The sequence below is a fragment of the Hymenobacter ruricola genome (assembly GCF_015694525.1).
GTDB classification, from domain to species: Bacteria; Bacteroidota; Bacteroidia; order Cytophagales; family Hymenobacteraceae; genus Hymenobacter; species Hymenobacter ruricola.
On the sequence record NZ_JADQDM010000002.1, the window covers coordinates 115343 to 173013 of the forward strand.

Annotated in this window: 47 protein-coding genes, 2 pseudogenes and 1 riboswitch (2 of these 50 running past the window's edge); of the genes and pseudogenes, 23 read left to right on the plus strand and 26 right to left on the minus strand. The window is 64.3% G+C overall.

Going from position 1 to position 57671, the window contains the following annotated elements; all coding sequences use genetic code 11:
* A protein-coding gene (locus I2H31_RS04515; RefSeq protein WP_196291821.1) for an MFS transporter crosses the window boundary here: on the minus strand, positions 1-606 show its beginning. It extends 714 nt beyond the left edge of the window; only the first 606 of its 1320 coding nucleotides appear in the window; the start codon lies at positions 604-606; its stop codon lies off the left edge, out of view.
* Between the two features lie 170 nt (positions 607-776).
* Between I2H31_RS04515 and I2H31_RS04520 the strand changes: the two genes are divergently transcribed.
* Together I2H31_RS04520 and I2H31_RS04525 are read left to right on the plus strand one after the other, a co-directional pair.
* Positions 777-2345: an NAD(P)/FAD-dependent oxidoreductase gene (locus I2H31_RS04520; protein ID WP_196291822.1), complete on the plus strand. Its 1569-nt coding sequence runs from the start codon at positions 777-779 to the stop codon at positions 2343-2345.
* A gap of 131 nt (positions 2346-2476) precedes the next feature.
* On the plus strand, positions 2477-2836 hold the full coding sequence (locus I2H31_RS04525; protein ID WP_196291823.1) for a CoA-binding protein: 360 nt from the start codon (positions 2477-2479) through the stop codon (positions 2834-2836).
* A gap of 69 nt (positions 2837-2905) precedes the next feature.
* Here I2H31_RS04525 and I2H31_RS04530 read toward each other — a convergent pair whose 3' ends face one another.
* Positions 2906-3901, minus strand: coding sequence for an ABC transporter ATP-binding protein (locus I2H31_RS04530; protein WP_196291824.1), 996 nt, complete (start codon positions 3899-3901; stop codon positions 2906-2908).
* Between the two features lie 110 nt (positions 3902-4011).
* Positions 4012-4084, plus strand: a riboswitch (Fluoride riboswitch).
* Between the two features lie 46 nt (positions 4085-4130).
* Here I2H31_RS04530 and I2H31_RS04535 point away from each other — a divergent pair.
* The 5 genes from I2H31_RS04535 to I2H31_RS04555 all read left to right on the plus strand — a co-directional run bounded on the left by I2H31_RS04535 (position 4131) and on the right by I2H31_RS04555 (position 9532).
* Positions 4131-5429, plus strand: coding sequence for a chloride channel protein (locus I2H31_RS04535; RefSeq protein WP_317192179.1), 1299 nt, complete (start codon positions 4131-4133; stop codon positions 5427-5429).
* A gap of 87 nt (positions 5430-5516) precedes the next feature.
* The gene (locus I2H31_RS04540; protein ID WP_196291826.1) at positions 5517-6593 is read left to right on the plus strand and encodes a tetratricopeptide repeat protein; all 1077 of its coding nucleotides are present in this window, start codon (positions 5517-5519) and stop codon (positions 6591-6593) included.
* Positions 6594-6723: 130 nt separating this feature from the next.
* Positions 6724-7281: an RNA polymerase sigma factor gene (locus I2H31_RS04545; protein ID WP_230687474.1), complete on the plus strand. Its 558-nt coding sequence runs from the start codon at positions 6724-6726 to the stop codon at positions 7279-7281.
* A gap of 14 nt (positions 7282-7295) precedes the next feature.
* Positions 7296-8363, plus strand: coding sequence for a hypothetical protein (locus I2H31_RS04550; protein ID WP_196291827.1), 1068 nt, complete (start codon positions 7296-7298; stop codon positions 8361-8363).
* A gap of 23 nt (positions 8364-8386) precedes the next feature.
* Entirely contained in the window at positions 8387-9532 is a 1146-nt protein-coding gene (locus I2H31_RS04555) for an outer membrane beta-barrel protein (protein ID WP_196291828.1), read from the plus strand.
* Positions 9533-9623: 91 nt separating this feature from the next.
* Here the strand turns inward: I2H31_RS04555 and I2H31_RS04560 are convergent, their stop codons facing one another.
* Entirely contained in the window at positions 9624-10379 is a 756-nt protein-coding gene (locus I2H31_RS04560; protein ID WP_196291829.1) for an RNA methyltransferase, read from the minus strand.
* Between I2H31_RS04560 and tamL the strand changes: the two genes are divergently transcribed.
* The gene (gene tamL / locus I2H31_RS04565; protein WP_196291830.1) at positions 10370-13003 is read left to right on the plus strand and encodes a translocation and assembly module lipoprotein TamL; all 2634 of its coding nucleotides are present in this window, start codon (positions 10370-10372) and stop codon (positions 13001-13003) included. The genes I2H31_RS04560 and tamL overlap by 10 nt on opposite strands.
* Before the next feature lie 56 nt (positions 13004-13059).
* Here tamL and I2H31_RS04570 read toward each other — a convergent pair whose 3' ends face one another.
* Positions 13060-15273, minus strand: coding sequence for an alpha-ketoacid dehydrogenase subunit alpha/beta (locus I2H31_RS04570; RefSeq protein ID WP_230687475.1), 2214 nt, complete (start codon positions 15271-15273; stop codon positions 13060-13062).
* A gap of 148 nt (positions 15274-15421) precedes the next feature.
* On the opposite strand from I2H31_RS04570, the gene hemF reads away from it, so the two are divergent.
* Genes hemF through I2H31_RS04585 form a run of 3 tightly spaced genes read left to right on the plus strand, consistent with a single transcriptional unit; the run spans position 15422 to position 17547 of the window.
* The gene (gene hemF, locus I2H31_RS04575; protein WP_317192180.1) at positions 15422-16348 is read left to right on the plus strand and encodes an oxygen-dependent coproporphyrinogen oxidase; all 927 of its coding nucleotides are present in this window, start codon (positions 15422-15424) and stop codon (positions 16346-16348) included.
* Complete coding sequence (locus I2H31_RS04580) at positions 16341-16919, plus strand: phosphatase PAP2 family protein (protein WP_196291832.1); 579 nt, start codon at positions 16341-16343, stop codon at positions 16917-16919. Before hemF ends, I2H31_RS04580 begins: the two co-directional genes overlap by 8 nt.
* A gap of 19 nt (positions 16920-16938) precedes the next feature.
* On the plus strand, positions 16939-17547 hold the full coding sequence (locus tag I2H31_RS04585) for a flavodoxin family protein (protein ID WP_196291833.1): 609 nt from the start codon (positions 16939-16941) through the stop codon (positions 17545-17547).
* A 30-nt stretch (positions 17548-17577) separates the two neighbouring features.
* On the opposite strand, the gene I2H31_RS04590 is transcribed toward I2H31_RS04585, so the two are convergent.
* The 7 genes from I2H31_RS04590 to I2H31_RS04620 form a co-directional block, all read right to left on the minus strand.
* Entirely contained in the window at positions 17578-17778 is a 201-nt protein-coding gene (locus I2H31_RS04590; protein ID WP_196291834.1) for a hypothetical protein, read from the minus strand.
* 59 nt (positions 17779-17837) lie between these two features.
* Positions 17838-18434, minus strand: coding sequence for a riboflavin synthase (locus I2H31_RS04595; protein WP_196291835.1), 597 nt, complete (start codon positions 18432-18434; stop codon positions 17838-17840).
* 110 nt (positions 18435-18544) lie between these two features.
* Entirely contained in the window at positions 18545-18859 is a 315-nt protein-coding gene (locus I2H31_RS04600) for a hypothetical protein (protein WP_196291836.1), read from the minus strand.
* A 144-nt stretch (positions 18860-19003) separates the two neighbouring features.
* On the minus strand, positions 19004-20698 hold the full coding sequence (locus I2H31_RS04605) for a S8 family serine peptidase (protein ID WP_196291837.1): 1695 nt from the start codon (positions 20696-20698) through the stop codon (positions 19004-19006).
* A 41-nt stretch (positions 20699-20739) separates the two neighbouring features.
* A complete protein-coding gene (locus I2H31_RS04610; protein WP_196291838.1) occupies positions 20740-21555 on the minus strand; it encodes a hypothetical protein in 816 nt (271 codons plus the stop codon).
* A 31-nt stretch (positions 21556-21586) separates the two neighbouring features.
* Complete coding sequence (mnmA, locus tag I2H31_RS04615) at positions 21587-22744, minus strand: tRNA 2-thiouridine(34) synthase MnmA (protein WP_196291839.1); 1158 nt, start codon at positions 22742-22744, stop codon at positions 21587-21589.
* Between the two features lie 176 nt (positions 22745-22920).
* Positions 22921-24342: a sugar transferase gene (locus I2H31_RS04620; RefSeq protein ID WP_230687476.1), complete on the minus strand. Its 1422-nt coding sequence runs from the start codon at positions 24340-24342 to the stop codon at positions 22921-22923.
* 154 nt (positions 24343-24496) lie between these two features.
* Between I2H31_RS04620 and I2H31_RS04625 the strand changes: the two genes are divergently transcribed.
* The 5 genes from I2H31_RS04625 to I2H31_RS04645 all read left to right on the plus strand — a co-directional run bounded on the left by I2H31_RS04625 (position 24497) and on the right by I2H31_RS04645 (position 31243).
* Positions 24497-25159 (plus strand): protein-L-isoaspartate(D-aspartate) O-methyltransferase, encoded by a 663-nt coding sequence (locus tag I2H31_RS04625; RefSeq protein WP_196292485.1) that lies wholly within the window; start codon positions 24497-24499, stop codon positions 25157-25159.
* A 128-nt stretch (positions 25160-25287) separates the two neighbouring features.
* Entirely contained in the window at positions 25288-27504 is a 2217-nt protein-coding gene (locus I2H31_RS04630; RefSeq protein WP_196291840.1) for a M43 family zinc metalloprotease, read from the plus strand.
* A gap of 115 nt (positions 27505-27619) precedes the next feature.
* On the plus strand, positions 27620-29788 hold the full coding sequence (locus I2H31_RS04635) for a M43 family zinc metalloprotease (protein WP_196291841.1): 2169 nt from the start codon (positions 27620-27622) through the stop codon (positions 29786-29788).
* A 161-nt stretch (positions 29789-29949) separates the two neighbouring features.
* Entirely contained in the window at positions 29950-30468 is a 519-nt protein-coding gene (locus I2H31_RS04640) for an acyl-CoA thioesterase (protein WP_196291842.1), read from the plus strand.
* Between the two features lie 49 nt (positions 30469-30517).
* Entirely contained in the window at positions 30518-31243 is a 726-nt protein-coding gene (locus I2H31_RS04645; RefSeq protein ID WP_196291843.1) for a hypothetical protein, read from the plus strand.
* 64 nt (positions 31244-31307) lie between these two features.
* Here I2H31_RS04645 and I2H31_RS04650 read toward each other — a convergent pair whose 3' ends face one another.
* From I2H31_RS04650 to I2H31_RS04695, 10 genes are all read right to left on the minus strand, one after another.
* Complete coding sequence (locus tag I2H31_RS04650) at positions 31308-32429, minus strand: TlpA disulfide reductase family protein (RefSeq protein WP_196291844.1); 1122 nt, start codon at positions 32427-32429, stop codon at positions 31308-31310.
* A gap of 217 nt (positions 32430-32646) precedes the next feature.
* Positions 32647-34107: an Asp-tRNA(Asn)/Glu-tRNA(Gln) amidotransferase subunit GatB gene (gene gatB, locus I2H31_RS04655; RefSeq protein WP_196291845.1), complete on the minus strand. Its 1461-nt coding sequence runs from the start codon at positions 34105-34107 to the stop codon at positions 32647-32649.
* 124 nt (positions 34108-34231) lie between these two features.
* Positions 34232-35152 carry a TonB family protein gene (locus tag I2H31_RS25605; protein WP_196291846.1) on the minus strand — a complete coding sequence of 307 codons (921 nt, stop codon included), beginning with the start codon at positions 35150-35152 and terminating at the stop codon, positions 34232-34234.
* Positions 35153-35300: 148 nt separating this feature from the next.
* Positions 35301-36272, minus strand: coding sequence for an LIC11966 family surface protein (locus tag I2H31_RS04665; protein WP_196291847.1), 972 nt, complete (start codon positions 36270-36272; stop codon positions 35301-35303).
* A 109-nt stretch (positions 36273-36381) separates the two neighbouring features.
* Entirely contained in the window at positions 36382-37206 is an 825-nt protein-coding gene (locus I2H31_RS04670; protein WP_196291848.1) for an energy transducer TonB, read from the minus strand.
* Between the two features lie 9 nt (positions 37207-37215).
* Positions 37216-37893 carry a TonB family protein gene (locus tag I2H31_RS04675; RefSeq protein ID WP_196291849.1) on the minus strand — a complete coding sequence of 226 codons (678 nt, stop codon included), beginning with the start codon at positions 37891-37893 and terminating at the stop codon, positions 37216-37218.
* Positions 37894-37968: 75 nt separating this feature from the next.
* Positions 37969-38643: a hypothetical protein gene (locus I2H31_RS04680; RefSeq protein WP_196291850.1), complete on the minus strand. Its 675-nt coding sequence runs from the start codon at positions 38641-38643 to the stop codon at positions 37969-37971.
* Positions 38644-38656: 13 nt separating this feature from the next.
* The gene (alaS, locus tag I2H31_RS04685; RefSeq protein WP_196291851.1) at positions 38657-41482 is read right to left on the minus strand and encodes an alanine--tRNA ligase; all 2826 of its coding nucleotides are present in this window, start codon (positions 41480-41482) and stop codon (positions 38657-38659) included.
* A gap of 287 nt (positions 41483-41769) precedes the next feature.
* Entirely contained in the window at positions 41770-44199 is a 2430-nt protein-coding gene (locus tag I2H31_RS04690; protein WP_196291852.1) for an ATP-binding protein, read from the minus strand.
* 145 nt (positions 44200-44344) lie between these two features.
* The gene (locus tag I2H31_RS04695) at positions 44345-45148 is read right to left on the minus strand and encodes a LytR/AlgR family response regulator transcription factor (protein ID WP_196291853.1); all 804 of its coding nucleotides are present in this window, start codon (positions 45146-45148) and stop codon (positions 44345-44347) included.
* 253 nt (positions 45149-45401) lie between these two features.
* Between I2H31_RS04695 and I2H31_RS04700 the strand changes: the two genes are divergently transcribed.
* The 6 genes from I2H31_RS04700 (at position 45402) to I2H31_RS04725 (ending at position 52237) form a co-directional block, all read left to right on the plus strand.
* Positions 45402-45773 carry a MerR family transcriptional regulator gene (locus I2H31_RS04700; RefSeq protein WP_196291854.1) on the plus strand — a complete coding sequence of 124 codons (372 nt, stop codon included), beginning with the start codon at positions 45402-45404 and terminating at the stop codon, positions 45771-45773.
* Positions 45774-45779: 6 nt separating this feature from the next.
* On the plus strand, positions 45780-46919 hold the full coding sequence (dprA, locus tag I2H31_RS04705) for a DNA-processing protein DprA (RefSeq protein WP_196291855.1): 1140 nt from the start codon (positions 45780-45782) through the stop codon (positions 46917-46919).
* A gap of 24 nt (positions 46920-46943) precedes the next feature.
* The gene (locus I2H31_RS04710) at positions 46944-47879 is read left to right on the plus strand and encodes a hypothetical protein (RefSeq protein ID WP_196291856.1); all 936 of its coding nucleotides are present in this window, start codon (positions 46944-46946) and stop codon (positions 47877-47879) included.
* Positions 47876-48757, plus strand: a complete 882-nt coding sequence (locus I2H31_RS04715) for a hypothetical protein (RefSeq protein ID WP_196291857.1) — start codon at positions 47876-47878, stop codon at positions 48755-48757. Before I2H31_RS04710 ends, I2H31_RS04715 begins: the two co-directional genes overlap by 4 nt.
* 70 nt (positions 48758-48827) lie before the next feature.
* On the plus strand, positions 48828-51344 hold the full coding sequence (locus I2H31_RS04720; protein WP_196291858.1) for a T9SS type A sorting domain-containing protein: 2517 nt from the start codon (positions 48828-48830) through the stop codon (positions 51342-51344).
* A gap of 92 nt (positions 51345-51436) precedes the next feature.
* Positions 51437-52237 (plus strand): aminotransferase class IV, encoded by an 801-nt coding sequence (locus I2H31_RS04725; RefSeq protein ID WP_196291859.1) that lies wholly within the window; start codon positions 51437-51439, stop codon positions 52235-52237.
* A gap of 68 nt (positions 52238-52305) precedes the next feature.
* On the opposite strand, the gene I2H31_RS04730 is transcribed toward I2H31_RS04725, so the two are convergent.
* The 5 genes and pseudogenes from I2H31_RS04730 to I2H31_RS04750 form a co-directional block, all read right to left on the minus strand.
* Positions 52306-52902: an energy transducer TonB gene (locus tag I2H31_RS04730; protein WP_196291860.1), complete on the minus strand. Its 597-nt coding sequence runs from the start codon at positions 52900-52902 to the stop codon at positions 52306-52308.
* An 85-nt stretch (positions 52903-52987) separates the two neighbouring features.
* Positions 52988-53515: pseudogene (gene thyA, locus I2H31_RS25875) on the minus strand (thymidylate synthase); the annotation flags it as partial.
* A gap of 531 nt (positions 53516-54046) precedes the next feature.
* Positions 54047-54349 (minus strand): annotated as a pseudogene (gene thyA / locus I2H31_RS04740) (thymidylate synthase); the annotation flags it as partial.
* A 303-nt stretch (positions 54350-54652) separates the two neighbouring features.
* Entirely contained in the window at positions 54653-55045 is a 393-nt protein-coding gene (locus I2H31_RS04745) for a helix-turn-helix domain-containing protein (protein WP_196291861.1), read from the minus strand.
* Positions 55046-55463: 418 nt separating this feature from the next.
* The gene (locus I2H31_RS04750; protein ID WP_196291862.1) at positions 55464-55670 is read right to left on the minus strand and encodes a hypothetical protein; all 207 of its coding nucleotides are present in this window, start codon (positions 55668-55670) and stop codon (positions 55464-55466) included.
* Between the two features lie 179 nt (positions 55671-55849).
* Between I2H31_RS04750 and I2H31_RS04755 the strand changes: the two genes are divergently transcribed.
* On the plus strand, positions 55850-57671 hold the 5' portion of the coding sequence (locus tag I2H31_RS04755) for an efflux RND transporter permease subunit (protein WP_196291863.1). Its footprint extends 500 nt past the window's final position; the window shows 1822 of its 2322 coding nt (coding positions 1-1822); its start codon is at positions 55850-55852; its stop codon lies off the right edge, out of view.

The window sequence follows — 57671 nt, forward strand, 5'->3', positions numbered from 1 at the left end:
GCCCAGGGCGGCCAGCGCGCCAATCACGAAGGGCACCCGCCAGCCCCACTCGCCTAGCTGAGCAGGCGTGAGCAGTTGCTGCAGGCCCAGCTGCACCAACAGCGCCAGGAGTTGGCCGCCCATCAGGGTCAGGTACTGAAAGCTGGACCAAAACCCGCGGTGCTTGGCGCCGGCCATTTCACTGAGGTAGGTGGCCGAAGTGCCGTATTCGCCGCCCACGCTGATGCCCTGCACCAAGCGGGCCAGCAGCAGCAAGGCCGGAGCCGCCACACCTATGCGCGCGTAGCCCGGCGTGGCGGCGATGAGCAGCGACCCGCCGGCCATGAGCCGCACCGACAGCAGCAGGGCAGCCCGGCGGCCGTGCCGGTCGGCATACATTCCGAGCAGCCAGGCCCCCAGCGGCCGCATCAAAAAGCCCACGGCGAAAATGGCCGCCGTGTTCAGCAGCTTGGCGGTGGTGTCGCCGCTGGGGAAGAATACGGGGGCGAAGTACAGGGCGAACGCGGAGTAAGCGTACCAATCGTACCACTCCACCAAGTTGCCAATGGAACCACTGGCGATGGAGCGAAAACGCGAAACTGGTGTTGTAGCAATTATTTCAGCCATGAGGCAAACTAACGAATGATGGGCAGCATTAGCCTGAGTAGCCACGGAAATGCCCAATCAACCAGTTCGGGATTTCGCTGCTTCTCTTCGTGCTTTGGAGCTTACGTAACTTTGTTGCGGCGAACAAGAAGCCCAATTTCATTAAAGGATAACTACCTTTGTTTACACAAATGTTTAAAAAAGAATTAGAGGTTCTGCTTACGCCGGAGGTGGCGTTCGATGAGTTAGCGCGCTATGAAGCCATTCTTGAGCAAGCGGGTGTGCAAGCTGGCGCAGCTGATTTTGTGCACTTAAAACGCCGCTCTATTGATGCACGGGGAAGACAGCCGCTGGTGCGCCTACGGGCCGACGTTTACACAGGACCTCCCCCGCCGGACCTATTTGGACCCTGGTTTATTTATCCAAATGTTAAAACAACTTCTGATAAGGTTTTGATAGTTGGGGCCGGGCCGGCAGGGCTTTTTGCAGCGCTTCGCTGCATCGAGCTGGGCCTGAAACCCATTGTGCTGGAGCGCGGCCTCGACGTGCGCACGCGCCGCCGCGACTTGGCGGCTATCAATAAGGACCAAGTGGTGAACCCCGATTCGAACTACTGCTTCGGCGAAGGAGGCGCGGGCACCTACTCCGACGGCAAGCTTTATACCCGCGCCACCAAGCGCGGCGACGTGGGCCGCGTGCTGCGCCGCCTGGTGCAGCACGGCGCCACCCCGGACATTCTGGTGGACGCCCACCCCCACATCGGTACCAACAAGCTGCCCGCCGTGGTGCAGGCCCTGCGCGAGGCCATCATCGAAGCCGGCGGGGAGGTGCGCTTCGAAACCCGCGTCACCGACCTTCTGCTCGAAAACAACCGCCTGCGCGGCGTGGTGCTGGCCTCGGGCGAAGCCCTGGAAGCTGAGGCCACCATTCTGGCCACCGGTCATTCGGCCCGGGACATTTACGAATTGCTGCACCGCCGGGGCGTGCTCATCGAAGCCAAGCCCTTTGCCCTGGGCGTGCGCGTGGAACACCCGCAGGCCCTCATCGACCAAGCCCAGTACCGGCGCTCCGAGCGCGGCCTGCTGCCGGCCGCTTCCTACTCGCTGGTGCACCAAACGGAGGTGCGCGGGGAGCAGCGCGGCGTGTTTTCGTTTTGCATGTGCCCCGGCGGCTTCATTGTGCCGGCGGCCACGGCGCCGGGCGAAGTGGTGGTCAACGGCATGTCGCCGAGCCGGCGCGACTCGCGCTTTGCCAATTCCGGCATTGTGGCCGCCGTGGAGCTGGCCGACCTCGACGTGCGCCAGCACGGCGCGCTGGCCGGGCTGCGCTTTCAGCAGGCGCTGGAACAGCGGGCCTGCCAGGCGGCGGGCGGCACGCAGCAGGCCCCGGCGCAGCTGCTCGGCGATTTTTTGAAGAACAAAATGTCCGGCAGCCTGCTGGAAACCTCGTACCAGCCGGGCCTCACCTCCGTGCGCATGGACGACGTGCTGGGGCCCGTGCTGGCCGAGCGGCTGCGGCAGGGCTTCCGCGACTTTGGCCGCAAAATTCCGGGCTACGCCACCAACGCCGCGCAAATTGTGGGCGTCGAAAGCCGCACTTCGGCCCCGGTGCGCATCCCGCGCGACCCGGCCACGCTGCAGCATCCGGTGGTGGCGGGCCTGTTTCCGTGCGGCGAGGGCGCGGGCTACGCCGGCGGCATCGTGTCGGCGGCCATGGACGGGGAGCGGTGCGCGGAAGCGGTTTTCGCGGTTTTCTCGTAGAAAGCCGGGAAGGCCTGCCGTCCGGCCAATGTTGAAGAACCAACTGGGCAATGTGCTTGCGTTGAACCATTCTTTAAAGCACTGCCACAACAGCGGAATGGCCTTTTTACTCACTTTGCTCCTGAACTCCTATGAAAAAGACCCTTGTGCTCGGCGCCTCCGACAACCCGGCGCGCTATTCTTTCCGGGCCACCCACATGCTCAAAAACCACGGCCACGAAGTGGTGCCCGTGGGCATTCGCAAAGGCGAAGTGGCGGGCCTGCCCATCCACACCGACCGGCCCCAGGAAAAAGACATCGACACGGTGACCCTTTACGTGGGCCCGCAAAACCAGCCCGCCTGGTACGACTACATCCTCGACCTGAAACCCAAGCGTATCCTGTTCAACCCGGGCACCGAAAACCCCGAGCTGGAACGCCTGGCCCAGCAGCGCGGCATCCAAACCGAGGAAGCCTGCACGCTGGTGCTGTTGTCGATTGGGCAGTATTAAATTCACTGATTTCGAGACGGAAAAGCCCCGGCGCAACACACGTCGGGGCCTTTTTGCATCAGTATTTGTCTATTCCTCATCGATAAACCAGCCGCTGCCCTTGGCAACGGACAGCCGCACCGCAGCGCCGGGCGCCACCGTGGCGGTGGGCTGCCGCACCCGCACGGCCTGGCCGGGCACGGCCACTTCCACTTCACAGTGGCTACCATAAAACCGAACCGCTCGCACCACGCCGGCCAGCCCGCCCCGGCTCTTGGTTGAAAGTACCACGTCTTCGGGGCGCACCAGCAGCACGGCCCCGGAACCTGGAAACTGCGCACCGGGGCCGCCCAACCCCTGGCGGGCCGCGCCGCGCACCGCGTTGTAATCGCCGAACAGGCTGGCGGTGTATTCATTCACGGGTTGGTGGTAGATGATGTGCGGGGGGGCCTGCTGAATAATCCGGCCGCGCTGGAGCACCAGAATTTCGTCGGCCCAGGGCAGCGTATCGGCCGCGTCGTGCGACACCAGCAGGCAGGTGATGCCCAGGCGGGTGCTCAGTTCCTCGATGATGCCTTGCAGCAGGCGCTTGTGCACGCGGTCGAGGTTGGAAAAGGGCTCGTCGAGCAGCAGCAGCCGGGGCGCGCTCAGCAGCAGGCGCGCCAGGGCCACGCGCTGCTGCTCGCCCCCGGAGAGGTGGTCGGTGCGGCGCGCCAGCAGGTGGTCGATGCGGCAGAGGGCAAACAGCGCCTGCGCATCGGCCAGGGGCTGCTGGTTGGCGTAGCGCAGCACCTGCTCGACGCGCAAAAACTGCGGCAACTCCGATTTCTGCGACAAGTAGGCCACACCGGGGTGCCCGGGCACCAGCGTTTCGGCGGGGCCGCGCACCCGGTCGCCGTTCACGCGCACCTCGCCCGTGCTGGGCTGGATGAGGCCGGCAATGATTTGCAGCAGCGTGCTTTTGCCGGTGCCCGACGCGCCCGCCAGCGCCAGCCGGCGGTGCGCGGGCAGTTGAAAGCTGAGGGACTGCAACACCTGGTTGCCCTGCTCCAGCAGGCTGATGTTGGTGACCGTGAGCAGTTCCATGCAGAAGCGGGGCGCCGGGAAATAAATGTACCGGCCCGCAAATAACCGCCGCAACCGCCGGAAACCCTGGAAATTTATGCTTCGCGCAGCCCCTTCGCTATATTTGCGCTCCTGCTACCGGTGATGGATTTCCACCGCGAACCGCCGGAGCACCTGCTCCGCGCTGATGATTCCTACCGAACGGACGGCCGCTGGGGCCGCGCCGCTTAGCTCATCCTGCGTTCGCCCCGTGCCCTCCCGCCCTTCGCTTTTTGCCCTGATTCCCGTCCGCCTGCGAGCCTTATACACCGCTTCGGCCGGGGCATTTCTGCTGCGCTGGCTGTTGCTGGGCGGATTAATTGGAGCCCTGGCGGGCACGGCTTCGGCGGGGTTTTTGGTGGCGCTGGACGGGGTTACGCGCTGGCGCGAGGCCCACGCCTGGGCCCCGGCGCTGCTGCCGGCGGCGGGCCTGCTCATTGGCCTGGCCTACCATTATTTCGGGCAGGTGGCGGGTCGGGGCAACAACCTCATTCTGGACGAAATTCATCGGCCCAGCCGGGCCATTCCGTTGCGGCTGCTGCCGCTGGTGCTGGGCGGCACCTTGCTCACGCATCTGGTGGGCGGCTCGGCGGGCCGCGAGGGCACGGCCGTGCAAATGGGCGGCGCCCTGGCCGACCAGCTGCCGCGCTGGCTGCGCCTGACTGCCGCCGACCGGCGCCTGCTGCTCATCGCGGGCATGAGCGCGGGCTTTGCATCGGTGTTTGGCACCCCGCTGGCCGGGGCGGTTTTTGGGCTGGAAGTGCTGTGGCTGGGCTCGGTTCGCTACGACGCCGTGCTGCCAAGCTTTCTGGCCGCCGCCGTGGCCGATGCCGTGACGCGGGCCTGGGGCGTGGGGCACACCGCCTACCCGGTGCTGGGCGCGCTGCCGCTCACGCCCACGCTGCTGGGCGGCGCGCTGCTGGTGGGCGCGCTGTGCGGGCTGGCGGCGCGCGGCTTTATCGGGCTCACGCACGCCGTGGGCCGGGTTTACGCCCGCTTCATTGCCTACCCGCCGCTGCGGCCGGTGGTGGGCGGCGCCGTGGTGGCGCTGCTGATGTGGGGCCTGGGCACGACCCGCTACAGCGGCCTGGGCATTCCGGTCATTCTGGAAGCTTTCCAGCACCCGCTGCCGCCCGCCGTCTGGGCCTGGAAGCTGGTTTTTACGGCGCTCACGCTGGGCTGCGGCTTTCGGGGCGGCGAGGTGACGCCACTGTTTTTTATGGGGGCGGCGCTGGGCAGTGCCCTGGCTGCGGTGCTGCCGCTGCCGGTGGCGCTGCTGGCGGCCATGGGGTTTGTGGGCGTGTTTGCGGGGGCGGCCAATACGCCGCTGGCCTGCACCCTCATGGGCCTGGAGCTGTTCGGCGGGCAGGCGGGCATTTGCCTGGGGCTGACCTGCGTGGTGGCGTATGGGTTCTCGGGCCACCGCGGCATCTACGGCGCGCAGGTGGTGGGCCAGGCCAAGCACCCGCACCGGCAGCCGGAAGAAGGGCAGCGCCTGAACGAATTGTAGCCCGCCAATTCGGGTTAATGCCCGGCAATGGGTAATTTGGGCGGCTCACATTCATTCATTTTCCTTAGCTGGCTCAGGGTCAAACTTATGCGCACATTTATACTAACTCTGGGCCTGGCGGCGGGCTTGGCCGTTCAGGCCAACGCTCAATCGGCTAAGGAAACGGCGCTGGCGAAAGGCCAGGAAGCCATCAAGCTGATGGACGACGGGCACGTGCCCGAATCCATCAAGCTGCTGGAAGAAGCCGCCGCGCTGGACCCCACCAACTACCATTACGGCTACGAACTGGCCCTGGCGCACTACATGCAAAAGGAATACCCGACCGCCATTGCCCTGCTCACCCCCCTGGCGGACCGCAAGGAAGCGAGCGAGCGGACCTACCAGCTGCTGGGCAACAGCTACGACCTGGCCGGCCAGGGAACCCAGGCCGCGGAAACGTACAACCAGGGCCTGAAGAAGTTTCCGGAGTCGGGCCCCCTGCACCTGGAGCTGGGCAACCTGCAGCTGGTGAAGAAAGACTACGCCGAAGCGCTGAAATTCTACGAAAAAGGCATCGAGTTGGCGCCCACCTTTCCGTCGAACTACTACCGGGCGGCCAAGCTCTACCTGGCCTCCAACAACGAGCTGTGGGGCATGATATACGGCGAGCTGTTCATGAACCTGGAACGCAACAGCGCCCGCACCGCCGAAATGAGCAAGCTGCTGTTCGACACCTACAAGAGCGAAATCACTTTTCCCAAGCCCAATTCGGCGTCCGTCAGCTTTGGCCAGAACGTGCTTGATGCCTCGACGATGGGCAAGGGCAAGGACTTCAAGCTGCCCTACAGCATGGCCTACGAAACCACGATGGGCGTGGCCGTGGCCACCGCGCACGAGATTACGCTGGCTTCCCTGAACACCATTCGCACCAACTTCATCAACACGTATTACGACATGAAGCACGACGCGAAATACCCCAACGTGCTGTTCGACTACCAGCGGCAGATTGCCAAAGCCGGCCACGCCGAAGCCTACAACTACTGGCTGCTGATGAAAGGCGACGAGGACGGCTTCGACGCCTGGGCCAAAGCCAACCCGGAGAAGTGGAAGAATTTTGTGGCCTGGTACCAGGGTAATGCCCTGGAGCTGAACGCCCGGCACAGGTTCTACCGCGCGCAGTACTAGCGGTTTATTAGCAAGAATGGAAAGTCCTGGCCCCACCGGCCGGGATTTTCTATTAAAAAAGCGCCGCCGCAGGCAACCCTTGCCCGGCCGCGTGCATCTGACGCGCTAACTCACCAGACTTTTCTGCTTTTTGCCCACCCTCACCGTGACCGAAGCCGAACTCATCGCCGCCTGCGTGCGCGGCGAGCACCGGGCCCAACGCCAGCTCTACGACCAGCTGGCCGGCCTGATGCTCACCGTGTGCCGCCGCTACCTCAAGCGCCGGGAAGACGCCGAGGAAGCCCTCATTCTCGGATTCGCCAAGATGTTTCGCGCCCTGCCCACCTACCGTTTCGAGGGCAGCTTTGAGGGCTGGGTGCGCCGCATCATGGTGAACGAGGCGCTGATGCAGCTGCGCCAGCGCGAGCTGATGACCGTGTCGTTCGAGGATTTTGCCCAGCCCGAAAACCTGGCCACGACCGCCGCCACCGCCGACACCCAGCTCCAGGCCGAAGACCTGATGGAGCTGCTCACCACCCTGCCCACCGGCTACCGCACGGTGTTCAACCTCTACGCCCTGGAAGGCTACGGCCACCAAGAAATTGCCGAGCTGCTGGGCATCAGCGAAGGCACCAGCAAATCGCAGCTGAGCAAGGCCCGCGCCATGCTCCAGCGGCGGGTTCAGTTTGCCGCCATTTCCAGCAATTAGCCTTACCTAGACTTATGTTTCCCGAAGATATCGACGACTTATTCCGCGAGAAGCTCGACGGCCACGCCACCCCACCGGGCGATGCCGATGCGCTGTGGGCGCGCCTGCAGGCCACGCCGGCCGAGGAGCCCGCTGCCCCGGCCCCCGACCCGCGCCTCGACCAGCTTTTTCAACGCACCCTGAGCGGCCACGCCACGCCGCCCCGGCGCGAGCTCTGGGAGCGGCTGGAAGACGAGCACCTGCGCCCCCGCCAGCGCCGCGCCGCCGCGTGGTGGCCCATGGCCATTGCCGCGGCAGTGGCCCTGCTGCTGGTGGCCGGCGGCGCCGGCCTGTGGCTGGGCTTCCCCTCGGGCGGCCCGAAAACCGGCGCCATTGCCTCGCAAGGCTCCACTCGTGGCACCACCAGCCCAGCGTCAGTTGGCAACCCTGCCCAAACCCAAAGCCAGACGACCATCGAGCCGCGTGAAAATGCCGCTATTGCCGTCACCACGCCGGCGGCACAGCCGGAAAAGGCTCAGCAAAGTATTTTCGCTGAATCTCCCCAGAAAAAAGCGGCTACTCAGGCAACCCGCCCCGCCGCCCTCGCATCTACCGCATCAAAGGCCAGCCAGGCAGCTTCCGAGCCGCCGCTCCGCCACCTGAAAGGAACCACCCGGCAGCCGGACGCGGCCACCGAGCAAGCCCCCCTGGTGGCCCACGCGACTCCCCCCGCCACCCCGTCGGCACCGGCTCGCGCAACTGACGAGTTGCAAAAAGCCCCGGAACCGGCCCCGGTAGTGGCCCAAACCAAACCCGCACCCACGCCGGAAATCGTCCGCGTCGGCAGCAGCGAGCTGATAACGGTGGACGTGCGCACCGGCGACGCCACGGCCAGCCGCGCGGCCCAAACCACCAGCTCGGCCGTGGCTTCGAGCGAGGAGCCCACCGAGCGCCGCCGCCTGGGCGGGCGCCTGCTGCAGCAAGCCGGTAACTTGGTGCGCGGCGAGCGGGTGAGCCTGGCCGAGGCAGCGGGCCTGCCCGAAAACGTGACCGTCCGGGCCTCGGTGGGCGGCCGCAGCATCAGCAAATCCATTCAATTGTAATTCACTTTTCTTTCTCGGAAATCATGCAACGCGCTTTTCTCTCCTTTTTTCTGCTGGTTTTTGCGCTCACGGCGGGCCTGAACGAGGCCCGCGCCACGGTGCGGGCCACGCCCTCGGCCTTCTTCAAAGACACCATTGTGGTGCGCCTGCCCAACCAGGCCACCCTCACGCTGGTGGTGCGCGACGCGGCCCAGCTGCGCGAGCTCAAGAAATACCAGCTCGACTCGCTCACTTCCCGGCTGGCCAGCTACATCACGCAGGCCGAAACGGCGGCCAAAAACGGCAAATCGGAGCAGGTCACCATGGAGTTTTATCCCGACAAAGACCAGCCCGGCAAAAACATGCCCGAGCAAATCCGCATCACCACGCACAAGCCCTCGGCCAATGGCCCCAGCAACAAGGTGGAAGTGCTGCTGGAGAAAAAAACCGGCCTCGTGATTAACATCGACGGCCGGAATAAGTCGACCGGCCGCGATGCCCGAACCCCCGAGCAGCGCCAGGCCCACCGCGACTCCGTGCGCCTCAAGGACCTGGAGAAGCGCTCCACCAAGTCGCACCTCATCCTCGACATCGGCCTGAACGCGCTGGTGAACCAGAAATCCGTGGCCGGCCAATCGGACGTGGACCTGCGCACCGAAGGCTCGCGCTACGTCAACATCGGCCTGGACTGGGACGCCCGCCTCGGCGGCAAGCGCAGCCCCCTGAGCCTGACCGTGGGCCCCGAATTTGCCTTCAACAACTACATGCTGAACGGCAACCGCCAGTGGGTGAACGAGAACGGCCGCACCAGCGTCATCCTCAACCGCGAAGGCCGCCAGTACCAGAAAACCAAGCTGGCCACGTCCAGCATCAACCTGCCCCTGATGCTGCGCCTGCAGCTGCGCGACTCGCACTACAAGCCCACTTTCACCATCGGCGCGGGCGGCTTCGTGGGCTACCGCATCAAGTCCTGGACCAAGGTGAAATACACCAGCGAGGGCACCACCTACAAGGACAAAGAAGACGGCAGCTACAACATGGAAAACTTCCAGTACGGCCTGCAGGGCACCATCGGCTACCGCAGCCTGGAGTTCTTCGGCAAGTACAACATGAACCCCCTGTTCAAAGCCAATGCCGGCCCCGATACCCAGGTTCTGAGCTTCGGCGTGCGGCTGCTCGGTATCGACTAAGTAGTAATGGGATAAGGAAAAAGGGAGCGGGAATAAGTGCTGTGTACAGGCAGCATTTATTCCCGCTCCCTTTTTCCTTCTTTCTTATCCCTTATTGATTTCGGAAAAAGTTATCGAGCAGAATGGCGGCCGAAATGGCCACGTTGAGGCTTTCGGCCCGGCCGCCGGCCCCGCGCGGGATGTGCAGGCGCCGGGTGAGGGCCGCCGCCACGCCGGGCGTGAGGCCGTGCGACTCGGAGCCCATGACGAGCACGCCGGCGGGGCGCAGGGCGAGGCGGTGCACGTTGTCGCCGGCCAAATCGGCGCCGAAGATGCCGACTTCGGGCGGCAGCGTGGGCAGCCAGGCGGCCAGGTCGCGCTCCCACACGGGCACGCGGGCGAAGGCGCCCATGGTGGCGGCCACGGTTTTGGGGGCGTAAGCGTCGGCGCAGCCGGGGCTGAGCACCACGCCGGGCAGGCCGTACCAGTCGGCCAGGCGCAGCAGCGTGCCCAGGTTGCCAGGGTCGCGCACTTCGTCGAGGGCCAGCAACAAAGCGCCCGTGGGCAGCGTTGGAGGCAGCGGCGGCTCGGACGGCAGGCGGGCCACCGCGAGGGCCGTGGCGTTGTGGGCCAGGGTGCCGAGCTGGGTGAGCTCGGTTTCGGTGACGAGGGTGAGCAGGCGCGCGGGCAGCGAGGCACGGTTTTGGGAAGCGAATTCGGCCGTAGTCAGCAGGTGTTCGGTTTCCAGGTCAGAACTTAGCAGCTCCAACACGCTTTTTCCGCCTTCCACCAGAAACGCGCCGTGGCGCTGGCGGTACTTTTTTTGGTGCAGCGACTGCACGTATTTCCCAAGTGTTTTTGAAACCATTGTTGTCGACCTATTCTTCAAAGCTACGGGCCCTGCGCCGGCTCGGGCCGCTGGGCGTGCTGCTGCTGGCCGCGGCGTGCTCGCCGTTTAAGCTGCTGCGGCCGGGCCAGCGCCTGCTGAGCCGCGTGGAAATAAAGGGCGTGGAGCAGGCCGACAAAGAACGGCTCACGGCGCTGGCTCAGCAAAAACCCAATACCCGTTTCCCGCTGCCCAAGCTGGCCATCTACCAGTTGGGCTACAATTTCTACGACTCGGTGCGCATCAAAAACAAGCTGCGCGACATTCAGGCCAGCTACGCGGCCAAGATGAAGGCAGCCGGCACCGACTCGGCCGAGCTGGGCAAGCTGCTGGCCCGCCGCGAGCGCAAGGTCACCCGCAAGCAGCTGGCCCTCGACAAGGGCAACGCCATCATGCGCCTGGGCGAGGCGCCCGTGGTGTACGACACCACCCTGACCCGCCGCACGGTGGAGCAAATGACCACCTTTCTGCATTCGCAGGGCTTTTTCCGGGCCACGGTGACGGCCACCGACACGGCCCGCTACCGGCACAGCCGGTTCCTGAAGCTGATGGGCAAGGTGTTCAACGGCAAGCCCGATTCGCTGGACCTGGCCAAGCTTTACCGCCGCGCCACGGTCACGTACGCCATCACCGAAGGCCCGCCGTTCCTCTACCGCCTGCAGGAGCCCAGCATTCCGGATTCGGGGGTGGCGGCCGTGGTGCGCCAGGCTAAAGCGGCTTCGCTGATTCACGAAAACGAGCGCTACAATGAGGAAATCATCGGCCAGGAGCGCACCCGGCTCGAAACCCTGCTCAAGAACGCCGGCTACTTTGATTTCCGGCCCCAGTTCATCACGCTGGAAGCCGACACCAGCTACGAGAAGTTTACGGTGCGGCTGCGCACCTTCATTGCCAACCCCGGCCCCGCGCAGGGCCACCGCAAGTACACCATCCGCCAGGTGCGCTTCGTGACCGATGCCGGCATCGGCCGCACCCTGCGCAACGCCGCCGGCGACACCCTGCGCCGGGCCGGCACGCCGGGTGCGCTGCGGGCGCGGCCCAATCTGGGCCTGCGCACCGACACCACCGTCACTGATTCGGTGCATTTCGCGGCCTATCAGCAGAAGTACAGCACCAGCCTGCTGGCCCGCAAGGTGCTGGTGCGCCCCGGCCAGCTCTACAACCTCACGCGCACCCAGCAAACCCAGCGGCTGCTCTCGGACCTGGACATGTTCCGCTTCAGCACCGTGAGCTACCGCAAAGTGCCCGACCCCCCCGCCGCCGACAGCGCCGGCCTGCACCCCACCACCGGCGAACTGAACGCGGTAATCAACGCCTCGCCGGCGCCCAAGTTTGCGATAAACGACGAGTTCGGGGCCACGTTCGTGGCCAATTTGGCCGGCCCGTTTCTCAACCTACGCCTAAAAACCCGGAACCCATTTGGCGGGGCCGAGGTGCTAGAGTTTGGCGTCCGGGCCGGCTTGGAAGGGCAGCTGGTGCGGGTTGCCACCGAAAACCAGACCCAGCAGTCGGTGCTGACCAAGCAGCTCGGAGCCACGGCGTCGCTCACGCTGCCGCAGTTTCTGGTGCCGTTTCGCACCAACCACTTTCTGACGAAATACAACCCCAAAACCCGGTTTACGCTCTCGGAAACCTACGTGGACCGGCCGGAATACACCCGTTCCAATTTCGAGTTCGCGTTCGACTACATCTGGCAACGCTCGGCGTTTCACCAGTACGTGTTTTCGCCCGTGGTGCTCACGCTGGTGAATTCCGACCCCAGCCCGGCATTTGCGCAACGGCTGGAAGATTTGAAGGTCACCGAAGGCTCGTCGCTGTACCGCTCGTTCAACAAGCAAATCGAGCCCAGCTTTGGCTTCACTTCGCTGTATAATTCCAACGACTTCAACCAAACCCGCAACGCCCAGTACCTGCGCCTGGCGGTGGAGTTTGGCGGCCTAACGCGCAGCTTGTACCGTCAGCCGCTTTTCGACGCCACGAACCTGAACGTGTATGACTTTGCGCGGCTCAGCGCCGATTACCGGCGCTACTACCGCCTCACGCCCCAAACCTACTTTGTGTGGCGCCTGAACGGCGGGGTGGTGCACGCCATCACCCGGACGGAAGGCGATTACGTGGTGCCCTACGACAAGTCCTTTTTTGCGGGCGGCTCCACCAGCCTGCGGGCCTGGCAGCCGCGCCGCCTGGGGCCGGGCGGCTACACCCCGCTGCTACCGGACAACACCCGCGACTACCTCACCGAGCAGCCCGGCGAGCTGCTGCTCGAAGGCAGCGCCGAATACCGCTTCCCCATCTACAGCTTCATCAAAGGAGCCGTTTTCACGGATTTTGGCAACGTGTGGGGCCTGCAGGAAAAAAAGGACCCTATCACCCACGAGTACTTCCGCGAGAATGCACAGTTTCAGCTCGACCGTTTCTACCGGCAGCTGGCGCTGGACACCGGCCTCGGCATTCGCTTCGACTTCACCTTCCTCATCCTACGCCTCGACTTGGCCACCAAAATCTACGACCCCACCGCTCTAAGTGGCAAGCGGTGGGCCCTGCGCTACTTCGACAGCAGCGCCAACCCCATCGCCTTCAACCTGGGCATTGGTTACCCCTTCTAAGGAGTGGGTTGGTGGATACAAAGCAGGCGAGTCAGGCTTGAACCCACCACTCCTTCTTAGTACGCCAGCAGTTCGCCGAGAGCGGCGGCCACTTTGGCGGCGCTGGGCAGCATCTGGCGCTCCAGCTCCACGTTGAGGGCGATGGCGGGCAGGTTGGCCGCGCCCAGCGTGAACACCGGCGCATCCAGGGCCTCGAAGCAGTGGCGCTGGATGCGCCCGGCCAGGCTTTCGGCGAAGCTGTTGAGCAGGGGCTCCTCGGTGAGCACCAGCACCTTGCCGTGGCGGCGCGTGGCGGCGGTCACGGCGTCGAAATCGAGCGGATTGAGGGTGCGCAGGTCCAGGATTTCGATTTGACCGGGGAAGTCGCGGCTGGCCGTTTTAGCCCAGTGCACGCCCATGCCGTAGGTCACCACCAGCGCGGTTTCGCCGCGGCGCAGCTTGTCGGCATCGGCGGCTTGCGCGATGGCGGCCTGGCCCAGCGGGATGACGTAGCCAGCGGCCGGCTCTGTGGTTTTGGCGTCTTCGGTGCCGGGCACTTTGCTCCAGTACAGGCCCTTGTGCTCCAGTATCACCACGGGGTTGGGGTCAAGGAAGGCGGCACGCATCAGGCCTTTCATGTCGGCCGCGTTGCTCGGGTACACCACTTTAATGCCGCGAATGGTGAGCAGCGTGCTCTCAATGGAGCCCGAATGGTAGGGCCCGCCGCCGCCATACGCGCCAATGGGCACGCGTATGAGCGCCGGAATCGGAAACTTGCCCATGGTGAGGTAGCAGGATTTTGACAGCTCTTCCACCAGCTGGTTCAGGGCCGGCCAGATGTAGTCGGCAAACTGGATTTCGACGATGGGCCGGGCGCCCACGGCGGCCATGCCGGCCGTGCTGCCCACAATGTAGGCCTCCTGAATGGGCGTGTTGAACACGCGGCCGTCGCCGTACTTTTTGGCCAGCAACGCAGCTTCGCGGAACACGCCGCCCAGCTCGCCACCCACGTCCTGCCCGTAAAACAGGGCTTCGGGAAACTCGCGCAGGATGTCGTCCACGGCGTGCAGGGCGGCGTCCACCATCAGGGTTTTCTCGGCGCCGGCGGGGCTGCGCTCGCCGGCTTCGGCCAAGATGGCGGGCGGGGCAAACTCGTGGTCGGCGAAAGTGGCCGGGTCGGGGTCGGGCGCGGCCAGGGCTTCGGCCCAGTCGGCGCGCACGGTAGCCAAAGCCTCGGCGGCCAAGTCGTTCAGCTCGGTTTCGGCAAAGCCCTGGGCCAGCAGCTGCTGGTGCAGGCGTGGCAAGGGGTCCTGGGTTTGGTGGGCGGCCAAGTCGTGGCGGTACCACTCGCGGCGCACGCCGCTGGTGTGGTGGCCCAGCAGCGGGCATTTGGCGTGCACCAGCACCGGCCCGCGCCGGGCCCGCACGTGCGCGAAAGCCTCCGTCAGGCCCGCGTACGACGACCAGAAATCGGCCCCGTCCACCTGCAGCCGCCGCAGGCCCGGAAAGCCCGCCGCAAACTCGTAGGCGTTCATGGCGCGCATCTCGCGGCCGGTGGCCGAAATGCCCCAGTCGTTGTCCTGCACCAGGTAAATAATGGGCAGCTGGTGCAGAATGGCCATTTGCAGGGCTTCCGACACCTCGCCCTCCGTCATGGCGCCGTCGCCAATCGAGCACAAACTCAACGCCTGATTCCCGGCCAGATTTTCCCGGATTTTCTTCACCGCATCGGTAGCCGCGGCCACTTGCTCGCCGGGCAGCGCCTCAAAATATTTGATGGCGTGCGCCATGCCGGTGGCCGGAATGGCCTGCATGCCCGTGGCCGAGCTTTGGTGCGGAATGACCGGCACGCCCGCCCGCCGCAGCGACGGGTGCGAGTAGTACGTGCGCCCTCCGCTGAACGGGTCGCCGGCCTTGGCCAGCAGTTGCAGCATGAGCTCATACGGCCGCAGCCCGAGGCCGAGCAGCAGGGCATCGTCGCGGTAGTAGGGCGCGGCAAAGTCGGTTTCGGTGAGCAGGAAGGCGGTGGCCAGTTGCACGGCCTCGTGCCCGCGGGCGGTGGCGTGCACGTAGCGCGAGGCCGTGGCTTTCTGCTCTTCGTAGAGGTCGGCCATGGCGGCGGCCGTGTGCATCAGGCGGTAGGCGCGGCGCAGCAGGTAGGGGTCGATGGCCGGTGCCGGCCGCGCGTTGGGGGCCGAAAACGCGGCGGCCGCGGCCGCCGCGGCGTTGGCGACGCGGGTATTGGGCAGGTCGGTGGTGTCGGGTGCGGTGGGCGCGGCAAAGTCGGACATCGGGCAAGGGGCGGGTGAGGCCACAAAAGTACGCCCGGCCTCCGTCCGTATCTTTGCGCCCGGCCACAAAGCCGCTTTTTGGGCCTACATGCCTTTCGCGGGCCCTGTTTTGCGGCCTAACTGCTTCGCCTGCTTCCCACTTCTTTCTGTGAACCCCGCGCCCTCTCCCACCATCCGTCCCGAAATTGAAGCCTGGCTGGCCGATTTTCAGCTCCGCCTGTGCCAGCAGCTGGAAACCGCCGACGCCGGCCCGGCCCGCTTCCTCACCGATGCCTGGCAGCGCGAAGGCGGCGGTGGCGGCCGCTCCAAAGTGCTGGAGCACGGCCGCGTGCTGGAAAAAGGCGGCGTGGGCTTCTCGGCCGTGTGGGGCCAGATGAGCGAGGCCGCCGCCCGGCAGCTGCACATGCCCGACCCGCATTTCTACGCCACCGGCGTGAGCGTGGTGCTGCACCCGCGCAGCCCGCGCGTGCCCATCATCCACATGAACGTGCGCTACTTCGAAGCCGGCAACGGCGAAGCCTGGTTCGGCGGCGGCATCGACCTGACCCCGATTTACGTGGATGAAGCTCAGGCCCGCCGCTTCCACGAGCGGCTGCGCGACGTGTGCAACCGCCACAACCCCGCCTACTACCCCAAGTTCACCCGCTGGGCCGACGACTATTTTTACCTGCCGCATCGCCAGGAAACCCGCGGCGTGGGCGGCATTTTCTACGACCGCCTCACCGTGGGCCCCGACGGCACGGCCGAGGAGCTGTTTGCCTTCATGCGCGACGTGGCCGAGCTTTTTGGTCCCTTTTATTCGGAATTGATGGCCGAAAACCAGGCCCTGCCCTACGGCGAGCGCGAAGAAGCCTGGCAAACCCAGCGCCGGGCCCGCTACGCCGAGTTCAACCTGGCGTTTGACCGCGGCACCCGGTTCGGGCTCGAAACCGGCGGCCGCACCGAGTCCATCCTCATGAGCCTGCCCCCGCGCACCGGCTGGGCCTACAACCCCGCGCCGCCCGCGCCCGGCACGCCCGAAGCTGCCACGCTGGCCTGGCTCCGCAAAGGCGTAGACTGGCTGGCCGATGCTTGAAGCCATTAAAGCCTTCGACCGGCAGTTGCTGCTGGCCATCAACCACGGCCACGCCCGCGCGCTGGACGCGGTGATGCTGTTTGCTTCCAATCGCCTGGTCTGGTTTCCGGCCTATGCCCTGCTCATCGGGTGGCTGATTTACCATTTCCGGCGACGGGCGGTGCTGCTGTTGCCCCTGGTGGTGCTGGCCGTGGCGCTGGCCGACAGCATCACGAGCCGACTTTTTAAGCCGTTTTTTGCTCGCCCCCGCCCCTGCCACGACGGCGCCCTGCTGGCCCGGCTGCACCTGCCCGACGGCTGTGGCGGGCAATTCGGCTTTTTGTCGTCGCACGCCGCCAATTCCATGGCGCTGGCGGTGTTCCTGGCGGTGGTGCTGCCGCCGGGTCGCTTCCGGGCCCTCCGAATCGGAGTATTTTTGTGGGCTATTCTACTATCCTACAGCCGTATGTACCTTGGGGCGCATTACCCCACCGATGTGCTAGGCGGGGCCATCATCGGGGCGCTTCTGGGTGCCCTGGCGGCCCTGGCCTACCGGCAGTGGAGCCCGCGCCTGTGGCCGGAAAAAGTGTAAGCATCATTCCGTCATAACAATGAATAGCCCCGCGCGCCGCTTTCTGTTTCTGCTTTCGAGCTCCCGCCGCATGGGCAACACCGAGCAACTGGCGTATTGCGCGGCGCATTCGCTGCCTGAAACCGCGCAGCAGCGCTGGATTCATTTGCAGGACTACCCGCTGCCTTATTTCGTGGACCTGCGCCACCACACGCCCTACCCCGAGCCGGCTGGCAATGCCCAATTGCTGCTCGAAGCCACCCTCGAAGCCACCGACCTGGTGCTGGTGGCGCCGCTCTACTGGTACAGCCTGCCCGTGCACGCCAAGCATTACCTGGACTATTGGAGCGCTTGGCTGCGCACCTCGTCGCTCAATTTCCGCCACGACATGCGCGGCAAAACCCTGTGGTCAATAGTGGCCAGCAGCGGCAACCGCGCCGAAGCCCAGCCCCTGGAAGACGCATTGGTCCTTACCGCCAACTACATGCAAATGCAGTGGGGCGGCATGCTCTACGGCACCGGCTCGCGGCCCAACGACATTCAGGACGACCTCGGGGCCCTGCAGCGCGCCCAAACGTTTTTCTCCGAGGCAGCCACTACCAAGCCCGCAGCCGGGCGCGGCGCGACTATCAGCAAAAAAGCCCACTGACGGACAGCGGGCTTTTTTAAGGCAAATAGACTATTTGGCGGGCTTGCGGTTGCCAGTGTGGCCATCGCCGCGGTCGCCCTGGCCGGGCTTGCTGGTCTTTTTCGAGTTGTGCTTGTCGTCCTGCGACAAGGATTTGTGCAATTCGACGGAATGCTCTATCCGGCCATCCTCGTCCCGGCGGATGTACCGCTTGTCGCCCTCGTTGGGCTCAATCAATTCGCGCTTCGACATGGTAAAAACAGTTGCGTGGAAAGGGTTATTATTCCTACGCAAGCCGTTGTAGCAGGTTGTCAGGCGATTTTGCCCAGCAGCTTCGCCACGTACTTGCCCACGATGTCGAACTCCAGGTTCACCGTGTCGCCGGCCCGCAGCTGCTGAAAGCTGGTGTGCTCGTAGGTGTACGGAATGATGGCCACCGTAAAGCCCGTGTCGGTGCTATCGAAACAGGTCAGGCTCGTGCCGTTCACGCAAATCGAGCCCTTGTCCACGGTGAGGCGCCCCGGCCCGGCCTCGTGGCCAAACCGAAACAGCCAGGAGCCCTGCTGGTCGGTCACGCTCAGGCAGGTGGCCGTGGCGTCGACGTGGCCCTGCACGATGTGCCCGTCGAAGCGGCCCGTGGCGGCCAGGCAGCGCTCCAGATTCACGTGGCGGCCGGGCTGCCACTGCCCCAGGTTGGTCACCCGCAGCGTCTCGTCGATGGCCGTCACCACGTGCGTGCCGGCGGCGGGGTCCACGGCCACCACGGTCAGGCACACGCCGTCGTGGGCCACGCTCTGGTCGATTTTCAGCTCGGCCGCGAAGGGCGAGCTGACCGTGAAGTGGCGGTTGCTCCCCTGGTTTTCGACCGCTACAATGGTCCCGAGGGCTTCAATAATTCCGGTAAACATGAACTGCAGATTAGGCAGATGAGAAAGATGTCGCAGATGCGGATACAAATAACGGCTCCACCGTGTGGTGGAGCCGTTATGGAAGCTTAACCGCGAAGCGAACAAAAGGATTACTTCTCGACCTTTTCCACGGCGCGCCAGTCCAGCTCGCCGGTTTCCTTGCGGCGCAGGAAATAGCTCTGGTCGTCGTCCTTGTTTTTGCCAAAGGTCAGGTCGCCGCGGCACGACAGGCATTTGACCGACGTGTATTTGTATTTGCCCTGCGCGACGCGGCTGGTAAGGTCCAGGTTATCGGAGCCGCACAGGCCGCAGGCCGCCACATCGGGGAAGCTCAGCCGGTCGTATTCCGCCACGGTTTCGTGGAAGTTGTTGCCTTCCACGGTGAAGTGAAACTGGCGGCGCCCGATGCGCTTGGTAATCATCATTTGCAACATGCTGCTGATAGAAAACGAGGTTAATTGATGCTTTAAAATTACGAAATATTGCCCTCAAAAACAAGCAAATATGCCACGGTAATTCCATAAAAAAAGGCCCGCATGCGGGCCTTTTTCCCAAGCACCCAATCAAGCTTACTGCTGCACAAATTTGACGGTGCGGCGGGTGGCGCCGGCGCTCACTTCGCAGGTATAGGCGCCCTTGGCCAGGCGCCCCAGTTGCACGGCCACTTCGCTGGCCGAAGTGGCGCCGAGCTGCTGCTGGGCCACCACCGCGCCGCGGGCATCGAGCACGCGCAGGCGCAGGGGCTGGTCGCGCAGCGCCTCGGGCAGCACCAGCGTCAGGGCGCCGTCGCCGGTGGGGTTGGGAAAGAGGGCCAACGCATCGGGCGCCCCCCGCTGGCCGGTGGCCGACAAGGGCGCCGTGGGGTGCAGGGCGTTGTAGGCCGTCACGAAATTCGGGATGCCGTAGCCCAGGCTGTTGTTGGGGTTCGCGGCCAGCGAGGCCGTGCTGCGCAAAGCGGCAATGACTTGCTGGGCCGTGAGCGTGGGATTGGCCTGCCAAAAACCGGCCACCATGCCCGCCAGTACCGGGCAGGCATACGAGGTGCCGTTGCCCCGAAAAGCCGCCCCATTGGGCGCCAGCACCGCCGCGGCCAGTCCCATGGCCGCCAGCGTAGGCTTGATGCGGCCATCGGCCGACGGGCCGTAGGAGCTGAACGATGCCCTGATGCCAAAAGAATCGACGGCGGCCACCGAAATGATGGAATCGGCATCGGCAGGCGCCGAAATGTAGTGCCAGGGATTCACGCCCTCGTTGCCGGCGGCGCTCACCACCACCATGCCCACCCGGGCCGCAAAAGTGGCCGCCCGCGTGCTGATGGCCGTGCGCCCGTTCATGTCGGCGTAGGTGTAGGAGGTGGAAGGCGCATCGAACGTGGTGTAGCCCAGCGAGGAGCTGATGACGTCGACCCCGGCCGAATCGGCGTATTCGGCGGCGGCCAGCCAGTTGGCTTCCTCAATGGGATGCTCGGAATTGATGTCTTCGGTGATGCACAGGTGAAAGGTAGCCTTGGGTGCCGTGCCGATGTAAAAACCGGCCTGGTTGCCCGCAATGGCCGAGAGGCAATTGGTGCCGTGGCTGTTGCGCAGGTACACGCTCTTGTTGTCATCCACGAAATTACGCGTCGCGGCCAGGCGGTTTTCCTGATAAACCGGCTGCAGGGCCGGAATCTGGTTCACGCCGGGAAAGCCTGCATCGAAGACGGCGATGTGCATGCCGTCGCCGCGAAAACCGGCGTCGTGCATGGCCGTGGCGCCAATCTGCACATCCTGGCGATAGGCCGGGCCGTACTGCGCGCGGGTGGCCAGCGTGCCGCGGGCGGCTGCCGGGGAAACCTGCACCGGGGCCGGCGTGGCTTTCATCACCTGCTGGCTGCGGTTGAGCGTGGCGGCGTTGCGCACGACGGGCAGCGCCGTTATCCGCGCCAGCGTCGCCGAGTCGCAGGACACCACTGCGGCGTTAAACCAGCGCGAGGTGTACACCACCCGCGGGCTGCCCGTAAGGCCTTGAATCTGGGCTACGTAGGCCGGGTTCACCGGCAGGTCGCGCGGGAGCACCGCAATGCCCTGTTTGGTGCGGCGGGCAATGGCCCGGGCCGACAGAAACGCCTGGGGCTGAGCCACCGAGTAGGGCGTGCCGGCCTTGTCGCGGAAATAAACCAAGTGGCGGCGAATGGTGCCCTGGGCCGCCGCCGGGGCATCGGCCAATACCTGAAGCGCGCCCGTCAGCAGCGCAAAAATCACCCAGTTACGTGTGGAAGGCACCATAAGAATCGGCAAAGCTGCGGCTTAATAAGAGGAAGATAAATCTATTTCACCACGTAATCAATCAACGTTTCGCGGCGCGTGGTGGCGGCAAAATACGAGCCCGGCACGTAGGTGATGGTGCTGCCGTTGAGGTAGAAATACGCAAAGAAAAACCGCCGTCGCAGCACCGGCCCCACGCCTTTGGCGAACACCTGCTGGTAGCCGATGCTCTTGAGCAGGCTGCTTTCGGCGGCAGTGCCGGTGTTGTTGGTGGTCAGCGTGGTTTCGTAATTCTTCACCGGCAGCCCCGACGCACCGCCGCCCGTGGCGTAGGGCTGCCCCACGCGGCTGTACTGCCGGGTGAGGTTGGTGACGGTATCGGCGGCGCTGTTGTTGAAGGCGTTCAGGTTCCACGAGGCCTCGTTGCGCACCGGAAAGACGAGTTCCACGGTGCGCACGTTGTTGCGGTTGAGGGCCACAAACTGGTCGTTGGCCGTGAGCACAAATACGCTGTCGTTGACCCACGCCGTGGACGGCGGCACCATTTTGGCCCGCACCAAGCGGTAGGCTTTCCGCCCGGCCGCATCGGTAAACGTTTCGGTGATGGTTTCCCGGAATTTGTACGAACTGACCGTGGCCACGCTGGGCGTCACCTGCGACACCAGCGGGCCGTTGGCAATGGCCTGGCTCCAGGTGGTATCGGTCACGGCGTAAGTCCAGGAGTTGCCCACGGCCACGGGGTAATACCCGGTGCCGGTGTCGGGCCCCGCTTCTATTTCGTTCTTGCAGCTGGCCAGGCCGCCGGCCAATACCACGCCGGCGATAAAGAAACGGGCCGCAGCGACGCCGCCAGGCAGGTTGGAAAGATTCAGAGGCATAGGTATGGGCATAGACAAGCGAAGTAACGAATCAGTTGCCGGCGGCAGCGGCGGCAAAAGGTAAGGGGATTTCGCCAATTACGTGGCGCTCAATCCAGCCGCCGCCCAGCACGTCGTTGCCATCGTAGAAGACGGCGGCCTGGCCGGGCGTGATGGCGTGCACGGGCCCTTCGAAATAGACGCGGATTTTGCCGTCCGCTTCTTCCAGAAACGCAGGGGCGCCGTCGTGGTTGTAGCGCACTTTCACCACGGCCGGCACCAGGCCGCGGCCGGCCAGGCTGGCTTCTTTGCCCATGTTGAGCTTGCCCACTACGGTGGCCGTGCTGGCCAGCTCGTCGTAGTTGCCCAGCACCACTTCGTTGGTATCGGGCCGGATTTCGAGTACGAACGCCGGGTAGCCCAGCGCCACGCCCAGCCCCTTGCGCTGCCCGATGGTGTAAAACGGATACCCTTCGTGCTTGCCGATGACGCGGCCGTTTTTGGTCACGAAGTTGCCGCCGGCCACGCGGGCTTCGAGGCCCGGCACGCGGCGGCGCAGAAAGCCGCGGTAGTCGTTGTCGGGGATGAAGCAGATTTCGTAGCTCTCGGGCTTGTTCACCAGCTCGGTGAAGCCGCGCCGACGGGCTTCGTCGTAAATCTCGGTTTTGCGCATGCCGCCCAGCGGAAACAGCGTGCGGCTCAGGCTCTCCTGGCTCACGCCCCAAAGGGCATAGCTTTGGTCTTTATTTTCGTCGAGGCCTTTGCTCACCACGAAGCGGCCGGTGTTTTCATCCTTGCGGATATTGGCGTAGTGGCCGGTGGCAATGTACTGGCAGCCAAGCTGGTCGGCGCGGCGCAGCAGGGCGTCCCACTTGATGTGGGTGTTGCAGAGCACGCAGGGGTTGGGCGTACGGCCGGCCAGGTATTCGTCGGTGAAATTGTCGATGACAAAATCGCCAAACTCGTCCCGGATGTCGATGATGTAGTGCGGGAAGCCCAGCGTCACGGCAATGTCGCGGGCGTCGTTGATGCTGTCGAGCGAGCAGCAGCCCGTTTCCTTTTTGGAGCCGCCCGCGCTGGCGTAATCCCAGGTTTTCATGGTCATCCCGACCACTTCGTAGCCTTGCTCGTGCAGCAGCACGGCGGCCACGCTGGAGTCAATTCCGCCGCTCATCGCGACGAGTACTCGTCCTTTTCCTTCGGTATTCATATTGGTGGTGCAATTCACCCGGAGCTTGAATGGTTCCGGCCGGCAAGGGCAAAGGTACGCCGTTAGCAAATCAGTTGTCATCCGGAGCAACGCGCAGGACCTTGCCACGTCAGAACCAGCCGCTCCAACGTGAGAAGGTCCTTTGAGTTGCTCCGGATGACCGACGTCACCCAAATTTATTTTCCCCGCCCTTCCACAATGATTTTGAGCGTGTAGAGCAGCACCCGAAAATCCATGGCCAGGCTCATGTTTTCGATGTAGAGGATGTCGAATTTGAGCCGCTCCACCATTTGGGCCACGGTTTCGGCGTAGCCGTACTTCACCTGGCCCAGGGAGGTGAGGCCGGGCCGCACGCGGTGCAGGTGGCGGTAGTGCGGCGCAATTTTCACAATCTGGTCGATGAAGAACTGGCGCTCCGGGCGCGGCCCCACAATGCTCATGTCGCCCTTCAGCACGTTCCAGAACTGGGGCAGCTCGTCGAGGCGCACCTTGCGCATGAAGCGGCCCCATTTGGTGATGCGCGGGTCGTGGTCGGAGCTCAGGGCGGGGCCGGCTTTCTCGGCGTCGACGTACATGGAGCGGAACTTGATGATGCGGAACGGCTGCCCGTTGCGCCCGATGCGCTCCTGCCGGTAAAACACCGGGCCGGGCGACGACAGCTTCACCATCAGGGCCGTGAAGGCGTACACCCAGCTGGCCAGTAGCAGAAACAGCGCCGAGCCCACGATGTCCATCAGCCGCTTCAGAATGATTTGCCACAGGGGCAGCAAATCCTGCTTGATTTCGATGAGCGGCGTGCCAAACAGGTGGTTCACCTTCACCGAGCCCAGCAGCATCTGGTACAGGTCGGGCAGGATGCTGACCCGGGCGGGCGTGCCTTCGAGCAGGGTGAGAATGTCCTGAATGAGCAGGTGCTCGCTGGGCTCGATGGCGATGACGATTTGCTCAATCTTGAGGGCCCGCACCAGCGCTGGCAGCCGCTGATAGGAGCCGTGCGCGGGCAGCTCGGCGGCCAGCTCAGGGTCCACGGTGTCGCCCACGGGCGCGAAGCCGACCAGGCGCAGCCCCAGGTGCCGACTGGTGCGCGCCAGCTCGTGAAATGTATTCAAAGCCAGTGCATTGGAGCCTACCAGCAGCGTAGGAAACGAGATGTTGCCTTTGCGAATGAGGCGCTGCACGCTGCTCACGGCAATGGTGCGGAGCACGGCCGTGATGAAAAAATGCAGCAGGTAGTAGGCTGAAAACGTTTTGTAGTAGGCCTTGTAATTGACCACGCCCTGGTCGTCGAGTAGCAGCGTGAAAAAGATGACCACCGCCCCGAGCAGCGACACCCGCGCCAGCCGGATGATTTCGCCCAGGCGCGACTTGCGGTAGATGTCGCGGTACTCGCCCACCAGCGTGTAGAGGAAGGTCCAGAACACGGCGATGAACATGGCCGAGCCGGTGAGGTCGAACAGGGCGCCTTCGGTGAAGCGGTAGCCGGTGAGCTCGTTGAGCAAGTATTTGCGCACGAGGTAGAAGCACATCCAGGCCAGCAGGGCCGCGCCGAAGTCGGCGGCGACAAGCTTGATGTATTGAAAGCGGCGAATGAGCTGCAAAACGGCGGGCGGGGAGTATTTTAGCGGCCTGAACACAAAAACCGCGCCGTGCAAAGGTAGGGCCCCGCCCGCATGCCAACGCAAGCGCCGGGAACGGCCCCGGCGGCCCGGCGGCCGGGCTTGCTTTTGACAGTACTTCAATCAGCTTTTGGCCATTTCACCGCTTTCGGACACTTACCGCCACCAGGGCCAGCGGCGCGCCCTCGCCCGCGAGCTGCGCCGGCGCGGCATTCACGACGAGCGGGTGCTGGCGGCCATTTCCACGGTGCCGCGCCACCTGTTTTTCGAGCCCGCCTTCGAAGCGCACGCCTACCAGGACAAGGCCTTTCCCATTGGCGAGGGCCAAACCATCTCGCAGCCCTACACGGTGGCGTTTCAGACGCAACTGCTGGGCGTGCGGCCCACCGACAAAGTGCTGGAAGTGGGCACCGGCTCGGGCTACCAGTGCGCGGTGCTGCTCAAGCTCACGCCGCACGTCGACAGCATCGAATTCAACGAGAAGCTCTATGCCCGCACCCGACTGCGGCTGCCGGCGCTGGGGGCGGGCGGCGCGGCCCTGCACTGCGGCGACGGCTCGGTGGGCCTGCCCGGGCGCGCGCCCTTCGACGGCATCCTGGTGACGGCGGGCGCGCCGGGGCTGCCCCCGGCCCTGCTGCGCCAGCTGCAGATAGGCGGCCGGCTGGTGATTCCCGTGGGCGACAACCAGACGCAGCGCATGGTGCGCGTGACCCGCGAAGGGCCCGAGAGTTTCGTGCGCGAAGAGTTTGAGGACTTCCGCTTTGTGCCGCTGCTGGGCGCCAGCGGCTGGCGGGCCTGAGCGCGACGGGCTGCCCGAGCGGCCGGCTAGGCGTAACTTGCTCAGGCAATGCGGCTGCCTCGGCCCGGTGCTTCCGCTCCGGCTGCCGGGCTTTGCTTTTGCCGCCTCATTCTCACCTATCTGAACGCATGTTGAAACTGTTACGCAATGCCCGGCGCTGGTTGCTGGGCGCCGGCGCGGCCCTGGCGCTGGGCCTTCCGGCCGCCGCCCAAACCCCCGCCGGCCTCACCCGCAGCTACCCCGAGCACCGCACCGGCTTCCGCTGCGCGTTCGACAGCGCCCAGCAGGCGGCGTTTGCGCGGCAGCCGGGCGCGGCGGCGGCGTACCAGTCGTTTCTGCGGCAGGTGGCCGCCATGCCCGCGGCGGCCCGGGCGCAACTGCTGGCCGCGCCCGACGTGACAGTGCCCGTGGTGATGCACATCATCCACAACGGCGGCAGCAGCAACATTTCCGACGCGCAGGTGTACGATGCCGTGCGGGTCATCAACGAAGACTACAGCAAAACCAACCCCGACACGGCCGACGTCATCCCCTTCTTCCGGCCGCGCTACGCCAACATCGGCTTCCGGATGCGGCTGGCCCGCCTCGACCCAAACGGCAACTGCACCACGGGCATCACCCGCACCTATTCCACTGACACTAACATCGGCGACGACCGGGTGAAAAGCCTGATAACCTGGGACCAAAGCCGCTACCTCAACATCTGGATTTGCGTGAACGCCAACGGCGCCGGCGGCTATGCCTACCTGCCCTGCACCGGCGGCACCGGCGACGGCATCGTGATTCGCAACGCGCAGTTTGGCAGCATCGGCACGTCGGGCGGCAGCAACCTGGCGGTGCGCTCCCTCACCCACGAAATCGGCCATTACTTTGGCCTGCCCCACACCTGGGGCGGCAGCAACACGCCGGGCCTGCCCGCCAACTGCGGCATCGACGACGGCATTGTCGACACGCCCAACACCATTGGCCAGCAAAACGGCTGCAACCTGGCTTTTTCGCCCTGCACCGACCCGGCCACCGGCCAGCCCATTCTGGCCAACGTGCAGAACTACATGGACTATTCCACCTGCACGCGCATGTTCACCACCGGCCAACGGGCCGTGATGCGGGCCTCGCTGGCCCTGGGCTGCCGCCAGCAGCTCACCTCGCCGGCCAACCTGCTGGCCACCGGCACCAACGACGGCTTCGTGGGCGGGCCCTGCGCACCGGTGGTGGCCTTCCTGCCCGCGGCCACGGTTATCTGCGAAGGCACCACGGTGTCGTTTGACGACTATTCGTACAACGCCGACGCGAACTCGCCCGGCACCACCTACGCCTGGCAGTTTCCGGGCGGCCAGCCCAGCACATCCAACCAGCGCAACCCGGCCATTACGTACCCCACGGGCGGCATTTACGACGTGACGCTGACCGTGACGGTGGGCGGCGCGAGCGGCACAACCACGCGCACGGGGCTGATGCAGGTGATTGGCGGCAGTGCCGGCCTGGTGGGGGCGGTGGCCGAGTCGTTTGAGAACCCCGGCTTTCCCAACAACTTCGCGGGCACGGACCTGCGCAACTGGACCAACTCTTCCACGGGAACCTCGGCCGGGGCCCGCTGGCTGCGCCAGACCAGCACCCCCGGCGGCCTGCAAACCAGCGACGGCGTGGCCTGCATGGCGGTGCGCAGCTCGTTGGTGCCGGCCGGCACCCTCACCCGCCTCGCCTCGCCCAACATCAACCTGAGCGGCTTCACGGCTGCCAACCCGCCGGTGCTCACCTTCGACCGGGCCTACGCCCTGCGACCCACGATTGTGAACGAGTACCTGAGCGTGCAGTTCAGCACCGACTGCGGCCAGACCTGGCAAACCCAGCGCAATTTCTTCGGGCCCGACCTCAACACGCGCGACACCTTGCGGGTTTTCGGCTTCGTGCCCACGGCCGCTTCCGACTGGCAGCCGCTGACCGTGCCCATTGCGGCCAACTACCTCACCAGCCGCTTCCAGATGCGCTTCCAGATGGGCAGCAACGGCGGCAACAACATCTACATCGACCACGTGACCATCGGGCTGGCCACGCCGCTGGCCCACCGCCCCGCGGTTGCCACGAGTGCCGTGCGCGTGTTCCCCAACCCCCTCACGGCCGAAACCGCCGTTGAATTCTCCTTGGCCGCGCCCGGCCCGGTGGAGCTGCGGCTGACCGATTTGCTGGGGCGGCCGGTGCAGCCGGCGGTGCGGGCCGCGGGCCGCGCGGGCACCCAGACGCTGCCGTTGCTGCCGGCCGGCGCCGCGCGGCTGGCGGCGGGCGTGTATGTGGTTGAACTGCAAACGCCTTTGGGACGTTGCACGTCGAAAGTAGTGGTTCCGTAGTGCTTTCCCACGTTCCAACTATTGCTACTTCGTTCTGTTTTTGGAGTCCTGACCTGATTTTTCATCCACCCGCTCATTTCCCTTTCCAAACCACTTCTTATTCTTTCAATTCTTCATGCTGAAACGAATTTTACTTTTTGCCTTCACCTCCTCGCTCGCGCTGGCCAGCACGGAGGCCAGCGCCCAGTCGGTGGCCACCCCAAGCAGTAACTGGTGCGGGTACGACGCGGCCCGGGAGCGGTACTTTGCCGAGCACCCCGGCGCCCGCCAGGCCCAAAAGGACTTAGACCAGCGGCTGAACCAGCTGGCCGCGGCCCAACTCAACAAAGTGACGTACGTGACCGACGTAACCATCCCGGTGGTGGTGCACGTCATCCACGCCAACGGGCCCGAGAACATTAGTGACCAGCAGATTGCCAGCGCCATTGAGCAGCTGAACAAGGATTACCAAAAGCTGAATGCCGATACGGCCAACACGATTCCGCTGTTCCGCCCCATTGCCGCGTCGATTGGCTTCCAGTTCCGCCTGGCCAAAAAAGACCCGAACGGCAACTGTACCACGGGCATCACCCGGCACTACCTGCCCAACTTGCTGAACGACGACCAGAGCGGGGCCGTGCAGGCCGCCGTCCTCTGGGATGCCAGCCGCTACATGAACATCTGGGTGGTGGGCTCCATCGGGGTGGCCTCCAGCGGCGGCATCACGGCCGGCTACGTAAACCCACCCAACAGCCCCACCAACCCCCGGGACGGTTTTGTGGTGCGGAGCGATTTTTTTGGCACCACCGGCACCAGCACCTTCAGCAACAGCCGGGCTTCGACCCACGAAATCGGCCATTACTTCGGCCTGGCTCACCCCTGGGGCAGTACCAACAACCCCGGCACCGGCAGCTGCAGCGGCACCGACAACGTGGCCGACACGCCGCCCACCGACGGCACCCAGAGCTGCAACCTCAACTACGCGCCCTGCGGGCAGATTGCCAACGTCCAGAACTTCATGGACTATTCTTTCTGCTTCACGATGTTTACCCAGGGCCAGCGGGACCGGATGCGCGCCTTGCTGGCGGCCAACCGCACCCAGTTGGTTTCGGCAGCCAACCTGGTGGCCACCGGCACCAACGACGGGTTTGTGTCGCCCAACTGCGCTCCCATTGCCGCGTTTAGCGCCGCCCCCGGGTCCAGCACCACCACGTGCGTGAACTCGCCGGTGGTGCTGCGCGACTTTTCCGCCAATTTCACCTCGGCCGGCGGCCCCGTCACCTATTCGTGGATAATGCCCGGTGGCACCCCCAACCGCGGCACGGGCCAAACCATCACCGTGAGCTACCCCACGGCCGGCATCTACACTGTGACGGAAACGGTGAGCAACAGCGTTGGCAGCAGCTCGGCCACCAGTGCCATCAAGGTGGAAGGGCCCACCGGCGGCGTGTCGGCCCCGCTGACCGAGTCGTTTGAAGACGCCAACTTCCCAACCTTGTTTCCGGAGCCCAGCCTGAGCAACTACACCGTCTCGGGCACCACCAGCGCGGGCGTGGCGAACCCTTCCTACGTGTGGCGCCGGCAGACGGCGGCCACCGCCGCCGATGGCACCGGGTACCTCATCGTCTCGAACCGTCTTTTTCCCGCCGGGACCATCACCTCGCTTGTCACCCCCAACATCGTCATGTCCGGGCTTTCGGGGGGGGCCTCGCTGACGTTTGCGCGGGCCTACGCCTTGCGTTCCGCCACCGACAACGTGCAGCTGCGCGTTGCTTTTAGCTCCGATTGCGGCGCCACGTGGTCGACGCCGACGGTGTTTGACGCGGCTACCCTCAGCACGAAGGGGCGTACCCCCATCGACGGCTTCGCGCCCGCCGCTGCCTCCGACTGGCAGCAGCTCACGGTGCCCATTCCGGCTCAGTTCCAGAATTCGGGTGCCAAAGTGCGTTTCCAGCTGGTAAATGGCACCTCGCAAGGCAACCACTTCTTCTTTGACTTGCTGCGCGTGAGCAGCCCGCTGGCGAGCAAAGACGCCGCCCTGGCCAGCCGCGGCATCAGCGTGTTCCCCAACCCGCTCACCGCCGAAACCGCCGTGCGCCTCAACCTGACGGCCCCCGCCGAAGTGCAGGTGCGCCTCACCGACGTGCTGGGCCGCGACGTGCTGGTGCTGCCCGCCAAAACCTACGGCGCCGGCCAGCAGACCCTGGCCCTCAGCCCGGCCGGCCGGCCGCTGCGGGCGGGCGTCTACGTGGTGCGCATCGCGCTCAACGGCGAAACTTTCAGCAGCAAGCTGACGGTGGAATAAAGCGGCTGACCACCGCTGCCATCTCCTTTACAAAAAGCCCCGCCCTGAAAAGGGCGGGGCTTTTTGCTGCCGCGCAGGCCCGGGCGGCCGCCGTACCTTTGCCGGGCGGCCCGGGCGCTGGTCGGGCGCTGCCGCTGATTCCTGACTTATCCCGCTCCTTCATGCGCAAGCAAAAACCCGTCGCCGATTCTTTCGTCATCATGACCGAATTGGTGCTGCCCAACGACACGAATACCCTCAACAACCTCATGGGCGGCCGCATGATGCACCTGATGGACATCGCCGCCGCCATTTCGGCCCAGAAGCACTCCAACCGCATCGTGGTCACGGCGTCGGTCGACAACGTGTCGTTTCGCGACAGCATCCGGCTCGGCAACGTGGTGACGCTGCAGGCCCAGGTCACGCGCGCCTTCAGCTCCAGCATGGAAGTGCACATCGACGTGTGGGCCGAGGACATCCCGAGCGGCACCAAGCTGAAAACCAACGAGGCTTTTTTCACCTTCGTGGCCGTGGACCAGGCCGGGCGGCCCATCGACGTGCCCGAAGCCGTGCCCGAAACCGAGGAGGAAATCCGCTTGTACGACGGCGCGCTGCGGCGTCGGCAGCTGCGCCTGGTGCTGGCCGGCCGCATGCAGCCCGGCGAAGCCAAGGAACTCAAAGCCTTGTTTGCGCTGGGGTAAAAAAGTGCCGGCGCGGCGTATTTTCGCTACTCCATTTATTCCCTTCGCCATGTCTGCCGAAAAGCTGGCTTTCCTGCAAAATTTCTACACCGACGTGACGCTCTACGTGCCCGGCGAGCCAGTGCCGCCCGTTGCCCCGGCTGCACCGGCCCCGGCGGCGCCCGTCAATGCCGCGCCGCCGGCCCAGCCCCGGCCCGAACCGGCCAACCCGCTGGACAAGGCCCCGGCCCGGCCCGGCCTGCCCAAATCCATTCCCACGGCCAGCCAGGTGCAGTTGGCCGGCCGCCTGGCCAGCGCCACCTCGCCGGCCGCAGCCCCGGAGCCGGCCAGCGTCCCGGCGGCCGCGCCAGTGCCGGCCGATGTGCCACCGGTTATGCTTACGCCCTTCAGCACGCTCGGCAACAATGCTCAGGGCGTGGTGCTGCTGTTTCGGCTGCCTACTGACCAGTTCCAGAAGCTGCACCGCAACGTGTTTCTAAACAAGATGCTGCAGGCCCTGAACCTGGTGATGGCCGACGTGGTGCTGGTGAACGTGGAGGCGGAGCTGCCGGTGGCGCTGGCCAACCTGCGCCGCCAGCTGGCCGCCACGCACATCATCGCCTTCGGCAAAAACCTGCTCGACACTACCATCCGCAACACTCAGATTTACGAGCCCGTGCTGTTTCCCAACCTCAACCTGGCCTACCTGTCCTCGGCCACGGTGGAGCTGGTGGAATACGATGTGAGCCTGAAAAAGCGCCTCTGGCCCGGCCTCCAACGCATGTTTGCGAGCTAATTCAAGATGCACAAAAAAGGCCCGCCTGTTACCAGGCGGGCCTTTTTTGTGCATCTTGAATTAGCTATTTCAACACCTCGGCCAGCTTGGCGGCCAAGGCCTCACCGCGCAGGTTTTTGGCGATGATTTTGCCCTGCGGGTCCAGCAGAAACGACTGCGGAATGGACTTCACGCCGTAGGCGGCGCCGGCCACGCTCTGCCAGCCGGCCAAGTCCGATACGTGGTGCCAGGTGAGGCCATCGGCGGCAATGGCCTTTTCCCACTTGCCCTTGTCCTGGTCCAATGACACGGAGTAGATGGTGAAGCCCTTGCCCTTGTCTTTGAACTGGTTGTAGGCCTTCACCACGTTGGGATTTTCCTGGCGGCAGGGGCCGCACCAGCTCGCCCAGAAATCAATCAGCACGTACTTGCCGCGCAGGCTGCTCAGGGCCAGGGTTTTGCCGTCGGGCTGAGGCAGGTTGATTTCCGGGGCCTGGGTGCCGGGCGCGGTGGCGCGCATGGGTTCCAGCCGGGCCGTGAGCTCCTGGGTGAAGGGCGAAGTGGGGTTGGCCTTGCGCTGCACGCCGGCCAGCGAATCGGCAAAGGCAAAGTCTTCGTCGGGGCTAAGGAATGCGCCCACCGCGAACCCGGTCGCCACGGAAGTCGCGTTGCGGCGGAGGAGGCTCTTGATTCGGGCCGAGTTGCGGCTTTGCAAGGCCAGATACTGGCTTTCGATGGCCTTCATCTCGTCGGTTTTGCCGGCCTGGCCGGCGGCGTTGTAGCGCTGGCCGAGGCTTTCCATCTCGCTGCGGCTACCCTGCATCACCTGCGTGAGCTGGCGGAGCAGCTCAGCGTCCTTGCTGCCCTTCACGGTGTACGACATGGGCAGGCTTTTGGCGTCGCCGCTGAGCTGCACACGGGTTTTGTTGTCGAGCAGCAGCAGCACCTGGTTGGCTTCGTCGAGCTTGAGCTGGTAGATGCCGGGCGTGAGCGCCGTGCCCTTCAACGTAAAATTGCCCGAGCCGTCGGTTTTGGCCTGGCCCTTCTCCACAAACTGGTTGGAGGCGAGTTCCGACAAATGCAGCACCGTGCCCGCTGGGGCGTTCTTGAGCTGGCCCGATACTTCGTAGCCGTCGGCCGCTTCGGCGGGTTGACAGGCGTTGGCCAGGCCCAGCACGGTGGCGGCGATGAAAACAGATTTAATCATAGGGTGAAGCATAAGCTTGTGCGTAAAAATAGCCAACGCCAGGCAGAAAAGTTATTGTTCCAAAAGCGCGAACCGGTAGAGTGTAAACCAGAAGTCATGTCGAGCTTGCCGAGACATCTCGCGTGCCACCACTAACTATATCAAAAAGATTACTTCGGCACGCGAGATGTCTCGGCAAGCTCGACATGACGTTCTTTTTATCCTATTACACCCACTCCTACCCCTCCAGCGCGGTGCGCAGCAGCTGGTTGGCCAGTTTGGGGTCGGCTTTGCCGCCGGTCAGCTTCATGAGCTCGCCCATGAACATGCCGGTGAGCGACTTTTTGCCGGCGCGGTACTCCGCCACCTTGGCCGGGTTGGCGGCCACCACTTGCTCCACCAGCGCGGCCAGCTCGCCGGTGTCGGCTTGCTGGAGCAGGCCGAGGCTTTCGGCGGCGCCGGTGGCGTTGGCGGTGGGGTGCTCCAGCAGGTGCGGAAACAACTGCTTGCTGGCCACCGAGTAGTTCACCTTGCCCGCGTCGATGAGCTCGATGATGCCGGCCAGTTGGGCGGCTTCGAGCGGGAAGTCGGCCATGGTGAGGGCGCGCTCGTTGAGGTAGCTCTTCACCGGGCCCATCACCCAGTTGGCGGAGGCTTTGGCGCTCCCGGGCGTGAGGCGGGCCAGCTCGTCGAAGAACAGGGCCACGTCTTTCTGGTCGATGAGCACCGAGGCGTCGTAGTCGCTCAGGCCCAGCTCGCCGGTGAAGCGCGAATAGAGCTGCTGCGGCAGGGCCGGCAGCTCGGCGGCCACGCGGTGCAGCCACTCGTCCGATATCACCAGCGGCGGCAGGTCGGGCTCGGGGAAGTAGCGGTAGTCGTTGAGGGTTTCCTTGCTGCGCTGGCCGTTGGTGGTGCCGCTGGCGGCGTCGAAGCCGCGGGTTTCGCTGTCCACTTCTTCGCCGGCTTCGATGATGCCAATCTGACGCTCAATCTCATAAGCAATGGCGCGCTGCACGTTGCGAAAGGAATTCATGTTCTTGACCTCCACCTTCATCCCAAACTTCTCGGCGCCTTTGAGCATCACCGAAATGTTGGCGTCGCAGCGCAGCGAGCCTTCTTCCATGTTGCCGTCGCAGATGCCGAGGTATTCCACCAGCTTCTTGATTTCCATCAAATACGCATAGGCTTCCTCGCCGGTCCGGATGTCGGGCTCGCTCACAATCTCAATGAGCGGCACGCCGGCGCGGTTCAGGTCGACCAGGGTTTCGGTTTCGCCGGCCAGGTGCATGCTCTTGCCCGCGTCCTCTTCCATGTGAATGCGCGTCACGCCGATGGACTTGGTGCTGCCGTCGGCCAGGCGAATGTCGACGTGGCCGTCGTAGCAAATCGGGGTTTTGTCCTGGGTAATCTGGTAGCCCTTGGGCAGGTCGGGGTAAAAGTAGTTTTTGCGGGCAAACAGGTTGTCGCGCCGAATCTGGCAGTTGGTGGCCAGGCCCATTTTCATGGCAAACTCCACGGCCGTGCGGTTCACTTTGGGCAGGGTGCCGGGGTGGCCCAGGGTGATGACCGACAGGTTGGTGTTGGGCGCAACGCCGTATTCGTTTTCGTCGGACGAGTACATCTTGCTGTGCGTGAGCAGTTGGGCGTGTACTTCGAGGCCGATGACGGGTTGGTACTTGGCAAGGGTGGCTTCGTCCATATCTAAAAAAGCGGGGTACTAATGGCTATCAGGCCTTAAAGGTACGGCTGCGGCAACGCCAGTCGGTACGCCCGGGGCGGTTTGCCGGCGGTGCCGGCCTCGTCTCGTTCGGTTGCGGCAACGGCTAGTAGCGTCGGCGCCCCGGGTATAGCTGCCGCTCAAAGGGGCTCTGCCGGTTTATCTGCACGTCGTAGTAAATGGGCACGGTGAGCAGGCTGGCCGTGGCTTGGCCGTCGCGCCGGCCCGGCAAGAATGGCCGGGACAGCTTTGGCACGGCCCGCAGGGCGGCCTCGCGCAGGAAGTCGTCGGTGCTGTGCACCACCCGCGCGTCGGTCACCTGGCCATTGGAAGCCACGGCCAGCTCCACCCGCACCTCGCGGCGCCAGCCGTTCTGGTACCACAGCATCTGCTGGCTCAGGCGGTGCATGGCCGCCAGCTCGGCCTTGTTGAGCTTGAGGGCCCGGCTCAGCTCCTTCACCAGCTGCTCGCCGCCGCCGGGGTACAGCGGCAACTGCTCATAGCTGAAATACGGCACCACCTGGCCGTTGGGGGCGTAGCAGGAGCCGATGCCGCACTTGCCCTCCACGTACTGGTCGCGCCGGCGGGGCGTGCCGTCCGGGTAGTAAGTAAGCAATTCGCCGTGGCGCAGGCCGCGCACGTAGTCTTCCTTGGTTTTCATGGCGCCGTCTTCGTACCACGTGGTCATGGTGCCGTGGAGGAGGCGGCGGCCGACGTCGGCGTAGGGCAGGTACTGCATCAGGCGGCCCGACGGGTAGTAGACCTTCGTGACCCCGGCCACGCTGTCGCGAAATGTCGTTTCGGCACAGAAAGCCGTGGAATCGGCCGCCGTGCTGGGCGCGAAATCGGCTGTGTAGAAGATGGCGGGGGCATAGGGCACCGCGGGCGGCGCCGGCGTCACTACCGGCGGCGGTTCGGCCGGCGCAGCCGTTTGCATTTGCTCCGGGGTAGCCCCGGCCTCCTGGGCACGCCCGGCCAGGGGCAGCAGCCCCAGCACCCACACCCACCGCAGCAACGAGCTTTTCACCGGAAGACAGATTCTGTTAAACGCTCCTTAAGGTACGAAGGCTCCGGAAATTAAGGTACGCGGCGGGTTCCTTTTGGCCTTAAACAAGCAAGTCCAGCGCCGGTTTAGCCGACGCTGGACTTGCGGTGAAAAATGCATCGCACAAACCTCAGTCGTTCATCACCGGCACGTAGGTGTCCATAAAGGCGGCGGAGGTTTTGTTGTAGGCCTCGTTGTACTTCTGGTTCTGCGTGTTGTAGGCGTTGATGTTGGCGTTGATGGTTTGGGCGTCCACTTTGGTGAGGCGGTCTTTGTTTTTGAGCAGCTCGGCAATCTGCACGAACTGCTTGGCGCACATCACCACGTAGAGGTTGGCCAAATCGCGGGCCGCGTTGCGGTAGGCCACGTCTTTGCCCCGAAACGCGGGCACAGCCGCCAGCTCCGCCGCCGACTTTTCGGCCTCGGTGGCCAGGGTCGCGCGGGCGGCCTCAAAGGCGGCGGCGTCCTGCGCGTTGAGGGCGTCGGTGAGCTTGGCGCTGGCCTTCTGCACCCGGAAATAGGGCAGGAAAACCTGGTGCTGGTACTTGTTCACGGCCGACACCTGGCGGGTGTACTCGGCCAGCCGCGCCGATTCCTTGCTGCTCTCGATGCTCATGCCGAACTGCTTAGCGAAGCGTTTCTGGGCAGCGTTCACGCTGTCGTCCACCACGGCCAGCTTTTTTTCGGCCTCTTCCTGGGCATCGAAATAGCGCTGCATGGCTTCGAAACTTTCGGTGCGGGTCGAGGCCAGGGCGTTGACCTTTTTGTAGTCGGCCGAGTACACGTCCAGCATGGTTTTGAAGGCGGTGAGGGCGCTGGCGCGCAGCTCGGAGTTGCCTTTGTAGGCGGCGGGCATGCGTTGCACGTTGGCCACGGCCACTTTGTTTTGCTCCACCACTTCGAGGCGGCGGTTTTCAATCTTGCGGTCGTTTTCGCTGTGCGCGGCCTTGCTGATGTAGCGCAGGTTTTTCTTGAGCAGGTCGACCTGCTCGTTCACAATGGCGTTGTTGTAGCTGGCCGGGTCGGTGAAGGACTGGGCCGCGGCGGGCAGGGCAAGGGTTGAAAACAGCAAGCCAGCCGCGAAACGGGTAAAAAGGCGCATGCAGTAAATGAATTGAGGTGGAAGGAAATAATGCGGTAGCAAAGTTGCCCGCATATTCCGATTTTCCAACCCTTGCAAAAATTCTTTTCGCCCTCGCTCCTGCCCTCTTTTACTGGATGCGGAACGTGACCGGCACGGTGAAGGACACGGCCACCGGCTCGCCGTCCTGACGGCCCGGCGTGAATGGCTTGAGCTGACGCACGGCTTCGGCGGCGGCTTGCTGCAGGGCGGCGTAGGCCGCGGTAAGGGTGGCTGGCACCGCGTTTTCGGCCGGCTTGATGGGCTCCACGTGCTGCACGTGGCCGTTTTTGTCCACCACAAATTTCACCTTCACGCTCCCGAACACGTGCTGGCGCAGGGCCGCCGCGGGGTAGCGCGTGTTCAGCTGCACGGCCCGGGCCACGGCCGCCTGGTCGCCGGCGCCTTCGGGGTACACCGGCATTTGCTCGTAGCTGTAGTAGGGCACGGGCTGGCCATCGGGCCCGAAGCACTCGCCGGTGGCGGGCTGGCCGGGCGCGAATTTATCGCGCCGCTTCAGGGTGCCATCCGGGTAGTAGGTCACCAAATCGCCCACAATTTTGCCGCCCTGGAAGGTGGCCTGGTAGCGCAGCTGCCCGCTTTCGTAGTATTGGCTGAAGGTGCCGTGGCGCAGGCCCCGCCGGATGTGGGCGTAGGGCGCAAAGGACTTCAACTTGCCCGAGGGCAGGTAAAACGTTTTGACGGTGCCGCTCACCGTGTCGCGGTAGGTGGTTTCACGGCGCTCCACCGCGCCGGCCTCCGTGGGCAGCTTGTGGCGGTTGGCGTCGAAGTACACGATTTCAACGGGCCGCGCGGCGGGGGCCGCCGCCGGTGAGGCGGGCTGGTCCTGGCCCAGGCTGGCGGTGGCGCGGCCCAGCAGCGTGGCGGCGAGCAGTAGGCGGCAGTAAGTTTTCAAAGGGAGCAGCTATTCAACAGCAAAGGTGACGGGAATGGTGAAGGCCACCGGCTTGGGCATGCCGTCCAGCCGGCCGGGGCTGAAGCGCTTGAGCTTGCGCACCGATGCCAGCACGGCCTCGTCGGCCAGCGGGCACAGGCCCTGCTTGAGCTGGACATCGGCCACCTCCCCCTCCGCGTTCACGTTGAACCCGACCACGACACGGCCTTCGCAGTGGTCTTTGCGGGTCAGCTTCGGGTACACGGGCATTTGCTCGAACGGAAAAAACGGCACCGGCTGGCCGTTTTCGGCAAAGCATTCGCTGCTGGTCTTGAAATCGTTTTTCAGGTTGTACACCTCGCGACGCTTCAGCTGCCCGCTCGGGTAGTAGGTGCGCATCTCGCCCGTTCGGCGGCCGTTCAGGTATTCGGCGTGGCTTTCTAGCTGGCCGCTGGGGTGCCATTCTTCCCACACGCCGGAAAGTACGCCCTTGCGCAGGTGCCCATACGTCTGCAGGCTGGCCAGCTTATCAGTGGCCAGAGCATAGGTTTTTACCGTGGCCTGCACGCTGTCGGCGTATTCGGTTTCGCGGCGGTAGCGGGCGCCCAGGGCCGAGGGCAGCACGGCGCGGGCCGAGTCCAGGTATTCGGTTTTGAGGCGGGGGGTGGCCGGCTGGGCGGTTATACTGTTATGGGTTACAGTTGGCACAGCCTGCGCAGCTACCGCTAACGGTGCCGTTAGAGCCATGAATACCGAAAGCGTTTTCACCAATTGTACCATCAACTATTTCAGAAAAAGCCCCCCGAAAGCCAGCCGTATCAGCGCCAGTAGCTCCTGCGTTTGCGGTTCTGTTAGTTCCAACGAGGCAATGGCGCTGATAAAGGCGCCTTTTATCCAGTTTTGCCAGTCTTTCTTAGTGAACGTTTCCGCTTTCACTGCCGCGCTTTGGGTCAATTCCGCCAGTTCGGCTTGGCGTTCCTTTAGCAACTCAGAGGCTTCAAACAGGTGCCCCAGCATCCGCAGTTGCCCGTGGAGCGCGCCGAGTTCGGCAATGGTGAATTTATCGGCGGCTGGTTCAGCGGCTAATTCAAAAAGTTGAACGGCTTTGGTAACTTCCTGCCAAAAATTGACAATCCCAATTTCACGTTTTACATCAAATGCCCACTGACGAAATTCGTAAACACAGCCTTCGAGATGGCTATTCCAGTAACGAGCCTTGAGCTGTTCGTGCTTATTGGGCGTAGATGAATTGCCAGGGCGTTTGCTAATAAAATATTCAGCGTCCTCTTTGCTATCACCAAGCCGAACCGAGAATTTTATGCCTACCCCTGAATCCTTGAATTCAACTGTATACCAAGAATTCGGCCCCGCTGAACTTTCTCTGAAATCAGCAGGCTGCAATCCTGCTTTAGCAAGCTCTTGAAATAACTCGTTACGCTGAGACGTAAGTAGCTTCATAACTTGAATAAAGCTAGACTTTTAATGAAATAAGCCCTTCCGCCTTGGCAATGGCCGCGCCGAGGCCGGCCGCGTTCTTGCCGCCGGCTGTGGCGAAAAACGGCTGCCCGCCGCCGCCGCCCTGGATTTCCTTGGCCAGCTCGCGCACCAGCGTGCTGGCATTGAGCTTACCGGCTTTGGCAATCTCGTCGTCCAGCATCACGGCCAGTTGCGGCTTGCCGTCAATTTCGGCGCCGAGCACGGCCACCAGGTTCGGCACCGCTTGGCGCAGGTTGAAGGCCAGGGTTTTCAACGATTCGGCCGAGCTGGCCTGTACTTGCGCAGCCAGAAAGCGCACGCCGTTCAGGTCTTTCACCTGGCCTACGAGCTGGTCTTTCTGCTGATTAATGCTTTGCTGGGCGAATTGCTCGATTTGCTTGCGCAAGCCCGCGATTTCTTCGTTCTGCTTTTCGATGCTGGTGATGAGGTGCTGGGGGTTGCCCAGCGTCTCGCGCACCTGGGCCAGCAGGTCGAGTTGCTGGTCCACGTAGGCTTCGGCCGCGCCGGCCGTCACGGCCTCAATACGGCGCACGCCGGCCCCCACGGCGCTTTCGGCCGTGATTTTGAAGTAGCCGATGCTGCCGGTGTTCTGCACGTGCAGGCCGCCGCAGAGCTCCACCGAGTAGTCTTTGTCGAAGGTGATGACGCGCACAAAATCGCCGTACTTCTCGCCGAACAAAGCCATGGCGCCCAGGTTCTTGGCCTCGGCAATGGGCACATTGCGGCGCTCATCGAGCGGAATCTGCTGGCGGATGCGCTCGTTCACGATGGTTTCAATCTCGCGCAGCTGCTCGTCCGTCACCTTGGTGAAGTGCGAGAAGTCAAAGCGCAGCAGCTTCTCGTTCACGAGCGAGCCTTTCTGCTGCACGTGGCTGCCCAGCACGGTGCGCAGGGCGGCTTGCAGCAGGTGCGTAGCGGTGTGGTTGTTGCGAATCTGGGCGCGCCGGGCGGCATCGGGCCGGGCCAGGAACTCGCCTTCCAAATCCTGCGGCAAGTCCAGCGTGGTGTGAATGATGAGGTCGTTTTCCTTCCTAGTGTCAATCACGCGCACCTTGCTCAGGGGCGACTCCAGGTAGCCGGTGTCGCCAATCTGGCCGCCGCTTTCGGCGTAGAACGGGGTTTGGTCGAACACCAACTGGTACTCCGTTTTGCCCTTTTTGTCGACTTTGCGGTAGCGCAGCAGGCGGGCCGTGGCCTCGTCCTGGTCGTAGCCCACGAACACGTTCGGGGCGTCCGTTTCGGTCACGGTTACCCAGTCCGATTGCTCGGTTTCCTGGTCCTGGCGTGAACCAGCTTTCTGTTTATCCAACCAGACATTGAATTGCTCTTCCCAATTCTCGCTCAACCGCACCCTATCCGATTGTTCACGAACTATTAGACTGGTTAGGTCTTTAGGGAACCCATAACGGTCATGTAGAACGAAAACCTTTTCGCCATCAATTACGGCTTTTTCATTTTCGTCATTGCTAAAAGCTTTCCGGAGTCGGGTGCTTTCCTGAATCCAAGAATCTAGAATGTTTAGGCCGGTTTCCAGCGTTTTCAGGAAGGAGATTTCCTCTTCTTCCACCACGCGCTGCACAAAGGCCGTCTGGGCCTTCAGCTCGGGGAAGATGCCGGCCATCTGGTCGGCCAGCACGGGCACCAGCTTGAAGAGGAAGGGCTGCTTCTGGTTCAGGCTCGAAAACGCGTAGCGCACGGCCCGGCGCAGGATGCGGCGGATGACGTAGCCGGCTTTCACGTTCGAGGGCAGCTGGCCGTCGGCGATGGTGAAGGCGATGGTGCGGATGTGGTCGGCAATGACCCGGATGGCGATGTCCGTTTTCTCGTTTTTGGTAGCAGGCTGGTCGTTCACCGTGGCGGGCGCGGTGCCGTGGTATTCCAGGCCCACTTCCTTGGCGATGAACTGGATGAGCGGTTGGAATACGTCGGTGTCGTAGTTCGACTTCACGCCCGACACGGCCATCATCAGGCGCTCGAAGCCCATGCCGGTGTCCACGCTCTTTGCGGGAAGTGGGTCAAGAACGGTTAATTCCGCGTGCTTTTTAGCAACAGCTTTTTTCTTATCGGCTTCCGAACTAGCAAACTCACGTTCAAAATCTGCCAGTTCAGTTGCAGCACCGTTTTGCTTCCAGCGGCGCTGGAATTCCATGAACACGTTGTTCCAGATTTCCACCACCTGCGGGTGGTCGGCGTTCACGAGTTCGCGGCCGGGGGTGGCGGCGCGCTCCTCGTCGGAGCGCAGGTCGATGTGGATTTCGGTGCACGGGCCGCAGGGGCCAGTGTCGCCCATCTCCCAGAAGTTGTCCTTCTTGTTGCCGGGCAGAATGCGGTCGTCGGTGGTGTATTGGCGCCACAGGTCCTGGGTTTCGGTGTCGGCGGCGGTGCCGTCGTTCTGGTCGCCCTCAAAATAGGTGACGTAGAGCCGGTCTTTTTGCAGCTTGAACACGTCGGTCAGCAGTTCCCAGGCCCAGGCAATGGCGTCCTTCTTGAAGTAGTCGCCGAAGGACCAGTTGCCCAGCATCTCGAACATGGTGTGGTGGTAGGTGTCGTAGCCCACCTCCTCAAGGTCGTTGTGCTTGCCGCTCACGCGCAGGCACTTCTGCGTATCGGCGATGCGCTTGTAGGGCGCGGGCTTGTTGCCCAGGAAATAGTCTTTGAACGGGGCCATGCCGCTGTTGATGAACAGCAGCGTGGGGTCGTCCTTCACCACAATGGGGGCCGAGGGCACGATGTGGTGGCCTTTGCTGGCGAAGAAATCAAGAAACTGCTGGCGAACAGCGGAAGCGGTGGGGAGTGACATAAGGAAAAAGCGAAACGGCCCGCGCAGGCGGGGCCACGAATGGCACAAAGGTAGCTTTTGGCGCACGATGCTTGGCTGGTTTAAGGCCTGCCGTGTCCGCTATTGCGGGCAGCATAAAAAAGGCGGAGCACCGGCCCTCTTTTTTCACATTTATTTTCCGCAGCGTAATGGAACGGGAAGTACCTCTTGCCACCCTGCAGCCCACCCAAACCACGACCCTTGTCCTTCCGCAGCCGCTGGCCTGCACGGCCGCCCCTACCCCTCGCCAGGTCTGGCACCTGATGCCCCTACTCCTTCGCCACTGGCAATTCTACATACGCCACCGTGCCCTGCCCCGGCGTGCTTTCGAGCCGGAAGCCGCCCTGCTGGCGCCGGGCCAGTTGGCGCACCAGGGGCAGGCCCAGCCCCGTGCCCCGCTGCCCGGGCAGGCGGGGAGCCAGCCCGGTGGGCGTGTTGCTGGTTTGCAGTGTGGCCAGCTCGGCGGCGCTCAGGCCGGGGCCGGCATCGGCCACGCGCAGCGTGATGCGGCGGTCGTTCTGGTGAGCCGCCAGGGCAATGGCCGAGCCGGGAGGGGCCACTTTCAGGGCGTTGCCCAGCAGGTTGCGCAGCTGGGCACGCACCATGTTGTGGTCGGCCCAGAGGCGGCGCAGGCCAGCGGGCACTTCCACGGCCACCCTCACTTGGCGTGCGCGGGCCTCCGAGGCGTACAGGGCGGCCACCTCGTGCAGCAGGCGGGCGGCGTCCAGGCCCTCGGGCCGGTAGGCCAGCTCGCCGCTTTGGCTGGCCGCCCAGTGCAGCAGATTGTCGACCAATGCGGTGAGCTGGCTGGTGGTTTGGCGCACTTCGGTGGTCACTTCTTCCAAAGCGGCGGGGTCGGCGGCCCCGGCCTGGCGGTAGTAGTCGAGCAGGGTGGCCAGCCCGCCCAGGGCCGCAAGGGGGCTGCGCAGGTCGTGGCCAATCACGGAATACAGCCGGTCTTGGGTGGCACGGGCTTCGCGCAGACGGCGGGTGAGGCGGCGCGTCAGCAGCAGGGTGTAGGTGGCGCCGGCCAACAGCAGCGCCAGCAGCGCGGCCCCGGCCCAGGCCAGCCGCTTCTGGCGCTGCTCCTGGGCGTTGTGCACCCGAAGCTGCCGGATTTGGGTTTCCTTGTTTTCGGTCTGGTAGCGGGTTTCCATGTCGGCCAGGGCCGCGTATTGCTGCGTGGCCCGCAGCGAATCGGTGAGTCCATCAAGCTGCTCGCGGGCGTGGTAGGCCCGCTCCCACCGGCCCAGCGCCACCAGCGCGTCGGCCTTGAGCTGCAACACTTCCCGCAGCTTCACCCGGTTGTGCGCGGCGCGGTAGCTGGTTTCCACGGCGGGCAGCAGGGTGGCGGCCGACGCGGGCTCGCCGGCTTGCAGCAGGTAGTCGGCCAGTTGCAGGCGCAATGCGGCGCGGCCCGCCAGCGCGTCGAGCGAGTCGGTGCAGGCCAAGGCTTGCGGCACCCAGGCCGGGTTGGGCGGGCGGGCCGTGGCCCGCGCCAGCCAGTGCAGCAGGACCAACTCCTGGGCGCGCCAGGTGTAGTACAAAAAGTGCTGCCGAAGGGCGGGCGTGGGGGCCCGGCGGGTCACCTCGGCCAGGCCCGGCGCGGCGCGGCGCAGGGCGGCCGCGGCCTGGGCCGGCTGGCCGGTGCGCAGGCTCACCTCGGCCACCCGCAGGCGCAAGCTGGCCTCGATGCCGGCCAGCCGCCAGTAGGCCGTGTCCCGCTGCCGGGCCCGTTGGGCCTCGGCAATGCCACCGGCCAGCAGGCGCAGCAGCTCCGGGGCCCGGCGCTGCCGCAGCAGCAGGGCGTGGGTGTAGCCGAGGGCTTCGGCCAGGTCGACGGCGGCTGTGGTGGGTTCGGTGGCTTGCAGGGCGCGGGCGGTGCGGCGGGCGGCGGTGTAGTAGCGTTCGGCCCGCTCGTCGTTGCCCTGCTCCTCGTAGGCTTCGCCGAGCAGTTCGTTGAGCCAGACCAGCCCGGCGTAGTCGTGGAGCTGCTGGTAGTGGCGCAGGCCCTGGGCGTAGTCCCGCACGGCACCGGCGTAGTTGCCGCGGCGGCGCAGGGCCAGCCCGGCGTTGGCGTAGGCCCCGGCCAGGGCAATGCCCACGTGCAGGCTGTCGCCGAGGGCCAGCGGCTGCCGCTGGCGAGCGTCGGCGCGGAAACCCGAGGCTTTAAGAGCGGAGATTTCGCGGCGGTGGCAGGCCAGGGCGCTGTCGTACGCCTGCTGGGTCCAGTAGTAGCTGCTGAGGCGGTGGTTCAGCTCGGCCGCGTCGAGGGCGTAGCCGGGCACCCGCCGGTTGGCCGCCAGGGCCCGGCGCAGGTACGCCAGGCCGGTGTCGGGCTGCTGCTGCACGGCCGCGGCGGTGGCCAGCCGCGCCCACACCACGAAAGCCAGCGACTCGGCCGCCCACTGCCGGCGGCGGGCCCAGAGGCGCTCCCGCTCCTGGCGAAAGGCGGCGGTGTTTTCGGCTTCGGTCCGGCGGGCCACGTCCTTGGTGGGCTGGGCCGCAGCCCAACTGGCCGCTTCGCCCGCCGACACCTTGTTGAGCAAGGCCCGCACCCGGGCCAGGCTGACGCGTTGCGCCGGGGTGCCGGGCTGGGCCCGCGCGGACCCTCCGCCGAGGGCCAGCCCCAGCCAGAGCCCCCACCACCCCACCAGCAGGCCGAAGCGGCCGCCACGCCGCAGAGAAATCAAGTCCACGGCCAACACGTAACTAGCGGCGAAGCAGAAAAACAGGCGGGCGCGTGCGGCCTCAAGCCCCCAGCTGCGGCACTTGGTTGGTAAAATCTGGTAATGGCCGAGTAGGGCCAGCAGTATCCGCACATAAAGTGTAAAGGTGGACTTCCTACCCCACCAGGCGCAACCGGTGCAGCAGGGCGTCGCGGTAGCTGCGGCTGAGGGGCAGGGCGGCGCCGGCCACCACCACGCTCGTTTGCCCTTCGTCGAAGCTCTCGATGAAAGCCACGTTTATCAAGTAGCTGCGCTGAATTTGCACGAACTGGCGGGCCGGCAGTTCCAGGGCCAGCTCGCGCAGGGGCTGCCGGCTCAGGTAGCGGCCGGTGGCCGTGACGAGGGTGCAGTATTTGTCGCTCGATTCCACGTACTGAATGTCGCTCAGGCAGACTTTCACTAGTCGGCCCCGTTCGCGCAGGAAAATGCAGTCGCTGAGCAGCACCTCCTGGTTCCAAGGCATGGTCAGGGGCTCATCGAAGCCGTCGGTGGCCCCCGTCAGCGCGGCGGGCAGCGGGGCCGTGTGGCCGGCGGCATGGTTGAGCAAAGCCAGCTCCAGGGCGTGCTGCAGTGCCGCCGCGTCGTAGGGCTTGAGCAGAAACGCCGCCGGTCGCGCCAGCTTGGCGCGGGCAAAAGTGGGCTCGTCGGCCATCGACGTTAAGAAGATGATGGGCAGCGGGCGCACGGCGCGCAGCTCGTGGGCCAGCTCAATGCCGTCGCGGTCGCCGTCGAGGCCGATGTCGAGCAACGCCATGTCGACGGGCGGCAGGCTCTCGCGAAACAAGTCGGCCGCTTCGTCGGCCGTGGCGGCGGGGCCCACCGGCTCGTAGCCCAGCCCGCGCACCAGCACCGCCAGCAGGCGGGCAGCCAGGGGCTGGTTTTCGGCCAGCAGCAGCCGGACAGGAGGGGTAGCTTGCATAAAAAAGGCAGGTCCGGCCGTGCCATTGCACAGCCAACCGCAAAAATGCAGCCCTCCGCCCCGTTTCACAACACTGCCGGGCTTTTAAATCGTGATTTGGCGCCCTGCGAACTTTGCGCCGGGCCCAGGCGCTGTTCACAGCCCGAAAAATGCGTTTTCTACAAACGAGGCCGGGCGCAGGACTTGTTGTTAATTTACGGCAAAATCAACCGGCAAAACCGGGTTGAGTACTCCCACGCCGGTCACCCCGCCCATGCCTTACAAAGAGCGCAACATCGAAAAACAATACTTCACCATCGGCGAAGTAGCCGCCCAGTTCAAGGTGGCCGAGTCGCTGGTGCGCTTCTGGGAAACCGAGTTTGAGGAACTGCGCCCGCGCCGCAGCAAGAAGGGCAACCGCCTCTATACCCCGCAGGACATCGAGGTGTTCCGCACCATCTACCACCTGGTGAAGGAGCGCGGCTACACCATTCCCGGGGCCCGCGACATGCTCAAGCAAAAAGGCCCGCAGCTCAAGGAAAAGATTGACGTGGTGCAGAGCCTGGAAAAGGTGCGCGCGTTTCTGGTGAGCTTGAAGAAAGAGGTGGACGCCGCGGGCAAGGCCGAACCTGACGCTGCTGAATAGCCTTCTATGCCTGCTTCTACCATCTCCGACACCCTCTTCCACGAGCTTGCCCTCACCCTTCTACCCGGCATCGGCCCGCAGCTCACGCGGCAGCTGATGAGCTACGGCGGCTCGGCCAAAAACGTGCTGATGATGCCGCCCGGCAAGCTGCGCCGCATTCCAGGCGTGGGCGAGGCCACGGTGAAATCCCTCACGGGCGCCGAGCGGGAGGCGGCGTTTCGCAAAGCCGAAGCCGACTTGAAGAAGGCCGAGAAGGACGGCGTCGAAATCCTGTTTTACACCAGCAAGCGCTTCCCCAGCCGCCTCAAGCTGATTCCGGATGCGCCTGTCATCCTTTACTATAAAGGCACGGCCGACTTGAATGCGCCCAAGGCCGTGGCCCTGGTGGGCACCCGCAAAAACACCGACTACGGCCGCGAGCAAACCGAGCGCATCGTGCAGGGCCTGGTGCCGCACCGGCCCCTGGTGGTGAGCGGCCTGGCCTACGGCATCGACATCATTGCCCACCGCGCCGCTCTGCAGGAAGGCCTGGAAACCGTGGGCGTGATGGCCACGGGCCTGGACCGCATCTACCCGCACACGCACCAGAAAACGGCCGAGAAGATGCGCGAGCAAGGCGGCCTGCTCACCGAATTTCCCTTCGGCACGCCGCCCGACCGCTACAACTTCCCGGCCCGCAACCGCATCATCGCCGGCCTGAGCGACGGCACCGTGGTGGTGGAAGCGGCCATAAAAGGCGGCGCGCTCATCACCGCCGAACTGGCCCTGAGCTACGACCGCGACGTGCTGGCCGTGCCCGGCAACCTGGGCTCGGCCGCCTCGGAAGGCTGCAATGCGCTCATCAAAAGCAACAAGGCGGCCATGTACACCGAGCCGCTGGACCTGGAGCAGCTGCTGAACTGGGATGCGGCCCTGCACCAGTCGGGCAAGTTCCGGCCGGCGCCCTCCTACTCGGCCGATGACTTTACGGCCGAGGAGTTTGCCATCATCACCGTGCTCACGGCTGCGCCCGGCCGCGAGCTGCAGATGGACGACATCGCCTGGCAGACGCAGATGGCCATCTACGCGGTGGCCTCGCTGCTGCTGGGGCTGGAGTTTCGGGGGGTGGTGCGGGCAATGCCGGGGAAGAAGTTTGCGTTGGTGTAGCCAGTTGCACTTACCATCCATGCGATGAAGAAAGCTGTCCGGTTATCGTTGGTCGCGCTGTTAGGTGGTGGTTTTCTCCTGACCAGCGGCATCGCCTATTACCAAGGGCAAAAACAGCGCGCTGCCACCCTAGGGCACCTGGCCGCACTGGATGCGCGACTGGCGGAGCATAATAGGCAGACCGCTGCCCGGATGGCGACGACGGTTCGCGCTATTAATTATTATACCCACCTCAATAATAACCGACCACAGGACCAAGCGATACTGGCCGCGGGCCAACAAATGTTGCAACGCACCCAATCGCTAACCGATACGCTGCAAGCCTTGCAACGCAACCTCCGCTTAGCGCCCGGCGCTGGTCAAAATGGTCGCATGGATGATGGCACCGTTGCGCGACTGGCCAAGCAACTGGTGAGCTATTCCGTCCTGACTTACAGTAGTGCCACTGCCGGGCCTCTTATCGCAACCCTGCGGTCTTTCGCACGCGCGAATCGGTTTGCGGATTTCTCTACCCGTCGGCTGCCCATTCAAGCCACGTTGGCGGGCCTCACCCGGCTCGAAACGTTGGTGTGGCGTGCGGGAAGCGCAAAACTAAACGACCTGGCCCAGAAGTCTGGCCGTTCCATCGATTGGTACGACCCCATCCGGGCGTTTGCGACGGCCGAATCGGAAACAGTGGCGCCGGGCCAGGTTTACCAAGCGCGCTTATTCCTCATGGACAACAACCTACACTATTATTATACCAATGTTTCAGTGAACGGCCAAACTTTGGCCCCGTCTTTCGAAGGGTCTTTGCTCACCTTCCGGGTTCCAGCCAATTCGGTTGGCCGGGTTCCTCGGCAGGCGCAGTGGCGGGGGGCGATTCGCGCCCTTGCCAACCCCGAAGCACGGCCCTACGCCACCGATTCGGTCTGGCAACTGACCGTTCCATATTTCATCGTTAGCCCGACAAAGCCATGATTCGCAGCGTGGGGCTTCTATTAGGCGGCGTACTAGTGGCGGCGGCTACCGGGCTGGGCTTTTACCAGCAGCAGGCCGGGCAAACGCGCCTGGACCAAGAAGTGGCGCTGTTGAGCCAGCAACTGAGCGAGGCGAACGTCGGGGTCGCGCAGAACGCCGATTATACAGTCAAATTCATGCGCTACGCAGTTGAGAAGAATAGATATCAAAGCCACGAGGTAGCGGCCCTTGCTTCTGCCGAGGACCTGCGGGTGCGCACCACCGCCCTGCTCCGGGAAATACGCGCCCTGCGGCGCGCCACGGGCCCCGCCGATTCCGTGGCCTTGCTGCGCCCCCGCGCCCCCCTCTTGATTGAGCAGGCGCGGCAATTCGACGAACCTGCTTTCCCTGCCTTGCGCCAACAACTGGCGCTTTACAGCGCCGCTATCCGCCGACTTCATCCCACTGATTCGTCCTCACTGGTGGTTCCGTCCCTTGATGATGCCTCCCCGGCATTAGCTGTGGCAAGCCTTGCTCAGGCTGAAAACGCCCTGTTGGCGGCCGAAACAGGCACTCTTAAATACCTCATGCAGCAGATAGGAAGGCAAGAACCGCGTGCCAAAGTGGTGGCGGTGGCCACGCCCCAATCGAACCGGGTGGCCCCGGGCGAGGTATATCGGGCCCATTTGGTGCTGGTTAAAAGCCTTTCGAGCCCGTCCATTCGCATGTTTTACAATGGGCACCCTATTCCCATTGACCGCGAAGGCGCAGGATTAGTGCGTTTTAAGGCCCCGGCCAAGGCTGGTCCGGCCGAATGGCACGGGGCTATTCGCGCGCGTCTTGGTGGCCGCGACACCACTTTCCGGGTGCGGGTGCCCTACCGCGTGGTTCGGCGTTAGCCGTGCGGTGCGGGGAAGTGTCGTATTTTTAACAGATTTTCTATTACGTGTTAAGAATATCTCCCTTTTCATGAAAAAAACAGTACTCTTATTGGTGAGCTTAGCCGTGTTGCAGGCCGGCCCGCTGAAAGTTTCGGCGCAAAACCTGGACCCCAGCTTTGCGGCCCTGACGGTGTATGCGCCCGGTTTTGTCAGTTCCGCCATTGAGCAGCCCGATGGCAAGATTGTGATGACCGGTTTATATAGCCGCGTGAACGGCGCGCCGGCCTTTGCCATCAGTCGCTTCAACCCGAACGGGACGCCGGATGCGGCCTTCCAGCAGAACGTGGGCACGGCTACGGCCGGCTACCGGGTGCGCCTGCTCAGCAATGGCCAGATGGTACTGAATTACAACACCACCGCGCCGTTCACGGTGGGCGGCATCAGCCGCCAAACGCTGCTGCGCCTGAACGCCGACGGCACCGGCGACGCCTCGTTCAACCTCGGCACCGGCCCCGCCTTCGGCACCAGCATCAGCTACATCGACGATTACCTGCCCCTGGCCAACGGCCAGCTCCTCGTGGTGGGCGGCTTCGACCACATCAACGGCGTGGCCGTGCCCTCGGGCATCGCCCGCCTGACGGCCACCGGCGCGCCCGACCCCACCTTCAACCCCGGCACGGGCATTGATGTCAATAATGATGACCTGCTCAACGTGGTGACCCTGCCCAACGGCAAGCTGCTGGTGGGTGGCCTTCTCAGCACCTACAACGGCGTGACGCGCAACGGCATTGCCCGCCTCAACGCCGACGGCACGCTGGACACGGCTTTTACATCGCCGCTCGACGTGTACAGCGAAGTCGATGACATCGTAGTGCAGCCCGATGGCAACATTTTGATATGGGGCACCCTCAACTTCGCGTCGGGAAACACCAAGGGCATTGTCCGGCTGTTGCCCGACGGCGCGCTCGACCCTACGTTTAACGCGCCGGCCAACGTTGGAGGCGGGTTCGTTTCCTCGTACTCGGGCGATGCCCTGCAGCTGCAGCCCGATGGCAAGGTACTGGCAATTAACAACAACGCGAGCTCCGGCCTGCCCGGCGTGGTCCGGCTGAACGCCAACGGCACCCCGGATGCCGGCTTCCAGGTGGGCGCTGGCCCCAACGCCGCCCCCACTACGGTAACGTTGCTGAGCACCGGCAAAATCCTGGTGGGCGGCAACTTCACCAACTTCAGCGGCACTTACGACCGGCCCCTGGTGCAGCTCACCAGCACCGGCGCCGTCGATGCCACGTTTCAACCCCTGGTGCAAACGACCGGGCAGGTGGTGAAGGCCGTGCTGCAACCCGATGGCAAGCTGGTGGCCGGCGGCACATTTTCCGAAGTGAACGGCCAAGCCGTGCGCCGGCTGGCCCGCTTCAACGCCAACGGCACCGTGGATGCCTCGTTCACCAATTCGTTGAGCCCCAACGACCAGCCCGTCGACCTGGTGCTGCAACCCAACGGCAACCTGCTGGTGGCCACCCAAGGCGCCGTGGTGCGCCTGCTGCCCACCGGCGCCGCCGATGCCTCGTTCAACGCGTCGGGGCTGGCGGGGAGTTTCCCGAGCCGCCTCCTGCTGCAGCCCGACGGCAAAGTGCTGGTGGGCGGCTCGCTGCTCAACAACGGCACCCTGGTGACGCCTCCGGTGGTGCGCCTGCTCAGTGACGGCTCGCGCGACGCCACCTTCGCCCCCTCGGGCCTGGGCGCAAGCCGTTTTCAGGCCTTCCATAACATCGCCCTGCAAGCCGACGGCAAAGTGTTGCTGGCTGCTTCGTACTCGCCCACGGCAACGGGCTCGTACAACCGCACGCTGCTGCGCCTGAGCAGCACGGGCGCATTGGACAACACCTTTACCGGCGCGGCCTTCAACACGCCGGCTTTCAACACCGGCCTCAACGCGCTGCAGGTGCAGCCCGACGGCAAAATCCTGGTGGGCGGGCAGTTTTCGACCTACGGCGGCACGGCCCGTAGCAACGTGGCCCGCCTGAACCCCGACGGCACCCTCGATGCCGGCTTTGTGCCGCCCACGACCACGGGCGCGGTGTACTCGTTGCTGCTTCAGCCCAACAACCGCGTGCTGCTGGGCGGCAGCTTCAGCAGCAGCAGCCTGCCCCGCAACCTGGCCCGCCTGCTGCCCACCGGCGCCGCCGATGCCAGCTTCGCCGCCACGGCCGTGCCCAACGGCATTGTGCGCACCCTGCTGGTGCAGCCCGATGGCAAAATCGTGGCCGGCGGCGGCTTCACCACCATCGGCGGGCAAACCAGCAGCGCCCTCACCCGCCTCATTGCGACGGACGTGCTGACGGTGCGCGCCCCGCAGGCCGTGGCCGACCGCACCGCCGCCTGGCCCGTGCCCGCCCACGCCGCCCTCACGGTGGCCCCCGACGCCAGCGCCCACCCGCAGGCCCTCGACCTGCTCGACGCCCTGGGCCGCCCGGTGCTGCACCAGGCGCTGAGCAACGCCGCCCCCGCCACGCTGGCCACCGAAACCCTGGCGCCCGGCAGCTACCTGCTGCGCGTGACCTATGCCGAAGGCACCGTGACGCGCCGCGTGCAGGTGCAATAATCTTCCGGTCAGCCAACCATTGAAAGGGACGAACCAACACGGTTCGTCCTTTTTTTGTGGGCTCGATGCTACAGCGGGCTACCTTGCGGCTCATGCTGCTCTTCAACAACAACCTGCTGCCCACCGCTGCGCTCACGCTCCCCAACCGCGGCCTGGCTTTCGGCGACGGCTTCTTTGAAACGCTGGTTTTCGCCAACAGCCGCCTGCGCCTTGCCACCGACCACCACGCCCGCATGCAGCAAGCCGCCGCTGCGCTGTACCTCGCACTGCCCGCCGCCCTGGCCACCCCCGAAGCTTTGGAGACCACACTGGCCCGCTTGGTTGCGGCTAGCGAACTATCCGCCGCCCGCCTGCGCCTGCAGCTCTGGCGCGCCGGCGGCGGCCGCTACACTCCTACTACCGACGCCACCGAATGGCTGGCCAACGCCGAAGCCTTCGCGCCCGACGATGCACCAATTGCAAAGGCTGATTTTGCGCTGGAAACGTATTCCGTGTATTCCCCGCTCAGCTTTTGCAAGGGCCCGCAGGCTTGGCTTTACGTGCGCGCGGCCCACGAGCGGCAGCAGCGCGGGCTCGATGAAATCATTCTCTGCGACGCCGCCGGGCACGTGGCGGAAACCGGCGCGGCGGCTATTTTTTGGGTGAAAAACGACGTGCTTTTCACGCCTTCGTTGGCGAGCGGCTGCGTGGCGGGCGTGCGCCGGGCGCAGGTGCTACGCGCGGCGCAGGCGGCGGGAATGGATTGCCGGGAGGGCTTATTTGCCCGCACGGCGCTGCTGGCCGCCGATGGCGCTTTCACCGCCAACGTGGCCTCGGTACGGGAGGTGCGCGCTGTCGGCCCCACGTCCTTCGCTCCGCTCACCTTGCCGTTTTTAGAAAAAGTGCGCCAGTAAAGTGCAGCCTCTGCCCTCAGTTCCTGGGGTGCCCGTCAGTGGCGAGGTGGAGGTTGCTGCAAAAGGCCTTATTGGGGCGCGAAACGGTAGTAGACGGTTACGGTATCGACCGGGGCGTGGGCTGCCTCGGCGTTGTCGGTGACGTCGGTCACGTCGAGGGCGTCGCCACTTTCCATGGTTGCTGTGCTTTCCGGGTGGTCAGTGACGTCGCGGACAATGCTGGTGCTTGGAGCGGCGGCGGTGCTGTCGGGGCGCAGTGCGAGGGCCTTAAACCGCAACTGCCAGGCCACGCGCTGCAGTTCGGCGTCGAGCGCCAGCACGGCTTTAATGGGCGGCGAGCCCGCGCTCAAATCGCGCCGCGTGATGGAAATACCGCCCACCCGACCGTCGGGGAGCACCGTGAGCAGGGCGTAGATAACCCCGCCCACCCCGGCCCGAAGCGCCGAAGCGGGATAGGTGATAAAATGCTGAAGATATTGGGTGAAAACCGCCGCCGATTCCGCCCGCTCCACCGAATCGGTCAGCAACCAGAAACGCGGCAGCAGCGGCGCGGTGCCCACCACGGGAGCCGGCAACGCCGCCGCTTTGCGCGCCGGCCGCCGGCCGCTCCGCGCCTGGGCGGGCGCCGGCAGCGCCGTGGGCAGTGCTAAAAGCCAGACCAACAAACAGGAAACCCAACCGTGCATACTTCCCCGTTTAATGATGACACGAGGACCGCAGCCAAAAACGGCCAGGCCCCACAGGCCGTTTCTATACGGCCACCGGGGCTTTTATGGTTGGCCAGGGGTCGTAATTCACCAACTCAAAATCCTCGTACCGAAACCCGAAAATATCGGTCACCTCGGGGTTGATGCGCATCTGGGGCAGTGGGCGCGGCTCGCGCGTGAGTTGCAGCTCGGCCTGTTCCAAATGATTGGAATACAAGTGGGTGTCGCCGCCCGTCCAGATAAATTCACCCGGTTGCAGGCCCACCACCTGCGCTACCATGAGCGTGAGCAGCGCGTAGGAGGCAATGTTGAACGGCACGCCCAAAAACACATCGGCCGAGCGTTGGTAGAGCTGGCAGGACAGCCTGCCGTCGGCCACGTAGAACTGGAACAGGGCGTGGCAGGGCTGAAGGCGCATTCGGGGCAGGTCGGCTACGTTCCAGGCACTGACGATGATGCGTCGGGAATCGGGACGCAGCCGAATTTCGGCAATGGCTTGGCGTATCTGGTCGTGCAAGCGGAGGCGGGGCACCAGGCCGTTGGTTTCCACCACTTCAAAACGCCAGCCCTTGTGGGCGGCCCGGTCGCCGCGCAGGCATTTATAGACCGTCGATTCGTCCAGGTCGTGGTCCTGGCACAGGCCCGCCACGTCCATCACCACCACCACATCGCCCCAAGGGGCTGTTGCTTTAACGGCCCGTCCGCGGCGGGTATTGATGTTTTGCTCCTTGCGGGTGAGCCAAAGGCAGGTATCGGGGCCGTATTTATTGGTGGCGTAGTAGTCTTTGTCCAGCTCATAATCGCCGGGAAACGCTTGCTTGAGCAGGCCGTTTGGCAGTTTGTACGCATCGGACGCGAAGGCGGCAAACTCATGCCATCGGGCATCCACGAAGACCCCACGCGCTCCGTATTCGGCGTAGCTTTTCTTGCTTGCGTCGTAGCAGCGGTGCAGCATCTCGTTCCAAGTGGCATACAGCTGCGCCAAAGCCGGCGTGTGGCGGCTTTCGGCCAGCGAATTGGTGCCGACGCCCGCAATCAACCCCGCTTGCAACGGGGCGGGCGGGGCCTCAAACCGGCGCGGGGCAACGAGTTCCACTTGTTCCCAGCGCCGCCACTGCTTACCGTACACGGGCCCCAGCGAGCCGTCTTCCCGGGCCCACTCGCGCCATATTTTGACTCCCTCCTTCTCAAGCAGGTCGTTGTTGGTGTCGCCCCGCAAAAACCACAGCAGCTCGTGAATGATGCTTTTCAAGTGCACCTTCTTGGTGGTGACCAGCGGAAAGCCCTCGGCCAGATTGAACCGCATCTGCGGGCCGAAGATGGACACGGTGCCCGTGCCGGTGCGGTCGGTTTTCACGGTGCCGGTGTCGAGGATTTGGCGGAGCAGGGCTTGGTATTGGCGCATGGCGGCAAAAGGTGAGCGAGGGGCTAGGGTTATGGGCTGGGCAGTCAAATTTAAGGGCAAGCCGACGGTTCGGGGGACGGCGTTGCTTCTACTGGACTGTTCTGGGCCACCTTTGGCAGCAATAAGTGCCTCTATCCTTCGTAAAAATCCACGGAGGAACTCGCGCAACTTGTAGCCGCCAACGCCTTGGTCGCCTCAGCCATCGCAGCGGCCCGTCAATTCCTTCAGGAGCGCCCCCCACGCCCCAGCTGCCTCGTCGCCGTAGCGGCTTTTCGTTGCCCGGTCACGCCCGTGGTCCCATCATCACGCCGCCGACGCCACCTCCCCCGTCAGCAGGGGTAGCAGCCAGTCCTCGCCAGCGCGGGTGTAGCGGTAGTAGCGGTTGCGGCCTTTCTTTTCGTAGGCCACGTAGCCGGGCGGCAGCAGCACAGCCAGGGCCATGGTCACGGTTTGGCGAACGAAGCCAACTTCCTCGGCCAGTTGCACCGCCGTGGCCTTGGGATGCCCGGCCAGGGCCACGCACAACTGCGCCAGGGTGTGGCGGCGGTTGCGCAGGCGCACGCCCAGCGCCCGCAGGGCCGTGTCGAGGCGTTCGAGAATGGCCTCCCGGTCTTGCCGGGGCGGCACGTAAGGCGGTGGGTCGTCGCGGGTGGCCACGTGTTCCGCAAATCGGGCAACCAAAGGGTCAATAGCCATAAACGAAGCGTTAACGAATAGTCTAGAAGCGCATATAGACAGAAGCAGAGCGAATAGTTGCTTCCTTCATTTGTTCAAGTGTATTCATGAAACGAATATAGGTAATCTTGATTCGCAATTGAGGATGTACAAAATGTTAGGTAGCAGAAACAAATTGTTTAATTACTTACTCGAGATGCATAAAGGCTGTACAAGAATGGATGGAAGCAACCCGGATAGGTCAAATAGAGCTGTTTTCCTGTAAACAGGCATGATTGACACGTATAATTGACGCTGACATCTGTTAAGTAGCGTCTCACGACCTGGGTTCTTTTCATTACTCGTTCGCGTTCGCATAGCCAACTGCCCATAAAAAAGCCGCCTCGTTTCCGAAGCGGCTTTTGGGTTCTTAAGCAACGGCCCGGGCCGTTGCCGAGGGCTACTTAGCCGCCACGGCGGGTTTTGCGGCGGGCTTCACGCTGGCGGTCTTGCCGTCTTTTTTCATGCAGCACGAGTGGCCGCCGGCCATTTCTTTCGAGCAGGATTCTTTCTTGCCTTTTTTGCCGTCTTTGTCGTGGCCGTCGTGCGCGAAGGCGGTGGTGCCGGCGAAGGCGAACAGAGCGAGGGCGAGCAGGGTATTTTTCATAAGAAACGAAGAAGGGAGGTGAGGAAACAAAAGGCGAAAACGCGGGGTTTTCAGGCTCTAATATACGCCGCGCCGCCGATGTTCAAGGCCGCGGCGCGTATGCGTCTCAGTCCTTTTGCTCACCTATTGCCGTCCGCGCGGCCCGGCCCCGGCCGGCCCCACCCGCGGAAGGCCGCCTGATGTCCCTTCGCCGCCTCGCCCACCTCACCCTGCTCGTGCTGGGCCTGCTCACCGCGCTGAGCGGGTTTTTCGTCGCCCAGCTGCGCTTCAACTACAATTTCAACGACTTCTACCCCGCCGGCGACCCCGACCTGGACTACTACCAGGGCTACACCCGCCGCTTCGGCAACGACAACGACTACCTGCTGCTGGGCCTGGAAGCGCCCGCCGGCCGCACCGTCTTCGACCCCGCTTTTCTCCGCCAGGTCGACTCCCTCACGCAGCTGGCCCGGCGCCAGCCGTCGGTGCGCAGCGTCACCTCCCCCACCACGCTGGCCAACCCCGTGGTGGAAGGCCTGGGCGTGTTCAGCCTGCCCTACCTGCACCCGCAGGAGCCCGCCCGCCGCGCCGACGACTCCACCCTCATCTACCGCACGCCCGGCCTGGTGGGCAACGTGTTCAGCCCCGATGCCCGGGCCGTGACGCTGGTGCTCCAGCTCACGCCCGACCTCGAAAAGCCGCCCGGCGACTCGCTGTTTGCCGCCTTGCGGGCGGGCATGGCGCGGCTGAAAATCCCGGAATCCCAGGCGCATTTTGCGGGCCGCATTGTGGCGCAGTCGGTGTTTGTGGACCGGCTGAAGTGGGAGTTGGTGGTGTTCATGTCGCTGTCGGTGCTGCTGGTCACGGGCCTGCTCTGGCTCACGTTTCGCACCTGGTGGGGCGTGGTGCTGCCGCTGGTGGTGGTGCTGGGGGCCATTTTGTGGGGCCTGGGCATCATGGCGGCCTTCGGCGTCACCATCGATTTGATGACGGCGCTGCTGCCGCTCATGCTCTTCGTAGTGGGCATGAGCGACACCATCCACATCATCAGCCGCTACGTGAGCGAGCTGGGCTACGGCGCCAGCAAAAAAGACGCGCTGCGCGTCACCATCAAAGAATCGGGGTTCGGCTCCGGGCTTTCGGCGCTCACCACCAGCCTGGGCTTTTTCACGCTGATGACCAGCACCATCCGGCCCATCCACAATTTCGGGTTGTTCACGGGCATTGCGGTCATTCTGGCGTTTGTGCTCAGCTTCACGCTGCTGCCGGCCATGCTGGTGCTGCTGGGCCGCCCGCAGCTGCGCGAGCCGCGGCGCCAGGGCCACAGTTGGGACGGCGTGCTAGGCCGGCTGTTCCGGCAGGTGCTGCTGCGCCGCCGCGCCATCTTCACGGTCAGCGGGCTGGTGCTGGCCGCTGCCATTGGCCTGAGCACGCGGGTGCGCATCAATTCCTCGCTGCTCGATGATTTGTCGAAAAGCGACCCCGTGCGCCAGGATTTCGCATTTTTCGACCGGCAGTTTGCCGGCGTGCGCCCCTTCGAGCTGGAGCTGAAACCGGCGCCCGGCCGCGACGTCTACGACCTGCCCGTGCTCCGGCAAACCGAGCGTATCGAGACCTACCTGCGCGACACCTACGGCCTGCGGTTCGCCGCCTCGCCCGTCACGCTGGTCAAATCGGTGCGCAAAGCCCTGAACGGCGGCGGGCTGTCCGAATACCGCCTGCCGGCCGATACCACGGAGCTGCAGCGCCTGCGCGGCAAGTTGCGCCTGTTCCGCAAGCGGCCCGAGTTCAGCGCCCTGGCCCTGCCCGATGGGTCGGCCGGCCGCCTTACCGGCCGCATGGCCGACGTGGGCAGCATCCGGGCCGATGCGCTGAACGCGGCCCTGCGCCAGCACCTGCGCGCCACCGTCGACAGCACCGTGCTGCGCACGCGCCTCACCGGCTCGTCCAACCTAATCGACAAGAACAACGAAAACCTGACGCTGAACATGATTCAGGGCATGGCCATTGATGTGGCCATGG

Excerpts from the sequence above, each read along its gene's own strand:
- I2H31_RS04560 (WP_196291829.1), bottom strand. The coding sequence starts at position 10,379 with ATGGTTTCAAAAACACTTGGGAAATACGTGCAGTCGCTGCACCAAAAA.
- I2H31_RS04695 (WP_196291853.1), bottom strand. The coding sequence starts at position 45,148 with ATGCAAGCTACCCCTCCTGTCCGGCTGCTGCTGGCCGAAAACCAGCCC.
- I2H31_RS04555 (WP_196291828.1), top strand. The coding sequence starts at position 8,387 with ATGCAACGCGCTTTTCTCTCCTTTTTTCTGCTGGTTTTTGCGCTCACG.
- I2H31_RS04750 (WP_196291862.1), bottom strand. The coding sequence starts at position 55,670 with ATGAAAAATACCCTGCTCGCCCTCGCTCTGTTCGCCTTCGCCGGCACC.
- dprA (WP_196291855.1), top strand. The coding sequence starts at position 45,780 with ATGCCTGCTTCTACCATCTCCGACACCCTCTTCCACGAGCTTGCCCTC.
- I2H31_RS04745 (WP_196291861.1), bottom strand. The coding sequence starts at position 55,045 with ATGGCTATTGACCCTTTGGTTGCCCGATTTGCGGAACACGTGGCCACC.
- I2H31_RS04665 (WP_196291847.1), bottom strand. The coding sequence starts at position 36,272 with ATGCGCCTTTTTACCCGTTTCGCGGCTGGCTTGCTGTTTTCAACCCTT.
- I2H31_RS04530 (WP_196291824.1), bottom strand. The coding sequence starts at position 3,901 with ATGGAACTGCTCACGGTCACCAACATCAGCCTGCTGGAGCAGGGCAAC.
- I2H31_RS04595 (WP_196291835.1), bottom strand. The coding sequence starts at position 18,434 with ATGTTTACCGGAATTATTGAAGCCCTCGGGACCATTGTAGCGGTCGAA.
- I2H31_RS04630 (WP_196291840.1), top strand. The coding sequence starts at position 25,288 with ATGTTGAAACTGTTACGCAATGCCCGGCGCTGGTTGCTGGGCGCCGGC.
- I2H31_RS04585 (WP_196291833.1), top strand. The coding sequence starts at position 16,939 with ATGAATAGCCCCGCGCGCCGCTTTCTGTTTCTGCTTTCGAGCTCCCGC.
- I2H31_RS04725 (WP_196291859.1), top strand. The coding sequence starts at position 51,437 with ATGCTGCTCTTCAACAACAACCTGCTGCCCACCGCTGCGCTCACGCTC.
- gatB (WP_196291845.1), bottom strand. The coding sequence starts at position 34,107 with ATGGACGAAGCCACCCTTGCCAAGTACCAACCCGTCATCGGCCTCGAA.
- I2H31_RS04605 (WP_196291837.1), bottom strand. The coding sequence starts at position 20,698 with ATGGTGCCTTCCACACGTAACTGGGTGATTTTTGCGCTGCTGACGGGC.
- I2H31_RS04590 (WP_196291834.1), bottom strand. The coding sequence starts at position 17,778 with ATGTCGAAGCGCGAATTGATTGAGCCCAACGAGGGCGACAAGCGGTAC.
- I2H31_RS04525 (WP_196291823.1), top strand. The coding sequence starts at position 2,477 with ATGAAAAAGACCCTTGTGCTCGGCGCCTCCGACAACCCGGCGCGCTAT.
- I2H31_RS04645 (WP_196291843.1), top strand. The coding sequence starts at position 30,518 with ATGTCTGCCGAAAAGCTGGCTTTCCTGCAAAATTTCTACACCGACGTG.
- I2H31_RS04700 (WP_196291854.1), top strand. The coding sequence starts at position 45,402 with ATGCCTTACAAAGAGCGCAACATCGAAAAACAATACTTCACCATCGGC.
- I2H31_RS04710 (WP_196291856.1), top strand. The coding sequence starts at position 46,944 with ATGAAGAAAGCTGTCCGGTTATCGTTGGTCGCGCTGTTAGGTGGTGGT.
- I2H31_RS04600 (WP_196291836.1), bottom strand. The coding sequence starts at position 18,859 with ATGATGATTACCAAGCGCATCGGGCGCCGCCAGTTTCACTTCACCGTG.
- I2H31_RS04635 (WP_196291841.1), top strand. The coding sequence starts at position 27,620 with ATGCTGAAACGAATTTTACTTTTTGCCTTCACCTCCTCGCTCGCGCTG.
- I2H31_RS04715 (WP_196291857.1), top strand. The coding sequence starts at position 47,876 with ATGATTCGCAGCGTGGGGCTTCTATTAGGCGGCGTACTAGTGGCGGCG.
- mnmA (WP_196291839.1), bottom strand. The coding sequence starts at position 22,744 with ATGAATACCGAAGGAAAAGGACGAGTACTCGTCGCGATGAGCGGCGGA.
- I2H31_RS04610 (WP_196291838.1), bottom strand. The coding sequence starts at position 21,555 with ATGCCTCTGAATCTTTCCAACCTGCCTGGCGGCGTCGCTGCGGCCCGT.
- I2H31_RS04640 (WP_196291842.1), top strand. The coding sequence starts at position 29,950 with ATGCGCAAGCAAAAACCCGTCGCCGATTCTTTCGTCATCATGACCGAA.
- I2H31_RS04580 (WP_196291832.1), top strand. The coding sequence starts at position 16,341 with ATGCTTGAAGCCATTAAAGCCTTCGACCGGCAGTTGCTGCTGGCCATC.
- I2H31_RS04520 (WP_196291822.1), top strand. The coding sequence starts at position 777 with ATGTTTAAAAAAGAATTAGAGGTTCTGCTTACGCCGGAGGTGGCGTTC.
- I2H31_RS04540 (WP_196291826.1), top strand. The coding sequence starts at position 5,517 with ATGCGCACATTTATACTAACTCTGGGCCTGGCGGCGGGCTTGGCCGTT.
- I2H31_RS04570 (WP_230687475.1), bottom strand. The coding sequence starts at position 15,273 with ATGTCCGACTTTGCCGCGCCCACCGCACCCGACACCACCGACCTGCCC.
- I2H31_RS04650 (WP_196291844.1), bottom strand. The coding sequence starts at position 32,429 with ATGATTAAATCTGTTTTCATCGCCGCCACCGTGCTGGGCCTGGCCAAC.
- alaS (WP_196291851.1), bottom strand. The coding sequence starts at position 41,482 with ATGTCACTCCCCACCGCTTCCGCTGTTCGCCAGCAGTTTCTTGATTTC.
- I2H31_RS04550 (WP_196291827.1), top strand. The coding sequence starts at position 7,296 with ATGTTTCCCGAAGATATCGACGACTTATTCCGCGAGAAGCTCGACGGC.
- I2H31_RS04680 (WP_196291850.1), bottom strand. The coding sequence starts at position 38,643 with ATGAAGCTACTTACGTCTCAGCGTAACGAGTTATTTCAAGAGCTTGCT.
- I2H31_RS04720 (WP_196291858.1), top strand. The coding sequence starts at position 48,828 with ATGAAAAAAACAGTACTCTTATTGGTGAGCTTAGCCGTGTTGCAGGCC.